The 54,980-nt window shown below is 64.4% G+C and carries 58 protein-coding genes and 2 tRNA genes (1 of these 60 running past the window's edge); 38 read left to right on the top strand and 22 right to left on the bottom strand.

Annotated elements, in window-relative coordinates; genetic code table 11:
- The 4 genes from galE to GR167_RS19100 form a co-directional block, all read right to left on the bottom strand.
- Window positions 1-27: the 5' end (the start) of a UDP-glucose 4-epimerase GalE gene (galE, locus tag GR167_RS19115; RefSeq protein ID WP_160975339.1), read on the bottom strand. The gene continues 990 nt to the left of window position 1, outside the view; 27 of the gene's 1,017 nt are visible here — the first part of the coding sequence; the start codon lies at window positions 25-27; its stop codon lies off the left edge, out of view.
- A gap of 215 nt (window positions 28-242) precedes the next feature.
- Entirely contained in the window at window positions 243-1,262 is a 1,020-nt protein-coding gene (locus GR167_RS19110) for a hypothetical protein (RefSeq protein WP_160975338.1), read from the bottom strand.
- Between the two features lie 101 nt (window positions 1,263-1,363).
- Window positions 1,364-1,555 (bottom strand): YgaP family membrane protein, encoded by a 192-nt coding sequence (locus GR167_RS19105; protein WP_160975337.1) that lies wholly within the window; start codon window positions 1,553-1,555, stop codon window positions 1,364-1,366.
- 215 nt (window positions 1,556-1,770) lie between these two features.
- Entirely contained in the window at window positions 1,771-3,396 is a 1,626-nt protein-coding gene (locus tag GR167_RS19100; RefSeq protein ID WP_160975336.1) for an AMP-binding protein, read from the bottom strand.
- A 129-nt stretch (window positions 3,397-3,525) separates the two neighbouring features.
- Here GR167_RS19100 and GR167_RS19095 point away from each other — a divergent pair, with 129 nt between their 5' ends.
- Window positions 3,526-4,197, top strand: coding sequence for a sulfotransferase family 2 domain-containing protein (locus GR167_RS19095; RefSeq protein ID WP_160975335.1), 672 nt, complete (start codon window positions 3,526-3,528; stop codon window positions 4,195-4,197).
- Window positions 4,198-4,468: 271 nt separating this feature from the next.
- Here the strand turns inward: GR167_RS19095 and GR167_RS19090 are convergent, their stop codons facing one another.
- The 7 genes from GR167_RS19090 to GR167_RS19060 all read right to left on the bottom strand — a co-directional run bounded on the left by GR167_RS19090 (window position 4,469) and on the right by GR167_RS19060 (window position 11,866).
- Window positions 4,469-6,676, bottom strand: coding sequence for a 3-hydroxyacyl-CoA dehydrogenase NAD-binding domain-containing protein (locus GR167_RS19090; RefSeq protein ID WP_160975334.1), 2,208 nt, complete (start codon window positions 6,674-6,676; stop codon window positions 4,469-4,471).
- An 18-nt stretch (window positions 6,677-6,694) separates the two neighbouring features.
- Window positions 6,695-7,906, bottom strand: coding sequence for an acetyl-CoA C-acetyltransferase (locus GR167_RS19085; protein WP_160975333.1), 1,212 nt, complete (start codon window positions 7,904-7,906; stop codon window positions 6,695-6,697).
- Window positions 7,907-7,926: 20 nt separating this feature from the next.
- Window positions 7,927-8,562, bottom strand: a complete 636-nt coding sequence (locus GR167_RS19080) for a glutathione S-transferase family protein (RefSeq protein WP_160975332.1) — start codon at window positions 8,560-8,562, stop codon at window positions 7,927-7,929.
- 157 nt (window positions 8,563-8,719) lie between these two features.
- Window positions 8,720-8,932, bottom strand: coding sequence for a hypothetical protein (locus tag GR167_RS19075; protein WP_160975331.1), 213 nt, complete (start codon window positions 8,930-8,932; stop codon window positions 8,720-8,722).
- Between the two features lie 106 nt (window positions 8,933-9,038).
- On the bottom strand, window positions 9,039-10,817 hold the full coding sequence (locus GR167_RS19070; protein WP_160975330.1) for an acyl-CoA dehydrogenase C-terminal domain-containing protein: 1,779 nt from the start codon (window positions 10,815-10,817) through the stop codon (window positions 9,039-9,041).
- A gap of 24 nt (window positions 10,818-10,841) precedes the next feature.
- Entirely contained in the window at window positions 10,842-11,243 is a 402-nt protein-coding gene (locus tag GR167_RS19065; RefSeq protein WP_160975329.1) for a MerR family transcriptional regulator, read from the bottom strand.
- Window positions 11,244-11,488: 245 nt separating this feature from the next.
- Window positions 11,489-11,866 (bottom strand): MerR family transcriptional regulator, encoded by a 378-nt coding sequence (locus tag GR167_RS19060; protein WP_160975328.1) that lies wholly within the window; start codon window positions 11,864-11,866, stop codon window positions 11,489-11,491.
- Window positions 11,867-11,982: 116 nt separating this feature from the next.
- Here GR167_RS19060 and GR167_RS19055 point away from each other — a divergent pair, with 116 nt between their 5' ends.
- From GR167_RS19055 to GR167_RS19045, 3 genes are read left to right on the top strand one after another with little or no spacing between them, the layout of a single operon-like run.
- Window positions 11,983-12,405, top strand: a complete 423-nt coding sequence (locus tag GR167_RS19055; RefSeq protein ID WP_160975327.1) for a PaaI family thioesterase — start codon at window positions 11,983-11,985, stop codon at window positions 12,403-12,405.
- Window positions 12,405-12,914, top strand: coding sequence for a PaaI family thioesterase (locus GR167_RS19050; RefSeq protein ID WP_160975326.1), 510 nt, complete (start codon window positions 12,405-12,407; stop codon window positions 12,912-12,914). The genes GR167_RS19055 and GR167_RS19050 overlap by 1 nt, the downstream gene beginning before the upstream one ends.
- Window positions 12,907-14,241, top strand: coding sequence for an MATE family efflux transporter (locus GR167_RS19045; RefSeq protein ID WP_160975325.1), 1,335 nt, complete (start codon window positions 12,907-12,909; stop codon window positions 14,239-14,241). Before GR167_RS19050 ends, GR167_RS19045 begins: the two co-directional genes overlap by 8 nt.
- A gap of 60 nt (window positions 14,242-14,301) precedes the next feature.
- Here the strand turns inward: GR167_RS19045 and arsC are convergent, their stop codons facing one another.
- Genes arsC through GR167_RS19030 form a run of 3 tightly spaced genes read right to left on the bottom strand, consistent with a single transcriptional unit; the run spans window position 14,302 to window position 16,027 of the window.
- The gene (gene arsC, locus GR167_RS19040; protein ID WP_160975324.1) at window positions 14,302-14,637 is read right to left on the bottom strand and encodes an arsenate reductase (glutaredoxin); all 336 of its coding nucleotides are present in this window, start codon (window positions 14,635-14,637) and stop codon (window positions 14,302-14,304) included.
- Complete coding sequence (locus GR167_RS19035; RefSeq protein ID WP_160975323.1) at window positions 14,634-15,692, bottom strand: quinone-dependent dihydroorotate dehydrogenase; 1,059 nt, start codon at window positions 15,690-15,692, stop codon at window positions 14,634-14,636. The genes arsC and GR167_RS19035 overlap by 4 nt, the downstream gene beginning before the upstream one ends.
- On the bottom strand, window positions 15,689-16,027 hold the full coding sequence (locus GR167_RS19030) for a DUF952 domain-containing protein (protein WP_160975322.1): 339 nt from the start codon (window positions 16,025-16,027) through the stop codon (window positions 15,689-15,691). The genes GR167_RS19035 and GR167_RS19030 overlap by 4 nt, the downstream gene beginning before the upstream one ends.
- A 119-nt stretch (window positions 16,028-16,146) precedes the next feature.
- On the opposite strand from GR167_RS19030, the gene GR167_RS19025 reads away from it, so the two are divergent.
- Entirely contained in the window at window positions 16,147-17,709 is a 1,563-nt protein-coding gene (locus GR167_RS19025) for a bifunctional metallophosphatase/5'-nucleotidase (RefSeq protein WP_160975321.1), read from the top strand.
- 74 nt (window positions 17,710-17,783) lie between these two features.
- Here the strand turns inward: GR167_RS19025 and GR167_RS19020 are convergent, their stop codons facing one another.
- Window positions 17,784-18,332 (bottom strand): cysteine hydrolase family protein, encoded by a 549-nt coding sequence (locus GR167_RS19020; RefSeq protein ID WP_160975320.1) that lies wholly within the window; start codon window positions 18,330-18,332, stop codon window positions 17,784-17,786.
- A 78-nt stretch (window positions 18,333-18,410) separates the two neighbouring features.
- Here GR167_RS19020 and GR167_RS19015 point away from each other — a divergent pair, with 78 nt between their 5' ends.
- Complete coding sequence (locus GR167_RS19015) at window positions 18,411-19,346, top strand: GlxA family transcriptional regulator (protein WP_235916058.1); 936 nt, start codon at window positions 18,411-18,413, stop codon at window positions 19,344-19,346.
- A gap of 34 nt (window positions 19,347-19,380) precedes the next feature.
- Here GR167_RS19015 and GR167_RS19010 read toward each other — a convergent pair whose 3' ends face one another.
- The gene (locus GR167_RS19010; RefSeq protein ID WP_235916056.1) at window positions 19,381-20,157 is read right to left on the bottom strand and encodes a hypothetical protein; all 777 of its coding nucleotides are present in this window, start codon (window positions 20,155-20,157) and stop codon (window positions 19,381-19,383) included.
- A 174-nt stretch (window positions 20,158-20,331) separates the two neighbouring features.
- Here GR167_RS19010 and GR167_RS19005 point away from each other — a divergent pair, with 174 nt between their 5' ends.
- The 6 genes from GR167_RS19005 (at window position 20,332) to GR167_RS18980 (ending at window position 23,470) form a co-directional block, all read left to right on the top strand.
- Window positions 20,332-20,637, top strand: a complete 306-nt coding sequence (locus GR167_RS19005) for a DnaJ family domain-containing protein (protein WP_160975318.1) — start codon at window positions 20,332-20,334, stop codon at window positions 20,635-20,637.
- Between the two features lie 302 nt (window positions 20,638-20,939).
- Window positions 20,940-21,638 carry an energy-coupling factor ABC transporter ATP-binding protein gene (locus GR167_RS19000; protein ID WP_160975317.1) on the top strand — a complete coding sequence of 233 codons (699 nt, stop codon included), beginning with the start codon at window positions 20,940-20,942 and terminating at the stop codon, window positions 21,636-21,638.
- Complete coding sequence (locus tag GR167_RS18995; protein WP_160975316.1) at window positions 21,619-22,218, top strand: CbiQ family ECF transporter T component; 600 nt, start codon at window positions 21,619-21,621, stop codon at window positions 22,216-22,218. Before GR167_RS19000 ends, GR167_RS18995 begins: the two co-directional genes overlap by 20 nt.
- A gap of 31 nt (window positions 22,219-22,249) precedes the next feature.
- Complete coding sequence (locus tag GR167_RS18990; protein ID WP_160975315.1) at window positions 22,250-22,789, top strand: biotin transporter BioY; 540 nt, start codon at window positions 22,250-22,252, stop codon at window positions 22,787-22,789.
- Between the two features lie 182 nt (window positions 22,790-22,971).
- Window positions 22,972-23,289, top strand: a complete 318-nt coding sequence (locus tag GR167_RS18985; protein WP_160975314.1) for a 2Fe-2S iron-sulfur cluster-binding protein — start codon at window positions 22,972-22,974, stop codon at window positions 23,287-23,289.
- 107 nt (window positions 23,290-23,396) lie between these two features.
- Window positions 23,397-23,470, top strand: a tRNA-Gly gene (locus GR167_RS18980).
- Between the two features lie 5 nt (window positions 23,471-23,475).
- Here GR167_RS18980 and GR167_RS18975 read toward each other — a convergent pair.
- Entirely contained in the window at window positions 23,476-24,099 is a 624-nt protein-coding gene (locus GR167_RS18975; RefSeq protein WP_160975313.1) for a LysE family translocator, read from the bottom strand.
- Window positions 24,092-24,556: an Lrp/AsnC family transcriptional regulator gene (locus tag GR167_RS18970; protein WP_160975312.1), complete on the bottom strand. Its 465-nt coding sequence runs from the start codon at window positions 24,554-24,556 to the stop codon at window positions 24,092-24,094. The genes GR167_RS18975 and GR167_RS18970 overlap by 8 nt, the downstream gene beginning before the upstream one ends.
- A 233-nt stretch (window positions 24,557-24,789) precedes the next feature.
- Between GR167_RS18970 and GR167_RS18965 the strand changes: the two genes are divergently transcribed.
- Window positions 24,790-26,586 carry an ABC transporter transmembrane domain-containing protein gene (locus GR167_RS18965; protein WP_160975311.1) on the top strand — a complete coding sequence of 599 codons (1,797 nt, stop codon included), beginning with the start codon at window positions 24,790-24,792 and terminating at the stop codon, window positions 26,584-26,586.
- A gap of 169 nt (window positions 26,587-26,755) precedes the next feature.
- Complete coding sequence (locus GR167_RS18960) at window positions 26,756-28,639, top strand: acyl-CoA synthetase (RefSeq protein ID WP_160975310.1); 1,884 nt, start codon at window positions 26,756-26,758, stop codon at window positions 28,637-28,639.
- 47 nt (window positions 28,640-28,686) lie between these two features.
- Here the strand turns inward: GR167_RS18960 and GR167_RS18955 are convergent, their stop codons facing one another.
- The gene (locus GR167_RS18955; RefSeq protein ID WP_160975309.1) at window positions 28,687-29,598 is read right to left on the bottom strand and encodes a LysR substrate-binding domain-containing protein; all 912 of its coding nucleotides are present in this window, start codon (window positions 29,596-29,598) and stop codon (window positions 28,687-28,689) included.
- A 161-nt stretch (window positions 29,599-29,759) separates the two neighbouring features.
- On the opposite strand from GR167_RS18955, the gene GR167_RS18950 reads away from it, so the two are divergent.
- From GR167_RS18950 to GR167_RS18940, 3 genes are read left to right on the top strand one after another with little or no spacing between them, the layout of a single operon-like run.
- Window positions 29,760-31,340 (top strand): trimethylamine methyltransferase family protein, encoded by a 1,581-nt coding sequence (locus GR167_RS18950; RefSeq protein WP_160975308.1) that lies wholly within the window; start codon window positions 29,760-29,762, stop codon window positions 31,338-31,340.
- Window positions 31,341-31,366: 26 nt separating this feature from the next.
- Window positions 31,367-33,412: an oxidoreductase gene (locus tag GR167_RS18945; RefSeq protein WP_160975307.1), complete on the top strand. Its 2,046-nt coding sequence runs from the start codon at window positions 31,367-31,369 to the stop codon at window positions 33,410-33,412.
- Between the two features lie 32 nt (window positions 33,413-33,444).
- Complete coding sequence (locus GR167_RS18940; RefSeq protein ID WP_160975306.1) at window positions 33,445-34,176, top strand: NAD(P)-binding domain-containing protein; 732 nt, start codon at window positions 33,445-33,447, stop codon at window positions 34,174-34,176.
- 44 nt (window positions 34,177-34,220) lie between these two features.
- Here the strand turns inward: GR167_RS18940 and GR167_RS18935 are convergent.
- A tRNA-Thr gene (locus tag GR167_RS18935) sits at window positions 34,221-34,295 on the bottom strand.
- A 103-nt stretch (window positions 34,296-34,398) separates the two neighbouring features.
- Between GR167_RS18935 and GR167_RS20200 the strand changes: the two genes are divergently transcribed.
- From GR167_RS20200 to GR167_RS18875, 13 genes are all read left to right on the top strand, one after another.
- A complete protein-coding gene (locus GR167_RS20200; protein ID WP_212770048.1) occupies window positions 34,399-34,572 on the top strand; it encodes a hypothetical protein in 174 nt (57 codons plus the stop codon).
- On the top strand, window positions 34,572-35,840 hold the full coding sequence (gene murA / locus GR167_RS18930; RefSeq protein ID WP_160975305.1) for a UDP-N-acetylglucosamine 1-carboxyvinyltransferase: 1,269 nt from the start codon (window positions 34,572-34,574) through the stop codon (window positions 35,838-35,840). The genes GR167_RS20200 and murA overlap by 1 nt, the downstream gene beginning before the upstream one ends.
- A complete protein-coding gene (locus GR167_RS18925; RefSeq protein WP_160975304.1) occupies window positions 35,837-36,313 on the top strand; it encodes a DUF2948 family protein in 477 nt (158 codons plus the stop codon). Before murA ends, GR167_RS18925 begins: the two co-directional genes overlap by 4 nt.
- A 256-nt stretch (window positions 36,314-36,569) precedes the next feature.
- The gene (gene hisD, locus GR167_RS18920; protein WP_160975303.1) at window positions 36,570-37,874 is read left to right on the top strand and encodes a histidinol dehydrogenase; all 1,305 of its coding nucleotides are present in this window, start codon (window positions 36,570-36,572) and stop codon (window positions 37,872-37,874) included.
- Window positions 37,875-38,008: 134 nt separating this feature from the next.
- Window positions 38,009-38,488, top strand: a complete 480-nt coding sequence (locus tag GR167_RS18915) for a UPF0262 family protein (RefSeq protein WP_160975302.1) — start codon at window positions 38,009-38,011, stop codon at window positions 38,486-38,488.
- A 68-nt stretch (window positions 38,489-38,556) separates the two neighbouring features.
- Window positions 38,557-38,955 (top strand): arsenate-mycothiol transferase ArsC, encoded by a 399-nt coding sequence (locus tag GR167_RS18910; protein ID WP_212770046.1) that lies wholly within the window; start codon window positions 38,557-38,559, stop codon window positions 38,953-38,955.
- Window positions 38,952-39,347: a ketosteroid isomerase-related protein gene (locus tag GR167_RS18905; RefSeq protein WP_160975300.1), complete on the top strand. Its 396-nt coding sequence runs from the start codon at window positions 38,952-38,954 to the stop codon at window positions 39,345-39,347. The genes GR167_RS18910 and GR167_RS18905 overlap by 4 nt, the downstream gene beginning before the upstream one ends.
- A complete protein-coding gene (locus tag GR167_RS18900) occupies window positions 39,347-39,928 on the top strand; it encodes a GNAT family N-acetyltransferase (RefSeq protein ID WP_160975406.1) in 582 nt (193 codons plus the stop codon). The genes GR167_RS18905 and GR167_RS18900 overlap by 1 nt, the downstream gene beginning before the upstream one ends.
- 43 nt (window positions 39,929-39,971) lie before the next feature.
- Window positions 39,972-40,850, top strand: a complete 879-nt coding sequence (locus GR167_RS18895; protein ID WP_160975299.1) for a carbon-nitrogen hydrolase family protein — start codon at window positions 39,972-39,974, stop codon at window positions 40,848-40,850.
- 85 nt (window positions 40,851-40,935) lie between these two features.
- Complete coding sequence (infA, locus tag GR167_RS18890) at window positions 40,936-41,154, top strand: translation initiation factor IF-1 (RefSeq protein ID WP_037209844.1); 219 nt, start codon at window positions 40,936-40,938, stop codon at window positions 41,152-41,154.
- Window positions 41,155-41,730 (top strand): Maf family protein, encoded by a 576-nt coding sequence (locus tag GR167_RS18885; protein WP_160975298.1) that lies wholly within the window; start codon window positions 41,155-41,157, stop codon window positions 41,728-41,730. It abuts the gene before it with no gap.
- Window positions 41,727-42,749 (top strand): ribonuclease E/G, encoded by a 1,023-nt coding sequence (locus GR167_RS18880; RefSeq protein WP_160975297.1) that lies wholly within the window; start codon window positions 41,727-41,729, stop codon window positions 42,747-42,749. The genes GR167_RS18885 and GR167_RS18880 overlap by 4 nt, the downstream gene beginning before the upstream one ends.
- Window positions 42,746-42,928, top strand: coding sequence for a DNA gyrase inhibitor YacG (locus GR167_RS18875; protein ID WP_160975296.1), 183 nt, complete (start codon window positions 42,746-42,748; stop codon window positions 42,926-42,928). The genes GR167_RS18880 and GR167_RS18875 overlap by 4 nt, the downstream gene beginning before the upstream one ends.
- A 179-nt stretch (window positions 42,929-43,107) precedes the next feature.
- Here the strand turns inward: GR167_RS18875 and GR167_RS18870 are convergent, their stop codons facing one another.
- The gene (locus GR167_RS18870; protein WP_160975295.1) at window positions 43,108-44,316 is read right to left on the bottom strand and encodes a LysR family transcriptional regulator; all 1,209 of its coding nucleotides are present in this window, start codon (window positions 44,314-44,316) and stop codon (window positions 43,108-43,110) included.
- 116 nt (window positions 44,317-44,432) lie between these two features.
- Here GR167_RS18870 and GR167_RS18865 point away from each other — a divergent pair, with 116 nt between their 5' ends.
- The 4 genes from GR167_RS18865 (at window position 44,433) to GR167_RS18850 (ending at window position 47,999) form a co-directional block, all read left to right on the top strand.
- Window positions 44,433-45,167: a PIG-L deacetylase family protein gene (locus GR167_RS18865; RefSeq protein WP_160975294.1), complete on the top strand. Its 735-nt coding sequence runs from the start codon at window positions 44,433-44,435 to the stop codon at window positions 45,165-45,167.
- A complete protein-coding gene (ligK, locus tag GR167_RS18860; protein ID WP_160975293.1) occupies window positions 45,164-45,859 on the top strand; it encodes a 4-carboxy-4-hydroxy-2-oxoadipate aldolase/oxaloacetate decarboxylase in 696 nt (231 codons plus the stop codon). The genes GR167_RS18865 and ligK overlap by 4 nt, the downstream gene beginning before the upstream one ends.
- Before the next feature lie 93 nt (window positions 45,860-45,952).
- Window positions 45,953-47,011, top strand: a complete 1,059-nt coding sequence (locus GR167_RS18855; RefSeq protein WP_160975292.1) for a 4-oxalomesaconate tautomerase — start codon at window positions 45,953-45,955, stop codon at window positions 47,009-47,011.
- 31 nt (window positions 47,012-47,042) lie between these two features.
- A complete protein-coding gene (locus tag GR167_RS18850; protein ID WP_160975291.1) occupies window positions 47,043-47,999 on the top strand; it encodes a VOC family protein in 957 nt (318 codons plus the stop codon).
- Window positions 48,000-48,097: 98 nt separating this feature from the next.
- On the opposite strand, the gene GR167_RS18845 is transcribed toward GR167_RS18850, so the two are convergent.
- Window positions 48,098-49,432, bottom strand: a complete 1,335-nt coding sequence (locus tag GR167_RS18845) for an aspartate aminotransferase family protein (RefSeq protein WP_160975290.1) — start codon at window positions 49,430-49,432, stop codon at window positions 48,098-48,100.
- A gap of 151 nt (window positions 49,433-49,583) precedes the next feature.
- Here GR167_RS18845 and GR167_RS18840 point away from each other — a divergent pair, with 151 nt between their 5' ends.
- From GR167_RS18840 to GR167_RS18825, 4 genes are all read left to right on the top strand, one after another.
- Window positions 49,584-50,450, top strand: a complete 867-nt coding sequence (locus GR167_RS18840; RefSeq protein WP_160975289.1) for a MurR/RpiR family transcriptional regulator — start codon at window positions 49,584-49,586, stop codon at window positions 50,448-50,450.
- A 33-nt stretch (window positions 50,451-50,483) separates the two neighbouring features.
- Complete coding sequence (locus GR167_RS18835) at window positions 50,484-51,452, top strand: TAXI family TRAP transporter solute-binding subunit (protein ID WP_160975288.1); 969 nt, start codon at window positions 50,484-50,486, stop codon at window positions 51,450-51,452.
- A 128-nt stretch (window positions 51,453-51,580) separates the two neighbouring features.
- Window positions 51,581-54,190, top strand: coding sequence for a TRAP transporter permease (locus tag GR167_RS18830; RefSeq protein WP_160975287.1), 2,610 nt, complete (start codon window positions 51,581-51,583; stop codon window positions 54,188-54,190).
- The gene (locus GR167_RS18825) at window positions 54,187-54,621 is read left to right on the top strand and encodes a universal stress protein (protein ID WP_160975286.1); all 435 of its coding nucleotides are present in this window, start codon (window positions 54,187-54,189) and stop codon (window positions 54,619-54,621) included. Before GR167_RS18830 ends, GR167_RS18825 begins: the two co-directional genes overlap by 4 nt.
- The last annotated feature ends 359 nt before the right edge of the window (window positions 54,622-54,980 follow it).

Genomic DNA, 54,980 nt, shown 5'->3' with positions numbered 1-54,980 from the left:
CGCCCCGCCGGTCACCAGAACCCGCATGTCAGCGCACCACCACGCCAGCGCCGTTCCCGGCCCGCGTTGCCCGCACGCTGACAGGGGATTTCGGGATGTGAAAAAGATCAACGGGCATCGGGTATCAGACTCTCCAACCCCGATCCGCAAGGGTGGCGGAAGGGGGCGCTGCGATGGCAATCGCCCCATGTTCGGCAGGGAGTCTTAAGATGCCATTACCGCCGGTTTTCGCGGCGCGGGCGTCAGCCTTCGCAGATCGCCTGCAGCCGGATCCAGTCGCCGTCGGACAGCACCGGGCTTGGGGCTTCGCCGGGGAAGGGATCGGCCTCGATCAGCGGCAGGGTGGTTTCGCCCGACACGTCCCGCGCATAGGCATAGGGGGTGGATTTCACCCCGGCCGCGCGGAACCCTTCCAGCAAGATATCGGCGGGCAGATCGGCCAGCGGGCGGGTCAGCAGGGTTTCGGCATAGGCCTTCAGCGCCTCGTCGGACAGGTTGCCGGTGGTCAGCAGCTTCAGGCTGCTGAACATGCCGCTGTCGCTCAGCACCCGGCCCAGCGGATCGGTATCGCGGGCGCGCAGCATTTCGGCGATGATATGGCCGGCGGCGACATCGGGGACCTCGTGATCCTCGAACAGGCTGCTGCTGAGCACCATCAGGTTGCCGGGCAGCATCGCGGCGTCGAACACCGAGGTCTGCACCACGCTCAGCCGCAGCCCGTCCTGGGTCAGCCGTTTCGCCAGCCGGTCCAGCGCCGGGCGCGCGCCGGGCGCGTTGCAGGCGGGGCCGGCGACCCGTTCGACATGGGCCAGAAGCTTGTTGCCGATATCCTTCCGGGTGACGGACGGCACCACCGACAGCGCGTGATCGATCATCGCGCCGGGCAGCCAGAACACTCCCACCGCCAGTACCGAGGTAATCGAGGCCGCCATCATCACCGCCCGGAGCCGCCCCGGTTTGGGCCGCCGCCGTTCGATCGCGTGCCGCAGCTTTTCGATCGCTGCGACCATTTCGCCTTCGTTTTCAGGAAGTTCCAGCGTTTCGCCGGGATCGCCGTCGGGGTGATAGATCGCCGGCCAGTCGCCGGGATTGACCCGCACCAGCGCGGGCAGCGACCAATGGGTCAGCGCCCGGTCGCGCAGGTCGGAAATCATCAGCGTCGCGTCGCCGATCGACACGATCACCTCGCGGCGCTGATCCTCGGGCGACGCGCGCCAGAGCCCGGATGCCTCGATCCGCTGGTATTTCGTCAGGGCTGTCATTCAGGGGCTGCTCTGCCTAGTGCTTTGGTCCCTGAATAACATGGCGTGGGGTGGGGCGTCCATCGGCTAGGGCAGGTGACGTGACACCTGCCCTGCGCGGATCAGGCGTTTTTCAGGCCGATCATGCGGAAGATGGACGCGGCCGGGCACATCCCGGTGAAGGCCGACTGGAACAGGTTGGCGCCGATGAAGGCGGTGAACCAGACGAAGCCCGGGTGAACGAAGTAGGTCAGCACCAGCGACAGCAGAACCATGAAGCCCGCAAAGGCGGTGACGGCTTGATTGACGGTCATTTCGATATCCTCTTGTGTGGGCGCATCGGGCGAAGAAACCGCAAAGCGGCGTTTTGCGCGGCCCCGGTGCGTGTATTGATATTCCATATATGGAATATTTTGCGCAATGCAAGAGGCGTGCTGCCGCAAACCGTGGAAGGACGCTCGCCGATCTCCACCAGCAGATTGCCTGCAGGCGATGCGAGACGGTCTGAAAAGACCGGCGAGCGCGCCGGTCAAAGCCCCTTGGCCAGCGTCCTCAGTTCGAATTTCTGGATCTTGCCGGTCGAGGTCTTGGGCAGTTCCTGGAATACCACCTTCTTCGGCGTCTTGAACCCGGCCAGCCTTTGGCGGGCAAAGGCGATCAGCTCGGCCTCCTCCGCCGAATGGCCGTCCTTCAGCTCGACGAAGGCGCAGGGCACCTCGCCCCATTTTTCGTCCGGCTTCGCCACCACCGCGCACAGCAACACGTCGGGGTGGCCCATCAGCACGCCCTCGACCTCGACCGAGGAAATGTTTTCGCCGCCCGAAATGATGATGTCCTTGGCCCGGTCGGCGATCTGCACGTAAGTGTCGGGATGCTGCACCGCGATGTCGCCGGTATGGAAATAGCCGCCGGCGAAGGCTTCGGCGGTGGCGTCGGGATTCTTCAGGTAACCCTTCATCACGCCGTTGCCGCGCATGACGATTTCGCCCTGCGTTGTCCCGTCCATCGGGATCTGCTGCATCTTTTCGTCGACCACGGTGATGTGTTCGTAGATCGGCATCGCCACGCCCTGGCGCGCCTTGATCGCGGCGCGGTCGTCGCCCTGCAGCGGGTCCCAGTCGGATTTCCAGGTGCATTCGGTGGCCGGGCCGTAGACCTCGGTCAGACCGTAGACCTGGGTGACGTTGAACCCCATCGGTTCGATCTTGGCCAGGGTCGCAGGCGCGGGCGGGGCGCCGGCGGTGAACACCTCGACCACGTGGTCGAAGGCGCGCCGGTCCGCTTCGGGCGAATTGACCAGCGTGTTCAGCACGATCGGCGCGCCGCCGAAATGGGTCACCTTTTCATCCGCGATGGCGTCGAAGATCGCCTTGGCGGTGATGTCGCGGCAGCACACCACGGTGCCGCCCAGAACCGGCATCATCCAGGTGTGGCACCAGCCGTTGCAGTGAAACAGCGGCACGATGGTCAGGTAGCGCGGGTGAAGCGTCATCCGCCAGCTGATCACCTGTCCCATCGCGTTCAGGTACGCCCCGCGATGATGGTAAACCACGCCTTTGGGCCGCCCGGTGGTGCCGGAGGTGTAGTTGAGCGCGATGGATTCCCATTCATCCTCGGGCATGATCCATTCGAACGCGGGATCGCCGGTTTGCAGCAGCGCCTCGTATTCCATGTGATCGCTCAGCGCGTGGACACCGGCCTGATCGTCGGCCACCTCGATCACGATCGGGGCGGCGCCGTCCATGATCTCGACCGCCTCGGCCAGCATGGGCAGGAATTGCGGGTCGCACAGCACCACCTTGGCCTGCCCGTGATCGAGGATATAGGCGACGGTGTCGGGTTCCAGCCGGGTGTTGATCGTGTTCAATACGCCACCGCATGCGGGCACGCCGAAATGCGCCTCGGCCTGGGCGGGGATGTTGGGCAGGATGGTGGCCACCACGTCGCCCGGTTCCACCCCCAGCTTGACCAGCGCCGATGCCAGCCGCGTCACCCGTTCGTGGTATTCCACGTAATTCTTGCGATGCGTCCCATAGGCCACCGCCAGGTGATCGGGGAACACCGCCGCCGCGCGGGTCAGCCAGGACAGCGGCGTCAGCGGTACATAATTCGCGTCCGTCTTGCCCAGACCGGTTTCGTCAGCCATCCAACCCATGAAATATCCTCCTTCGTTCGGGCGCATATTGCGCGGCTTGGGCGGCGATGAAAAGTCCGTATGATTACCAATCGGAATGCGGATCGCAGGGGACTTTTCCCGCGCCGCGCTTTGGGTTAGCGTCGCGCCATGTTCATTTCCCACGGGCGGCAATACATCTTCATCCACATCCCCAAGACCGGTGGCACCTCGATGGCGCTGGCGCTGGAGGAGCGCGCGAAGAAGGACGATATATTGATCGGCGATACGCCCAAGGCGGCGAAACGGCGGCGGAGGTTCCGGGAGGCGGATACGCGCGGGCGGTTGTGGAAACATTCCACCCTGGCCGATATCGAAGGGCTGGTCGGCGCCGACGAGGTCGAGCGCTATTTCACCTTCACCATGGTGCGCAATCCCTGGGACCGGGTAGTGAGCTATTATCACTGGCTGCGCGATCAGAGCTTCGATCACCCGGCGGTGACGCTGGCGCGGGGCGAGGATTTCAGCGGCTTCCTGAGCCACCCGCAAACCTGGCGGTCGCTGCAGGAAAGCCCGGCGCGGTCCTACATGACCGATGCGCGCGGCAACGAGGTGTGCGACCTTTATATCCGGCTGGAACGGGCCGAGGAGGACGCGGCGCCGCTGGTGGATCACCTGGGGTTCGAGCTGGATTTGCCGCGGGTGAATGCGTCGGCGCGGCAGGTGGATTATCGCCGCTATTACAGCGACACCGACGCGGCGTTTCTGGCCGATATCTGTGCCGAGGATATCGCGCGGTTCGGGTATTCGTTTGATCCGGTGGATATGCGCGCCGTGATTTGAACAGGGGGGCAAACCACCTCTTCTAATAATCGCACAAAACCCGGAACAGCGGCGCTCGCGCCGCCCGGGCAGCGCCCGACCGCCCCCCGGGCGGGCGCTTTTTCACTGTCTGCACAATCTAGGAACGTTGGAAGTGGCGGCCTGATAAACTGCCAGTCACTCCCGTTTGCGCGCCCACCCGCGGCCGGGCGCTGCCCTCCGTTCCTCTGTACCCCCAAAAGAAAAGCGCGCCCCCGAAGGGACGCGCTGAACTTTTCCGCTGGGCGCTGGCTTACGCCGCCGCCTTTTCCTGCTTGCCGAAGCGGCCATAGAAGGTCTGACCCTTCTCGCCCATTTCGCGCAGCAGCGCCGGGCAGGCGAACCGCTCGCCATAGGCCTCGGTCAGCTGATCGCAGCGTTCGGCGGCGTAGGGCGTGCCGAGGATGTCGAGCCAGCTGAACGGGCCGCCCGACCACGGCGCGAAGCCCCAGCCCAGGATCGCGCCGACATCGCCTTCGCGGATGTCTTCCAGCACGCCTTCTTCCAGCGCGCGCACCGCTTCGAGCACCTGCGAGAACATCAGGCGGTGCTGCACCTCGATCAGGTCGGGCTGTTCCTCGGCGACCGGGCATTTTTCGGCCAGGCCTTCCCAGAAGCCCTGACGCTTGCCCTTTTCGTCGTAGTTATAGAAACCCGCCTGCGACTTGCGGCCCAAGCGGCCTTCGTCGACCATCGAGAACATCAGGTCGTCCACCGGCTTCATGTCGGCCGGATAGGCATCGCCCATCGCCGCCTTGGTCGCCTTGGCGATCTTCACGCCGAGATCGAGCGAGGTTTCATCGACCAGCTGCAGCGGACCCAGCGGCATGCCGAGCTGTTTCGCCGCGTTTTCGATCAGCGCCGGTGCGACGCCTTCGGCCACCATCCGCGCGCCTTCGTTCAGGTAGGGGATGATGCAACGGTTGGCGTAGAAGAACCGCGCGTCGTTGACCACGATCGGGGTCTTGCGGATCTGGCGCACGTAATCGAGCGCCTTGGCCACGGCCCGGTCGCCGGTTTCCTTGCCCTTAATGATTTCCACCAGCAGCATCTTCTCGACCGGCGAGAAGAAGTGGATGCCGATGAACTGCTCGGGACGGGACGATGCCTTGGCCAGGCCGGTGATCGGCAGGGTCGAGGTATTGGAGGCGAAGATGCAGTCCTCGGGGATCACCGCTTCGACATTCTTGGTCACCTCGGCCTTGATGCCCGGGTCTTCGAACACCGCCTCGATGATCAGGTCGGCGTCTTTCAGCGCGTCGTAATCGGTGGTGGCGGTGATCAGGGACAGGATCTGTTCCTTCTTCTCCGCCGTCGCCTTGCCGCGCTTGATACCCTTGTCCATGTAGGTCTCGGTATAGGCCTTGCCCTTGTCGGCGGCTTCCTGTTTCTGGTCGATCAGCACCACCTCGATCCCGGCCATGGCGGAAACAAGCGCGATGCCCGCGCCCATCATGCCCGCGCCCAGAACGCCGACTTTCTTGACCGACTGGTCCGCAATGCCCTGCGGGCGCACCGCGCCTTTTTCCAGCGCTTCCTTGTTGAGGAACAGCGACCGGATCATCGCCGAGGACGACGGGTTCATCAGGATATGGGTGAACCAGCGCGCTTCGACCTTCAGCGCGGTGTCGAACGGCACCATCGCGCCTTCATAGACCGCCGAAAGCAGGGCCTTGGCCGCCGGGAAGGCGCCGTTGGTGTTGGCGTTGACCATGGCCGAGGCGCCGACGAAGGTCTGGAAACCGGCCGGGTGATAGGGCGCGCCGCCGGGCATCTTGTAGCCCTTGGCATCCCACGGCTTCACCAGATCGGCATCCTTGGCGTTCAGCACCCATTCCTTGGCCGCGGCGACCGGATCGTCGGCCACTTCGTCGATGATGCCCGCGCCCTTGGCTTTCTTCGGATCGACCAGCTTGCCCTGCAACAGGAAGGGCGACGCCGCCATCGCGCCCAGCTTGCGCACCAGGCGGGTGGTGCCGCCCGCGCCGGGGAAGATGCCGACCATGATTTCCGGCAGGCCGATCTTGGCCTTGGGATTGTCGGCGGCAAAGATGCGGTGGGTCGACAGCGGCAGTTCCAGACCGATGCCGACGGCGGTGCCGGGCAGGGCGGCCGCGATCGGCTTGCCGCCTTTCTTGGTCTTGAAATCCATCCCCGCCAGTTCGATTTTCCGCAGCAGCGCGTGCATCTGCATGATGCCGTCGAACAGGCCCTGCGCCGGGTTGTCACCGGCCGCGGATTTCATGTCGGCCAGCACGTTCAGGTCCATGCCGCCGGCGAAGTCCTTCTTGCCCGACGTGATCACGATGCCCTTGACGGTCTCGTCCGCCAGCGCCGCGTCGATCAGATCGCTCAGTTCGATCAGAGCTTCGCCGCTCATCACGTTCATCGATTTGCCGGGGCAGTCCCAGGTGACGACGGCGACGCCGTCGGCGTCTTTTTCCATGGTGAAATCAGTCATGTCTCTCACTCCCCCGGGTTACACACGTTCGATGATGGTTGCGGCGCCCATGCCGGACGCGATGCACAGCGTGGCCAGACCCAGTTCCTTGTCGGTCCGCTCCAGCTCGTCCAAGAGCGTGCCGATGATGATCGCGCCGGTGGCCCCCAGCGGGTGGCCCATGGCGATCGAGCCGCCGTTGACGTTGACCCGCGCGGGATCGACGTCGAAGGCCTGCTGGAAGCGCAGGACGACGGCGGCGAAGGCTTCGTTCACCTCGAACAGGTCGATATCGCCGACGGTCAGGCCGCTTTCGGCCAGGATCTTCTGCGTTGCCGGAACCGGGCCGGTCAGCATGATGGTCGGATCGGTGCCGATCTTGGCGGTGGCGCGGATGCGGGCGCGCGGTTTCAGGCCGTATTTCTTGCCGAATTCCGCGTTGCCGACCAGAACACCGGCCGATCCGTCGACGATGCCCGAGGAGTTCCCGGCATGGTGGACGTGGTTGATCTTGTCCAGATGCGGGTATTTCAGCATCGCCACCTTGTCGAAGCCCGGCATCACTTCGCCCATGTCCTTGAACGACGCCTTCAGCGCGCCAAGCGTCTGCATGTCGGTGCCGGGGCGGAGGAATTCGTCGTGATCCAGGATGGTCAGCCCGTTCACGTCGGTCACCGGGATGATCGACTTTTCGAACCGGTTGGCATCCCAGGCGGCCTTGGCGCGTTTCTGGCTTTCCACCGCCAGCGCGTCGACCTGATCACGGCTGAAGCCGTATTCGGTGGCGATGATGTCGGCGGAAATGCCCTGCGGCACGAAATACTGATCCAGTGCGACGGTGGGATCGACGGCCATGGCGGCGCCGTCGCTGCCCATCGGCACGCGGCTCATCATTTCCACGCCGCCGGCGATATAGGCCTCACCGGCCCCGCCCTTGACCTGGTTGGCGGCCAGGTTCACCGCTTCCATGCCCGAGGCGCAGAACCGGTTGATCGCCAGGCCCGGGATCGATTCATCGAGGTCCGAGGCCAGAACGGCGGTGCGCGCCAGGCAGGCGCCCTGTTCCATCACCTGGGTGACGTTGCCCCAGATCACGTCCTCGACCGCGTGGCCGTCCAGGCCGTTGCGGTCCTTCAGCGCGTTCAGCACGGTTGCGGACATCCGCACCGAGGTCACTTCGTGCAGGCTGCCGTCGGGGCGGCCCTTGCCACGCGGGGTGCGCACGGCGTCATAAATATAGGCGTCGGTCATCTCATGCCTTCCTTTTCGTTTCAGGCCCGGTCGGCTGGCGAGCCGGGCATCAGGTCATAGGGGTGTTTCCAACCGGGCTGGTCGCTGATGTTGCTCAGCCAGCGGTCGATATTGGGCCATTGGGCGCGGTCGAACCCGAAGGGTTCGGGGTAATAGAGGTAGCCACAGCAGGAAATGTCGGCATTGGTGATGCCGTCGCCCACGATCCAGTCGCGGCCCTCAAGGTGCTTTTCCAGCGTCTTGTAGGCGGCTTTCAGGCGGCCCTGCATGAAGGGGATCACTTCGGCCGGGCGCTTGTCCTCGGGCAGGAAGTTCATGAGGAAACGGGTCATGCCTGCTTGCGAGCTGAGCTTGTGATTGTCCCACAGCACCCACCGCAGGACTTCGTATTTTTCGTCCTGGCTGGTGCCGCCGAACTTGCCGGACTTGTCGGTGACATATTGCTGGATCACGCCCGACTGGCTGAGTTTCACATCGCCGTCCACCATCACCGGCGCTTCGCCCATTTCGTTGATTGCCAGGTATTCGGGGCTGCGCGCCGCGCCGCCGAAGAAATCTACGAACACCGGTTCCCAGTCCAGCCCGGAAAGCTGCAGCGCCAGCGCTGCCTTGTAGGAATTGCCGCTTTCGCCGAAGCAGTAGAGTTTGATCGTCATGTCGGGGTCCTCCTCAGTTTGTCCGTCCCGGGGCCAATCCCGGCGCGGTCTTCCCCCAAAAGATGTGCGCATCGTCTGGGTGCGTCCACAGTTCCGCTACGACCCTTTCGGTGCAAATTCCGGTGATCGTTGCGTCAACTCCGGCCCTCCGTTCCGGTCAGCGCTTGCGCGCGTCCAGCGTCGAATTGAACAGCCGCAGCTTGTGGCCGAAATTCTCGTGATCGATGATCCCGTCGAAATTCTCGAAGATGAAGGAAATCGCCTCGCCCTCGTCCAGACCGGCCTCCGCCGCGAATTTCTTCAGCCGCCGATAGGCGTCTTCGGTCATCGCGATCGGCATGCGCCGGGTCAGTCGGAAACGTTTGGGCATGTTGTCCTCCTTGCCGGGGTCAACCGGCGCGCATCCCCTGCGCGCCGGCGCCGCGAGTGGGGCATAACCCCCTGTCGGCTGGTAAGGCGCGGGTTGTCCCCCGCGCTCAGAACTGGTCGGCGTCCAGCGCCATTACCGGATCGGCGCCGCTGTTGATGCGGGCCAGGTGCATCCCGGTCGCGGGCAGGCGGCGCGCCATGTAATAGCGCCCGGTTGCCAGCTTGGTTTCATAGAACGCCTTGTCCGACGCGCCCGCATCCAGCGCTTCCTGCGCCGCCTTGGCCATCTGCGCCCACATCAGGCCGAGGCAGACATGACCGAACAGGTGCATGAAGTCATAGGACCCCGACAGCGCCGCGTTGGGGTTCTTCATGCCATTCTGCATGAAGAACATGCCGGCGGCCTGCAGATCCTTGGACGCCTGTTTCAGCGGCTCGAGGAAATCGGCTTTCAGCGCTTCGTTCTCGGAATTGTCCTTGATGAAGTTTTTCACCAGGTCGAAGAAGGCCATCACGTGCTTGCCGCCGTCCTGGGCCAGTTTCCGGCCCACCAGGTCGAGCGCCTGAACGCCGTTGGCGCCCTCGTAGATCATCGCGATACGGGCGTCGCGGGTGAACTGCGACATGCCCCATTCCTCGATGTAGCCGTGACCGCCATAGACCTGCTGCGCCTGCACCGTGGCCTGGTAGCCTTCGTCGGTGAGGAAGCCCTTGACCACCGGGGTCAGCAGGCTGATCAGCCCGTCGGCATCCTTGTCGCCCAGACGGTGCGACCGGTCGATCATCATCGCGCCCCACAGCATGAAGGCGCGGGCGCCCTCGATGAAGCTTTTCTGATCCATCAGGTTGCGGCGGATGTCGGGGTGCACGATCAGCGGATCGGCCGGCCCGTCGGGGTTCTTGACGCCGGTCACGTCGCGGCCCTGCAGCCGGTCCTTGGCATAGATCAGCGCGTTCTGATAGGCGGCTTCGGCCTGGGCCAGGCCCTGCATGCCGACGCCGATACGCGCTTCGTTCATCATGGTGAACATGGCGCGCATGCCCTTGTGTTCCTCGCCCAGCAGGAAACCGGTCGCCTCGTCATAGTTCATGACGCAGGTGGAATTGCCGTGGATGCCCATCTTTTCTTCGATCTTGCCGCAGCTCACGCCGTTGCGCGCGCCGGGGGTGCCGTCTTCGTTCACCATGAACTTGGGCACGATGAACAGCGACACACCCTTGATGCCGTCGGGGCCGCCGGGGATCTTGGCCAGCACCAGGTGGATGATGTTGGACGACATTTCGTGTTCGCCCGCCGAGATGAAGATCTTCTGGCCGGAAATTTTGTAGCTGCCGTCACCCTGCGGGACCGCCTTGGTGCGCATCAGGCCCAGGTCGGTGCCGCAATGCGGTTCGGTCAGGTTCATGGTGCCGGTCCATTCGCAGCTGACCATGTTGGGCAGGTAGGTGTTCTTCTGCTCGTCGCTGCCATGCGCCAGGATGGCCGAGGCCGCGCCGTGGGTCAGGCCCTGATACATGGTGAAAGCCTGGTTGGCCGCGCTGAACATTTCGCCGGTCGCGGTGGCCACCACGTAAGGAAGGCCCTGACCGCCGAAATCTTCCGGCATGTCGAGCCCGGTCCAGCCGCCTTCGCGGACCTGGTCGAAGGCTTCCTTGAACCCGGTCGGCGTGCGCACCACGCCGTTTTCCAGCACGCAGCCCTCGGTGTCGCCGACCACGTTCAGCGGCGCCAGCACTTCAGACGTGATCTTGCCCGCTTCCTCCAGAACCGCCGAGGTGAAATCGGCCTCAAGATCGGAATAGCCGGGAATATCCGACTCGCTGATCTTCAGAAGATCGTGCAGCACGAACTGCATGTCCTTGGTGGGGGCGGTATAGCTGGGCATGTCTTTCTTCCTCTCAGGCCACCGTCATTCGGCGGCTTTTTTCTGCAGGCGGAGCGAATCGATCATCTTTTCGCCCCATTTCATCTGTTCCTTGAGATCCTCGATGGCTTTGTTCAGCTCATCGCGCTGTTCCTCCATGTCGCGCAGGCGGTCCTGGGCGACGTCAAAGGTGCGGCTCAGCTGGGTCAGCTGCGCGTCACCCATGTTGTAGAGGTCCAGCAACTGGCGGATCTCTTCGAGGCTGAAGCCGAACCGCTTGCCCCGCAAAATCAGTTTCAGCCGCGCCCGGTCGCTGCGGGTGAACAGGCGTTTCTGACCCTCGCGGATCGGAAACAGCAATTCCTTGGCCTCGTAGAAGCGCAAGGTGCGCGGGGTTACCTGAAATGCATCGCACATTTCACGGATCGTCATGGTTTCTTCGGTCATATTATCGCTCGCGGATTGCATCACCGATCAAAGTTTCGACCTCTGGCCGGTGGTTACTACAGTGGTTTACGTTTACGTAAGTGGTACGTCACGTCACTTCTATGCTTGACGTAAGATCAACTTAGGTCACCTTAGCAAAGCGAAAATTCTTTTCGAGCGAAAATTTCGATTATTTGGTCAAAAAAACGAAAGGCCGGGAAAACCCGGCCTTTTCATGCTGATTTTTCGGCAAAATCACATGATTGTCATGCCATGGACTTCAGCGCGGCGAGGGTTTCGTCGCGCGACTGGGTCAGTTCTGCGATCGACTCGTCCAGCTGGCGGCGCTGTTCGGTCAGTTCCGCCAGTTGCCGTGTCGAGCTTTCGACCCAGGCTTCCATCTGCGCTTTCGATCCTTCCTGATCATAGATCAGCAGCCACTGGCGCATCCCTTCCAGCGAATAGCCCCATTTGCGGCCGCGCAGGATCAGCGTCATCCGGGCAACTTCGCGCGGGCCGTAAAACCGTGCCCTGCCTTCGCGGTCGGGCTGCAGCAGTTCAATATATTCGTAATATCTCAGGGTGCGCGGGGTCACATCGAACTTGGCGCACATTTCCTTGAATGACAGTCGTGTATCAGGCATTAGCTCGCTCCCTTGGCGCCTAGGGTAGGATCAAGATTTGACGAGGGCAACCGGGGCTCTTGCGGTTTCGACCCAATGGAGCCCATAAACGTTACGTGAAAAATCAGGAGCGGTTGATGTCGGTCGATCAGACGAAAATGGCGCAGCAATTCATTGCCGCCATTCCCCATTCCAAGGAACTGGGGATGCAATATACCGAGGTGGGCGAAGGCTTTGCCGCGATGCAGATGCCATATGACACCCGCTTCATCGGCGACCCGCAGACCGGGGTGATTCACGGCGGCGCTGTCTTTGCCCTGCTCGATACCACTTGCGGTGCGGCGGTGATGAGCCACCCCAAGATGAAGGGCCATACCGCCACGATCGACCTGCGCATCGATTACATGCGCCCCGCCACCCCCGGCCAGACCATCCGCACCCGCGCCACCTGTTATCGGATGACCCGTTCGGTCGCCTTCGTGCGGGCCGAGGCGCTGGACGACAACGACGAAAATCCGGTCGCCAGCGCCACCGGGACCTTTACCGTGGGGGGCAACTGATGGGCCGCAAACCGATGGAACCCGTGCAGGTGGTCAAGCAGCGCCGCGATGCCGCGCTTAACGCGCTGGTCAATGGCGTGCCTTATATCCAGTTCCTCGGCATCCAATTCGACCGCCGCGGTGACGAGCTGACCGCGGTGATGCCATTCAAGGAAATGCTGATCGGCAACCCGATGCTGCCGGCGATCCACGGCGGCGCGACGGCGGCGTTCCTGGAAATGACCTCGATCATCGGGCTGAGCTGGTCGATCCTGTGGGAAAAGATCGAAAGCGGCGAAATCGATGCCGATACCCTGGTTGCGGGCAACATGCCCAGCTTGCCGAAGACCATCGATTTCACCGTCGATTACCTGCGCTCGGGCTTGCCGCGCGACGCCTATGCGCGGGCGCGGGTGAACCGGTCGGGGCGGCGCTACGCAAGCGTTCACGTCGAGGCCTGGCAGGACAATCGCGGCCGCCCCTTCGCCCAGGCGACCGGGCATTTCCTGATGCCGCAAAGCGATGGCTGAGGCCGCCGCGCCGCGCCAGGTCACGCATAAAAGGGTGCTGAAGATCGCCCTGCCCATCGTGTTGTCGAACGCCACCGTGCCCTTGCTGGGCGCGGTCGATACCGGCGTGGTGGGGCAGATGGGGCAAGCCGCGCCGATCGGCGCGGTGGGGGTGGGCGCCATCATGCTGACCGCGATCTACTGGATGTTCGGGTTCCTGCGCATGGGCACGACCGGGTTGGTCAGCCAGGCCCATGGCGCCGGGCAGACCGGCGAGGTCGCGGCGCTGCTGACCCGGGCCCTGCTGATCGCCTGGACGGCGGGTTTGGCCATCATCGCGCTGCAGCTGCCGATCTTCGGCTTTGCCTTCTGGGTGTCGCCCGCCACGGCGGAGGTCGAGGCGATGGCGCGCGATTACATGCAGATCCGCGTGTTCAGCGCTCCGGCGGCGATTTCGATCTACGGGATCACCGGCTGGCTGATCGCGCAGGAACGGGCGCGTTCGATGTTCGCGATCCAGCTCTGGATGAACGGCATGAACATCGTTCTGGACCTGGTTTTCGTGCTGGGGTTCGATTGGGGCGTGCAGGGGGTGGCCTGGGCCACCTTCCTGTCGGAATGGAGCGCCTTCGGCCTCGGCCTGTGGCTGTGCCGCGGCGCCTTCAACGTGCCGGCCTGGCGCGACTGGCCACGGGTGTTCGACGGCGAACGGCTGCGCCACATGATGGCTCTGAACGGCAATATCCTGATCCGCTCGGCGCTGTTGCAGGTGATGTTCCTGTCCTTCGTGATGCTGGGGTCCGATTTCGGCGATGTGACGCTGGCGGCGAACCAGGTTCTGCTGCAGTTCCTCTATATCACCGCCTACGGGATGGACGGGTTCGCCTTCGCGGTCGAGGCTCTGGTCGGCCAATACATGGGCGCGCGCGATCCCGCGCGGATGCGTCGCGCCGCGCTGCTGTGCAGTTTCTGGGGGCTGATGGTGGGGCTGCTGATGATGGCGGTGTTCGCTGTCGCGGGCGGTACGATAATCGACATCATGACCACCGCCGAACCGGTCCGGGCCGAAGCGCGGGTGTTCCTGGTCTACATGGTGCTGGCGCCGCTCACCGGTGTTGCCGCCTGGATGTTGGACGGGATCTTCATCGGCGCCACCGGCGGGCGCGACATGCGCAACATGATGGTGGTCAGCTTCGTCGTCTATCTGATTGCGCTGGCTGTGCTTTTGCCGATCTTCGGAAATCATGGCCTGTGGATATCCCTGTTGATATCCTTCGTCGCACGGGGCGTGACGCTGGGCCTGCGCTACCCTTCGCTGGAACGCCGGGCGATGGCTGTGGGGGGCTGATTTCCACAGGTTTCGGCCTGTGGATAAGTTGTGGAAAACGGCGTCTGGACGCCGTTTCTGTCAGAGAATCTCCAGCACCGCCTCGGGCGGGCGGCCGATGGCGGCCTTGCCATCCGAAAAAACGATGGGACGTTCGATCAGGACAGGATTTTCCGCCATCGCGGCGATCAAAGCCTCGTCATCATCGCTTTTGGACAAGCCGAGTTCCTTGAAATGCGCCTCTTTCACCCGCATCATGTCGATGGCTTTCACCCCCAGCATGTCGCGGGCGGCGCGGATTTCATCCGCGCTCGGCGCGTCTTCGAGGTATTTGCGGATGGTGACGCCGCGATCCTCGATCAGCGCCAGGGTCTGACGCGATTTCGAACAGCGCGGATTGTGCCAGATGGTGATCACAGCCAGTCCTCCCGTTTGGTGCCCACGGCTTCGGCCACGGTGCTGAAACCGTCGCGGTCCAGCAGCCGGTCCAGCCCGCGGGCGATCTCCGCCCCCAGACTCAGCCCGTGATAGATCAGCGCGGTGTAAAGCTGCACCGCCGAGGCGCCTGCGCGGATCTTGGCATAGGCGTCCTCGGCGCTGGAAATGCCGCCGACGCCGATCAGCGGCAGCCGCCCGTCGAGCCGCTGCGACAGCTGCGCCAGAACCCGGGTGGATTTTTCGAACAGCGGCGCGCCGGACAACCCGCCGGCCTCATTCGCGTGCGGCCCGTGCAGCCCAATCCGGTCCAGCGTGGTGTTGGTGGCGATGACGGCATCGATGCCGGTGGACAGCGCCACCTCGGCGATGTCGCCGATTTCCGCCTCAGACAGATCGGGGGCGATTTTCAGGAACACGGGGATCGGTCGTTCCAGCGCGTTGCGCGCCTCGATCACACCCGACAACAGCCCGGTCAGCGCCGCCGCGCCCTGCAGGTCGCGCAGTTTTTCGGTATTGGGCGAGGACACGTTGACGGTGGCGAAGTCCAGATGCGCGCCGCAATGGGCGAGGACGCGGGCGAAATCTCCGGCGCGGTCGTCGCTGTCCTTGTTGGCGCCGAGGTTCAGCCCCAGCACCATGTCGCGCGGGCGCTTGGCCAGCCGCGCGCCGATCGCCTCCATGCCGTCATTGTTGAAGCCGAACCGGTTGATCGCGGCGCGGTCTTCGGACAGGCGGAACAGGCGGGGTTTCGGGTTGCCCGGCTGCGGCCGGGGGGTGGCGGCGCCGACCTCGACGAAACCGAAACCGGCCCGCGACAGCGGCAGCAGCGCGCTGGCATTCTTGTCGAACCCGGCGGCCAGCCCGACCGGGTTGGCCATGTTCAGCCCCGCGACCCTGGTGCGCAGCCGGGGCGAGGTGACCAGGCCGGGCAGCGGCGCGGCCCCCAGTTGCAGCGCCTTGATCGCCAATCCATGCCCGGTTTCCGGGTCGATCCGGTGCAGCGCGGCCAGCCCGATCTTTTCGATCAGCTTCATAGCACCCCCTCGGGAAACTGGTGTTCGCCCTCGAACAGCGGCAGCGGTTTCGACCACAGCACATCCTCGAAGCGCAGCTTGCGGTAAAGATGCGGGAACGGCGCGCCGCCGCGCGACACTTCCCATTTCAGCGCCGCGCCCAGGGCCTCGCTTTCCAGCGCCAGCAGCACCAGATCGTCCTCGCCCTCGAAATGCTTCGCCGCCGTTTCGGCCACCTGTTCGCCGGTGGAAAAATGCACGAATCCATCGGCGACATCGACGGGGGCGCCGTCGGTTTCGCCATGGTCGACCAGGTCCTGCCATTCATCGGCGCGGAATATCTTGAAAATCAGCATATGCGCTCTGTGCCCTCAACCTGACCTCTGGTCAAGCGCCAGAACCTTCACGCGAAGTTTGACAAAGCCATGCCATTGCAATCAGCATCGTCATATTTCGATCATTAGGAGGGTTTCCCATGTTTGTTCGAATTCTGACCGGGGCCGCCGCATTGGCGCTGACCTCGGGGATGGCGATGGCGGATTACACGCTGCACGTGATCCACATCAACGATATGCACAGCCGGATCGAACCGATCAGCAAATACGATTCGACCTGCAGCACCGAGGACAATGCCGAGGGCAAATGTTTCGGCGGCGTGGCGCGTCTGGCCACCATGATCGGTCAGCTGCGCAAGGACCTGGCGGGCGAAAACGTCATCGTTCTGGATGCCGGCGACCAGTATCAGGGGTCGCTGATGTACACGACCTACAAGGGCGACGTGGAAGCCGAATTCATGAACAAGATCGGGTTCGACGTCATGGCAGTGGGCAACCACGAATTCGACGATGGCGATGCCGGTCTGCTGAAGCTGATCGAAAACGTGTCCTTCCCGGTGATTTCCGGCAATATCGACGTCAGCAGCACCAAGCTGCTGGTGGGCAAGGTCGCCAATCACACCGTTCTTGAGGTGGGCGGCGAAAAGATCGGCATCATCTCGGCGCTGGCCACCGATACCGCCGAAACCGCCAGCCCCTCGGACGCGGTCATTTTCACCGACGAGGTCGAAAGCCTGCAGCACGATGTCGCCACGCTGACCGACCAGGGCGTGAACAAGATCATCGCGCTGACCCATGTCGGCGTGACCAAGGATTTGTCCATCGCTGAAAAGGTCGACGGTCTGGACGCCATCGTCGGCGGCCATTCGCATACGCTGTTTTCCAATACCGAAGAGGGCGCGATGGCCTACCCGACCATGGTCGGCGACGTGCCGGTGGTGCAGGCCTATGCCTATTCGAAATATGTCGGCCACCTGGTGCTGACCTTCGATGACGCGGGCACGTTGAAATCGGCCAGCGGCGACACGATCGTGCTGGACGGGTCGGTCGCCGAAGACCCGGCCATCGTGGCGCGGGTGGCCGAACTGGCCGGCCCGATCGAGGAAATGAAGACCCGCGTGGTGGCGGAATCCTCGGCAGAAATCGTCGGCAGCCGCGACGTTTGCCGCGCGATGGAATGCCCGATGGGCAACCTGGTGGCCGATGCGATGCTGGACCGGGTGAAGGATCAGGGCATCCAGATCGCGATCCAGAACGGCGGTGGTCTGCGCGCGTCGATCGACGCCGGCCCGGTCACCATGGGCGAGGTTCTGACCGTGCTGCCGTTCCAGAACACGCTGTCCACCTTCGAGGTCACCGGCGCGACGATCAAGGAGGCGCTTGAAAACGGCGTCAGCCAGATCGAAGAGGGCGCAGGCCGCTTCCCGCAGGTGGCGGGCATGACCTTCACCTTCGACGCATCGCAGCCCGCGGGCAGCCGGATTTCCGACGTGATGGTCGGTGGCGAGCCGCTGGTCATGGACAAGGTCTATGGCGCGGTGTCGAACAACTACGTGCGCAACGGCGGCGACGGCTACAAGATGTTCCGCGACGCGTCGAACGCCTATGACTACGGCCCCGACCTGGCCGATGTCACCGCCGAGTTCCTAGCCAAGAACGGCGCCTATGCGCCCTATACGGACGGTCGCATCAAGGCGAAATAAGAGCGGGATCATCCCGAAAACAGAACGCGCGCGGGGTTCCGCGCGCGTTTTTCATTGCCGGTAGGGGGCGGGCGTCAGACCAGCGCCAGCACATCCTGCGTCGTCATCACCTTGGCATAGGACGCCGCCAGCGGCGCCATGAAGGCGGCCTGCACCATTTCGGGCGGCACGGTGACGCCGCCGAAAGCGGCCTCTTTCGCGCCGCAGGCGTCATGCGGCAGGATCACCTTGAAGCCGTGATCCACCGCCGCCCGGGTGGTGGCGTCGATGCACATCTGACTTTGCGCGCCGCAGATGATCAGCGTGTCGATCCCGGCCTCGCGCAGCAGGTCCAGCAGCCCGGTTTCGAAGAAACTGTTGGGCCGGTGCTTGGTCAGCACGGGTTCGTTGCCGATCGGGGCGACGCGGGGATGAATTTCGGCGCCTTCGGTTCCGGGCTGGAAAAACGGCGCACCGAGCGGGGTTTCGTGGCGGATATGAACGACGCCCAGGCCCGAGGCGCGGGCGTGGGCCAGCAGCAGCGCGGCGTTTTCGGCGACCTCGTTCATCAGCGCCACGGGCCATGCCCCGGCGGCGAAGTAATCGTTCTGGATATCCACGAGGATCAGGGCGGTTTTGCTCATTGTCGGCTCCTTACCAAATTCTGCAGGTTTTATGCCCCCGCTTGACCTGCGGGCCGATTGGCGAATATGACCAATGCTATGCAGAATCCGCCAAATTCCGATCACAGTATCGCGCTGGTGAATTATCCCGGCGCGCAGGCCGCTGCGCTTTATGGGCTGGGCGACCTGTTCGCCGTCGCCAACCGCTATGCCGAGGGGCAGGGCCGGATCGCGGTGACGACACTCGCCGACCCGGTCGAACAACGCTTCGACGCGATTGTGTTCCCGCCTAGCCTGGAAGGCGCGCGCGGCGCCGCCGATCACCCGCTGGCGCTGTGGGCGGCGGATCAGCACCGGCGCGGCGCGCGGGCCTGTTCGGTCTGCGCCGGGGCGTTCTGGCTGGGCCATGCCGGATTGCTGGAAGGCCGCCCCGCCACGACGCATTGGGCGCTGGAAGAAGAATTCCGCGCCGCCTTTCCCGGTGTCCGGCTGATCCCCGAATCGATCCTGGTCGACGACCACGACATCGTGACGGCGGGTGGGTTGATGGCCTGGCTCGACCTGGGGCTGTTCCTGGTCGGGCTGTGGGGCGGGCCGCATATGGTGTCGCGGGTGGCGCGGCATCTGCTGGTCGATCCGTCGGGCCGCGAGCAGCGCAATTACCGCAGCTTCCGGCCCCGGCGGCAGCATGGCGACGCCGCGGTGCTGCAGGTCCAGACCTGGCTGGAAACGCAGGCCGGCGAGGCGGTGACGGTCGACGACATGGCCCGGCGGGCGGGGCTGAGCACGCGCACCTTCCTGCGCCGGTTCCAGTCGGCGACCGGGCTGGCGCCCTCGGCCTATCTGCAGCAGCTGCGGGTGGAAAAGGCGCGCGGGTTGCTGGAACGCAGCCGCCTGCCGGTGTCGCAGATCGCCTGGGACGTCGGCTATGCAGATCCGTCGGCCTTTGCCCGCGTGTTCAAAGCGGTGACGGGCCTGCCAGCAGGCGATTACCGGCGCCGTTTCGGGTTGTCGAACATGGTGGAGGAAGGCTAACGGGCAGCCCCCGCCGCGGCGGGGGCTTTCCGGGTCAGGGCAGGGAGATTTCGCGGATGTAGACCGGGACGGTCATCACCGCCATGACCTTTTCGGACCCATCGAATATGGCCGAGAAACGCTCGGACGAAGACGAAAAACTCACGTCACCGTTCAACGGTTTGCCAAGCCCCTCGCTCAAGGCAAGATCGACCAGTTGCTGGTAGCGGTAGATACGCGAAAAATCCGGTTTGGCGGCGGAATAGGGGTTGAGTTCCCCCGGGGCCCAGTTCGGCGTACCGGTGGTATAATTCAGCGAAAAAGCGATTTCACCGCCGCCTTCGGGACGTATGACCCAGTTTTCGGAATGCTTGCGTCCCGGTGCGCCGGTGCCCTCCAGAACGCGCGTGCGCGATATATCGGCCGCGACGGCATTGCTGTAGGGGTCGGACGCGGGATTTGTCGTCACGAGGCTGAGAACATACATGCGCACGTTGTTGCCTTCGGTTTCCTTGCCAAGGCCGACGACAGCAGCAGCCAGGCGGGTGGCAGGATCGGTTGGTTTGCCGTCGGGATCGCGGGCGAGGTGTTGATCGATCAACCCGACCATCAGGTTGGCGCCTTTCATCGGCCCGTTGGGGAAGGGGATCGACGTCCAACCTTCCGGCATCAGGGCGTTTATCCCGTCGCTATTGGCCGACAGCCCGATCAGAACCCGGCTGTCTATATTCGATCCGACAGGTGTTTCCGCTGCCGCCGATAAGGCGCTGAGGGTCAGGAGCGCGACAAGAAAAGCGCCCATTCGAGTTTTGAGTGAAGGAAGAAAAGTCATTTTGGAACACCTCTCGCTGAGGAAAAAATGGTGCGCCAAGCTAGCAACGGGAAAAGGGGCCGTATTTGATCTGGGGCATTGACTTCGGGCGCGTTGGGGGATTCCCGCCCCAGGGGGCGACGTATGGGGTCCGATCCTCTTTGCCACTGCGAAAAGGCAGGTTACACTGAATCCATGGACCACCCGCTGATCGACCTGATAAATGCCAAGATCGCCAAGGCCGAGGCCGAGGGCGCCTTCGACAATCTCGAAGGGGCAGGAAAACCCTTGCCCGAATGCGACGACCCGGAAAACGCGCTGTTGAACCGGCTGGTGAAGGAAGCGGGCGGGGTGCCGGAATTCGTCAGCCTGTCGCGCGAATTGCAAAAGCTGCGCGAGGAATTGCGCGAAACCGGCGATCGCAGCCGCCGTCACGACATCCTGAAGGAAATGTCGATGATGGAAGCGAAGATCGACATCGCGCGCAAAGCCTACCGCTGACCACAGCCCCCGGCCGGATCAAAAAAAGACCGCGCGATGAAACGCGCGGCCAGTCTACGGGGAGATACCGATCCCGCCGCGGCCAGGGAGGAGGATAAACCACCGCGGCAAGCTTGTGCTTGAGGGATCAATCATCTGTATTTTAATCATACGGACAAAATGCGCTTTTGTTTAGGCGCCGCGGTGCGGGTCCTATCGCATCGCTTGTTTGCCGGGGGTTTTGGCTGTATGCCCCTCGGCCAATGAAACGGACGGGGCGCGCCGCCATGCAGCAGCCAGCATCGGAAAAATGCAGCGTATGTATGCGCGACCTGTCCTATGCCCGGGACGGGCATCAGGTGTTTTCCGGGCTGAACCTGGACCTGGCGGATCACCGCGTCGGCATCATCGGGCGCAACGGGTCGGGCAAGACGCAGATGGCGCGGCTGATCGCGGGGCTTGCCGCACCGGATGCGGGCGCGGTTACGGTGGGCGGGGTCGAGGTCGCCAAGGACCGCAAGGCGGCGCTGTCGACCGTGGGCATCCTGTTCCAGAACCCCGACCATCAGATCATTTTCCCCACCGTGGGCGAGGAACTTGGCTTCGGCCTGACCTCGCAGGGATTGGACAAGGCGGCGGCGCGGGACAAGGCGCAGGACATCCTGGCGCGGTTCAACCGCCCCGGCTGGTATGACCGGCCTGTCTATGCGCTGAGCCAGGGCCAGCGGCACCTGGTCTGCCTGATGGCGGTGCTGGTGATGGCGCCGAAGCTCATCGTGCTGGACGAACCCTATTCCGGGCTCGACCTGGCGACGACGGTGCGGCTGGGCCGTTACCTCGATGCGCTCGACCCGGGGCTGATCCATATCACCCACGATCTGCACAGTATCGGCGGATACGACCGGGTGATCTGGCTCGATCAGGGCGAGGTCCGCATGGATGGTGTGCCGGGCGATGTGCTGCCGGCTTACGAGGCCGAGATGCGCGACAGGGGAGGCCGCGATGATTTCGCTGACCTCTGAATACCGCACGCCCTATCACGCGCTTCCCGCCGCGGCGAAGCTGCTGGCTTTGTGCCTGTTCACCTTCGCGGTCTTCTACCTCGACAGCGTCGGCGTGGCGCTGGCGGTGACCGGGGCGGTGGCGCTGGCCTATGGCATCGGCGGCGGGCGCTTCGCGCGGCAGGGGCTGCGGATGATGCGGCCGGTATTCTGGATGGCGCTGATCATCCTTGCCTACCACCTGGCGATCGGCGAATGGGCCGGGGGGCTGGTGATCGTGCTGCGGCTGATCGCGGCTGTGGGGCTGGCCAACCTGGTGACGATGACGACGCGGCTTGACGATATGCTGGCGGTGGTCGAACGCGGGCTGGCGCGGATCGGCGTGTCAGAAAGGGCGCGGCGGCGGCTGGCGCTGTCGGTGGCCTTGGTGATCCGCTTCACCCCGGTGCTGGCGCAGAAGGGCGCGCGGCTGATCGAAGCCTGGCGCGCGCGCAGCGTGAAACGGCCCGGATGGCGGTTGCTGCTGCCGCTGGCCCTGCTGGCGGTGGACGATGCCGACCGGGTGGCCGAGGCGCTGAAGGCGCGCAGCGGCGGATTGTGATAGACTGACGGAATACCGAGGAGGACCATAGATGGAACGCAACCTGACCCAGATCGCCCTGTTCGCCGCGCTGATCGCGGCGCTTGGGCTGATCCCGAAATTCAGCCTGGCGAGCGGCGTGCCGATTTCGGCGCAATCGCTGGGCATCATGCTGTGCGGCACGGTGCTGGGCGCCAAGCGCGGCACGCTGGCTGTTCTGCTGTTCCTGGGCCTGGTGGCGCTTGGCCTGCCGCTGCTGGCGGGCGGGCGCGGGGGCCTGGGCGTGTTCAGCGGCGTGACCGTGGGATACCTGGCCGGCTTCGTCGCCGGGGCCTTCGTCACCGGGCTTCTGGCGCAGATGTGGCGCGGCCGGGGCGGTTGGATCCTGCCGTCGGTGGCGGCGCTGGTCGGCGGCGTGGTGGTGATGAATATCCTCGGCATTATCGGCATGGCGTGGAAGCTGGACAAGACGCTGGCCGAGGCGACGGTGCTGGCGCTGCCCTTCGTGCCGGGCGATTTGTTGAAATGCGTTCTGGCCGGGCTGATCACCCAGGCGCTGCAAAAGGCGCGTCCGGGGCTGCTGCAGGCCTGAACGGCACCTGAGCGAGACATGGAACGGGGCCCGGCGGGCCCCGTTTTCGTTTGGGTTGAAGGGGTTGTGAGGTAACATCGAATTTCTCGATCCAGATTATGCAATCCATCGCATTGTTGAATGCCCTTGTTTGCCTATGTTCCGACGCGATCCCCAAAGGGGGCGGCATGAACGGAGGACACATGACCAAGATCACCTTTATTCAACCCGATGGCAGCGAAAAGCAGGTCGAGGCCACGGACGGGCTGAGCCTGATGGAAACGGCGGTGAACAACGGCGTCGAGGGCGTCACCGCCGAATGCAACGGGTCGCTGGCCTGCGCCACCTGCCACGTGGTCCTGCCGCCGGAACTGTTCGCCAAGCTGGGCCTGCCCGAGGATCACGAGGACGACATGCTGGATTTCGCCGAATCCGGGCGGGAGAGCTGCAGCCGCTTGTCCTGCCAGGTGACGGTGTCGGCAGAACTCGACGGGGCGGTGATCCGGGTGCCGGGCGCCTGATCGCCACCGGGGCAGGGCGGCGCAAAGCCGGGGGCGCAATCGGCAGAATTGGCCCCCGAGCGGCCTTGACCTCAAAATTCCGATGGCATAGGAAGAGGCCCTGTTGAGCGGGCGTTGTGTAGTGGTAAGACCTTAGCCTTCCAAGCTAATGACGCGGGTTCGATTCCCGCCGCCCGCTCCAGTTTCTTACCCCCCGAAAATCGCACCGATGGCCAAGCCGAGCCCCCAGACGATCAGGATCGTGCCCGCGATCAGGTCGAGCCATCGCAGCGTGTCCGCCGCGATCTTGGCCCGCGCCCAAAGCGCGGCATGGACCAGGATCAGCCACCACAGCGCCGATCCCAGAAACACCCCGATCACCAGCCAATAGGCCGCATGCGGCGCGTTTCCGGCCGCCGCGCCAAGCGCCGCGATCATGCCGGTGAAGGCGAGGATCGTGGCCGGGTTGGACAGGGTCAGCAGATAGGTCGACCCGAAGGCGCCGAGCACCGATTTGGCGGGCGGGGCGGCGGCCTCCTCGGGCCGGTCGGCGAAGAAGCCGCGCAGCGTCATCAGCCCCAGCCAGGCGATCAGCAGCCCGCCGAACAGCTGCATCGGCGTGGCGTAGCGGGTCAGCAGACCGGTCGCCGACACCCCGGCCGCCACCAGCAAACCATAGGTGCCGTCCGCCGCCGCCGCGCCGAAGCCGGTGGCCAGCCCCGCCGCGCGGCCCTGGGCGACGCTGCGCCGGATGCACAGCAATCCGATGGGACCGACCGGTGCAGCGATGGCCAGGCCGATGCCCAGACCTTTCAGAAATACCTCAAGCATCGGGGATCTCCTTCAACGCGATGGCGGGGGTTTCCTTGGCGGTGTCCAGCGTGATGATGCTTTCGGTGCGCGACACGGCGGGCAGCGGTTTCACCACATCCGACAGGAAGCTCTGCAGGGCGCGGGTATCGGCCAGCCGCAGTTTCATCAGATAGGAATGCGGGCCACTGATATGGTGCAGTTCCTGCACCTCGTCGCGCGCGGTGAGCGCCGCCACCGCGTCGGATTCGCCCTCGAAATCCATGTCGATCAGCACGAAGGCACACAGATCGGCGCCGAACAATTCGGGCGACAGCGCCGCGTGCCAGCCCCGGATCGCGCCGTTCGTCGACAGCCGCCGGATACGTTCATTCGCCGCCGAAACCGACAGCGACACGGCCTGCGCGACCTCGGTACTGGAGGCGCGGGCGTTTTCCTGCAGCAGGGCGCAGATTTTGCGGTCGATGGCATCAAACATGGGATCAATTCCGGTGAAACGTGATTTGTGCGATACTATTTGCTGATTCTCTGTGATTAATCAAGCCCAATTCCCGCGTGGCCCGTCCGCTGCCGCAAGGCTTGCGGCGATCCCCCCGTCGTGCCGCAAATCGGCCGGGGCGTCCGGTGCCGCAGGGCCGCGACAGTCGCGCTGCTTGCCCCGGGGGCGCGTGTCGCATAAACCCGGTCGCGCAGGACAGGAAAGGAACGCCGATGGCCCGGAGCCCGATCACGGTCAATGAAGAGCGCGAGAAATCCAAGAAAGTCGGGGCGCTTCGCGAGCTCTGGCCGTTTCTGAACCCCTATAAATGGATGGTCTTCGGCGCCGGTCTAGCGCTGGTGCTGACCGCCAGCGTGTCGCTGACCCTGCCCTTGGCGGTGCGCCGGGTGGTGGACAATTTCAGCGGCGCGGATGGCGTTCTGCTGGATCAGTATTTCGGGGCGGCGATGGCGCTGGCGGCGCTGCTGGCGGTGGGGACCGGGCTGCGCTACGCGCTGGTCACCCGGCTGGGCGAACGGGTGGTCGCCGATATCCGCAAGGCGGTGTTTGACCGCATCATCGGCATGAGCCCAGCCTTCTTCGAAAACATCATGACGGGCGAGGTGCTGAGCCGGATCACCACCGACACGACACTGATCCTGTCGGTGATCGGGTCGTCGATTTCGGTGGCCCTGCGCAACATGCTGATCGGGATTGGCGGGCTGGGGTTGATGCTGTTCACCTCGGCCAAGCTGACCGGGCTGGTGCTGCTGATCGTGCCGCTGGTGATCGTGCCGATCCTGACGCTGGGCCGCAAGCTGCGGACGCTGAGCCGGGAAAACCAGGACTGGATCGCGGCGAGTTCCGGCAACGCCTCCGAGGCGCTGCTGAGCGTGCAGACGGTGCAGGCCTTCACCAACGAATCCAGCGCGCGGGGCGATTTTGCCCAGGTGACCGAAGCCAGCTTTGGATCGGCCAAGCGGCGGATCACCACCCGCGCGATCATGACCGTGATCGTGATCTTCCTGGTCTTCGCGGGCGTTGTCGGCGTGCTGTGGATCGGGGCCAACGACGTGCGCGCGGGCAACATGAGCGCAGGCGCGCTGGTGCAGTTCGTGATCTATTCGGTGATGGTCGCCGGGTCGGTCGCCGCGCTGTCGGAAATCTGGGGCGAATTGCAGCGCGCGGCGGGGGCGACCGAACGGTTGGTCGAATTGCTGCGGGCCGAGGACAGCGTCGCCGACCCCGCCGATCCCGCGCAGGTGCCGACGCCGGTCAGCGGCCATATCCGCTTCGAAAACGTGGGCTTCCGCTATCCGACGCGGCCCGATGTGTCGGCGCTCGACGGGGTCGATCTGGATATCCGTCCGGGCGAAACCGTGGCGCTGGTCGGTCCGTCGGGGGCGGGCAAGACCACGATCATTCAGACCATCCTGCGGTTCTACGATCCGCAATCAGGGCGCATCCTGCTGGACGGGACCGACCTGAAGGACATGGCGCGGGCCGAGTTCCGCAAGCACCTGGCCTTGGTGCCGCAGGACCCGGTGATCTTCGCCACCAGCGCGCGCGAAAACATCCGCTTCGGCCGCCCCGGCGCCAGTGATGCCGAGGTCGAGGCCGCCGCCAAGGCCGCCGCCGCGCACGAGTTCATCATGAAGCTGCCCGAAGGCTATGAAGCCCAGGTTGGCGAACGCGGCGTGATGCTGTCGGGTGGCCAGAAACAGCGCATCGCCATCGCCCGCGCGATCCTGCGCGACGCGCCGGTGCTGCTGCTGGACGAAGCGACCAGCGCGCTGGACGCCGAAAGCGAACGTGCGGTGCAGGCGGCGGTGGACGAGCTGGCGAAAACCCGCACCACGATCATCGTGGCGCACCGGCTGGCGACGGTGAAGAAGGCCGACCGCATCGTGGTGATGGAAGACGGCCGGATCGTGGCGCAGGGCACCCATGACGAACTGGTGGCCGAGGGCGGGCTTTACGCCCGGCTGGCGCGGCTGCAGTTCACCGACGGGGCCGCCGACGCCGCCTGAGCTGACGCGAGGTCAGGCAGAATTATACCGGAAAAGGGCGCTGTTTGCGCCCTTTTTTCGATTTGACGTTGCGCAAGCATTCGGTCGCGCATCTTGTCTCTCCCTGAAAACCCTTACAAATTGACGGCCGAGGGATAACGGCCCACCGGGCCGACGGAGGGAGAACGCCATGACATTCGCGTCGATCGATGACACCATTGCCATTGAACAGGAAATGGCCTGGGAAGACCGCGATACGCCCAAGACGCTGTATCAGATGCTGACGCGGACCAAGGACATGCATGGCGACCGCAACGCGGTGACCTTCCAATTGCTGAGCGGCCCCAAGGACAAGGCCGAAACCCTGAGCTGGAACGAATTGCACGCCCGCACCTGCCAGGCCGCCAACATGTTCCGCGATCTCGGCATCGGCGAACAGGACGTGATCGCCTGCATCCTGCCCAACTGCAACGAAACCGTCCTGACCATCCTGGGCGGCGCCATCGCCGGGATCATCAACCCGATCAACCCGCTGCTGGAACCCGAACAGATCGGCGCGATCCTGCGCGAAACCAACGCCAAGGTGGTGGTGACGCTGAAAACCTTCCCGAAAACCGACGTGTCGCAGAAGACCGCCGAGGCGGTGCGTCACGCGCCGCATGTGCACACGGTTCTGGAAATCGACCTGAACCGCTACCTGACCCCGCCGAAAAGCTGGATCGTGCCGCTGGTGCGCCCCAAGGGCGAGGGCGGCAAACACCATGCCGACGTTCTGGATTTCAACAAGACGCTGGCGAAATACCCCCGCGCGCTGTCCTTCGCCGACGCGACAGGCGACCGGGTGGCGGCCTATTTCCACACCGGCGGCACCACCGGCATGCCGAAAGTGGCGCAGCACCGCTATTCCGGCATCGTCTTTAACGGCTGGCTGGGCGGCAGCCTGCTGTTCAGCCCCGAAGACAACGTGATCTGCCCGCTGCCGCTGTTCCACGTTTTCGCCTGCCACGTGATCCTGATGGCGGGGGTCTTCTCGGGCGCGCATATCGTATTCCCGACCCCGGCCGGCTATCGCGGCGACGGCGTGTTCGACAATTTCTGGAAACTGGTCGAACGCTGGAAGATCAGCTTCATCATCACCGTGCCCACCGCCATTTCGGCGCTGATGCAGCGCCCGGTGGATGCCGATGTCAGCTCGGTGAAGACCTCGTTCTCGGGCTCGGCGCCGCTGCCGCAGGAACTGTTCAACCGGTTCGAGAAAGCCACCGGCGTCACCATCGTCGAAGGCTACGGCCTGACCGAGGCGACCTGCCTGGTGTCCTGCAACCCGGTCGACGGGCAGAAGAAGGTCGGATCGGTCGGCATCCGCTTCCCGCATTCGGATGTGCGTATTTTCAAGGTCGTGGACGGCGAACCGGTCGAATGCGGTACCGACGAGGTGGGCGAGATCTGCGTGTCCAACCCCGGCGTCTGGGCCGGCAACACCTATACCGAGGAAGCGAAGAACAGGGACCTCTACCACCACGGCAAATACCTGCGCACCGGCGACCTGGGCCGGATCGACGGCGACAATTACATCTGGATCACCGGGCGCGCGAAGGATCTGATCATCCGCGGCGGTCACAATATCGACCCGGCCGAGATCGAAGAGGCGCTGCTGGCGCATCACGACGTCGCCTTCGCCGGCGCTATCGGGCAGCCCGACGCCCATGCCGGTGAAATCCCCTGCGCCTATGTCGAACTGGTCGAAGGGGCCAGCGTGACCGGGGCCGAGCTGATGGAGCATTGCAAGGTCCACGTGCACGAACGCGCCGCCCAGCCCAAACACGTCGAGGTGCTGGACGAGCTGCCGAAAACCGCCGTCGGCAAGGTGTTCAAGCCCGACCTGCGCAAGCGCGCGATCACCCGCGTCTACAACGCCGCGCTGGACGAGGCGAAGCTGAACGTGAAGGTGGTCGAGGTGATCGACGACAAGAAACGCGGCCTTGTCGCCCGGGTCGAACGCACCGGCGTGGTGCATGACGACGAGGTGGGTCATGTACTGGGCGCCTTCACCCGGCCCTGGGAATGGGTCTGATCCTGACCTGATCGAGCGATGACAGCGCGGCCCTTCGGGGCCGCGTTTCAGTTCGGGGCGGTTTGCGCGGCGTCCCGGTCGGCAAAGCCCAGCAGCCAGTCGCGCACCATCGCCGCCTTGGGCGACGCGCCGGGATGCAGCTTGATGTAGAAATCGCGCGGCGAGGCCAGTTCCTCGGGCCAGAGCTTCACCAAAGCCCCCGACGCCACAAGCGGCCCGGTCAGCCCGCCCCAGCCCAGCACCGCGCCCACCGCATCCTGCGCCGCCTGCAGCGCGATGACGTAATTGTTCACACGGTATCCGCCGCCCAGCGGCCCGTCATAGCCCAGGTCGCGGCACCAGTCGGCCCAATGGGTCCATTCGATCCCCGGCATGTCCATGTGGATAAGCGGCGTGCGGGCGAAATCCCCGATGGTTTCGATCCGGTGCTTGGCGGCGAAATGCGGGCTGCCAAGCGCCGCGATCCGGTCGCGGAACAGCAGCCGCACATCGCCGCTGTCCTGCTCGATCCGCCCGTAATTGATGCTGAGATCGCAGGCGGGCGCGTGATCGGGGAAATCGGTGACGTTCTGCGACACCGGGATGTGCGGGTGGGTTTGCCAGAATTCCGCCAGTTTCGGCGCCAGCCAGAGCGAGCTGACAGCGGTCGAGGCGCGGATGGTGACCGTGGCGCTGGCCGCGTCCGAGCGCAGCTGCGCCACGGCGTCGGAAATCCCTTCGAACCCCCGTTGCAGTGCGACCAGCAGGTAGGCCCCGGTTTCGGTCAGCTCCACCCCGCGATGATTGCGGCGGAACAGCTGCTGGCGCAGCTCGGTTTCCAGCGCCTTGACCTGGTGGCTGACCGCCGCCGGGGTGACGTTCAATTCCTGCGCGGCGGCCTTGAAGCTGACATTGCGCGCGGCGGCCTCGAAACTGACAAGGGCGCTCATCGGGGGCAGGTTGTAGGGGCGCTGTGCCATAGGCGGATTGTCCCGTGCCGGGTGAAAGGGGCTGTCAGGCCTGCCGGAATCGGCGTTCTGGCTTAGTTCAGCTAATCCTTGGTTAGTCTAATTGCCGTTGTCAACGCGTCCCGCCCTTCGCAGGATTTGCCATCCGAGGCGAGACAGGGAAGGCGAAGGCGATGCTGGCAGAGGAACGCAAACCGGCCCGGGCCGGACGGCGGACGGGGCGCAGATCGGGGCGCGGGACGGACCGGGCGAATGGGCCGGGGCAGAACCCGCATCTTCGGGTGCCCTATATCACCCGGGGCATCCCCACCTATGACTTGCTGTCCGAGGACGCGCTGGACCGGATCGAAGCGGCGATGGATCGCATCCTGTCCGAAATCGGCATCGAGTTCCGCGACGACCCGGCCACGGTCGAATTGTTCCGCGCGGCGGGCGGCACGGTGCGCGAGGTCAGCCGCGATGTCTGGAACATCCGTTTCGCGCCGGGAATGATCCGCGAGTTGGTGAAAACCGCCCCCGAACGGTTCACCCAGCACGCCCGCAACCCGGCCAATTCGGTGGAAATCGGCGGCGACGCGATGGTGTTTGCGCCCTCCTACGGGTCGCCCTTCGTGATGGATCTGGATAACGGGCGGCGCTACGGCACGATCGAGGATTTCAAAAACCTGGTGAAGCTGAGCCAGTCTTCGCCCTGGCTGCACCATTCCGGCGGCACCATCTGCGAACCGACCGACGTGGCGGTGAACAAGCGGCACCTGGATATGGTTTACGCCCATATGTGCTATTCCGACCGGGCCTTCCTGGGGTCGATCACTGCACCGGAACGGGCCGAGGATTCGATCGAAATGTGCCGCATCCTGTTCGGGACGGATTTCGTCGACGACCATTGCGTGATCATGGGCAATTTTAACACCACCTCGCCCTTGGTGCTGGATGGGGTGACGACGCAAGGGATCACCGCCTATGCGCGCGCCGGGCAGGGATCGGTCCACGTGCCCTTCCTGCTGGGCGGGGCTGTGGCGCCGCTGACCATGGCCGGGGCCGTCGCGCAATGCCTGGCCGAATCGATGACCGCCTGCGCGCTGACCCAGCTGGTGCGCCCCGGCGCGCCGGTGGTGCTGGGCGGGTTCCTCAGCTCGATGGCGTTGCGTAGCGGATCGCCCACCTTCGGCACGCCGGAACCGGCGCTGGCCTCGCTGGTGATGGGGCAGATGGCGCGGCGGTTCAGGTTGCCACTGCGCTGCGCGGGGAATTTCGCCACCTCCAAGCTGCCCGACGGGCAGGCGATGCAGCAGGCGATGATGTCGATGATGTCGGCGGTGCAGGGCGGGGCCAATTTCATCCTGCATTCGGCCGGGTTCCTCGATGGGCTTTTGTCGATGTCTTACGAGAAATTCGTGATGGATTGCGACATGTGCGGGGCGCTGCACGCCTATCTGAACGGGATGGCGGTGGATGACGACACGCTGGGCATCGAGGCGCTGGCGGAACAGGGGCCGGGCGAACACCTGTTCGGCACCGCCCACACGCTGCGCCATTACAAGACCGCCTATTGGGACAGCGCGCTGAACGACGACCAGCCGTTCGAAACCTGGTTGGACCAGGGCGGGGCCGATTACGCCAGCCGCGCCAACCGGCGCTGGAAGCAGCATCTCGCCGATTATCAGCCGCCCGCGATGGATGCGGGCACCGATGAGGCGCTGAAAGACTTCATCGCGCGCAAAAAAGCATCCATGCTGGATGCGTGGTACTGAAACTCACGACACAGGAAAGACCGCGAATGTCCAAGGACCCGCTGCTGCAGCCCTATCGGCTGAAACACCTGACCCTGCGCAACCGGATCATGACCACCAGCCACGAACCCGCCTATGCCGAGGACGGGATGCCGAAGGAACGCTACCGCGCCTATCACGCGGAACGGGCGCGGGCCGGGGTGGCGCTGACGATGACGGCCGGATCGGCCTCGGTCTCGCGCGACAGCCCGCCGTCCTTCGGCAATATCCTGGCCTACAAGGACGAGGTGGTGCCGTGGATTCGCGAGCTGACCGATGCCTGTCTCGAACACGGCGCGGCGGTGATGATCCAGCTGACCCATCTGGGCCGCCGCACCGGGTGGGACAAGGGTGATTGGCTGCCCACGCTGTCGCCGGGCCCGCACCGCGAACCGGCGCATAGGGCGTTTCCCAAGCTGATGGAGGATTGGGATATCGAGCGCGTCATTGCCGATTTCGCCGATGCCGCCGAGCGGATGAAGGCGGGCGGCATGGACGGGATCGAGCTGGAAGCCTACGGCCACCTGATCGACCAGTTCTGGTCGCCCTTGACCAACACGCTCTCCGGTCCTTACGGCGCCGGGTCGCTGGACGACCGGATGCGTTTCGGGCTCGACGTGATCAAGGCGATCCGCGAACGGGTGGGCGAGGATTTCATCCTCGGCGTCCGTTTCACCGCCGATGAGGCGGCGGCGGGCGGCATCGACCCTGAAATGGGATTGCAGATCGCCGAGCGGCTGAAAGCGACCGGGCAGGTGGATTTCCTCAACGTGATCCGCGGCCGTATCCATACCGACCCGGCGCTCACGGGCGTGATTCCCTTGCAGGGGATGAAAAGCGCGCCGCATCTGGATTTTGCCGGATCGGTGCGGGCGGCCACCGGCATGCCCACCTTCCACGCCGCGCGCATCCCCGACGTGGCGACGGCGCGCCATGCGGTGTCCGAGGGATTGCTCGACATGGTGGGGATGACCCGGGCGCATATGGCCGATCCGCATATCGTGCAGAAGATCAAAGAGGGGCGAGAGGACGATATCCGCCCCTGCGTCGGCGCCACCTATTGCCTCGACCGGATCTACCAGGGCGGCGCGGCCTTGTGCATCCACAACGCCTCCACGGGGCGCGAACTGACCCAGCCGCATGCGATCGCGCCTGCACCCGAGCGCAAACGGGTGGTGGTGGTCGGCGCCGGTCCCGGCGGGCTGGAAGCCGCGCGGGTAGCGGCGGAGCGGGGGCATCAGGTGACCGTGTTCGAGGCGCAGCCCGATCCGGGCGGGCAGGTGCGGCTGACCGCGCTGAACCCGCGCCGGCGCGAAATGATCGGCATCATCGACTGGCGCATGTCCCAATGCGCCGCGCGCGACGTGGAGTTCCGCTTCAACACATGGGCCGAGGCCGAGGACGTCACCGCGCTGACCCCCGACGTGGTGATCGTCGCCACCGGCGGTTTGCCCAATGCGGAACTGTTCGAAACCGACGGCGATCAGGACCTGGCGGTTTCCGCCTGGGACCTGATTTCGGGCGACGCGAAGCCCGGGCGCAACGTGCTGATCTATGACGAAAGCGGCGATCACCCGGCGCTGATGGCGGCGGAGGTCGCGGCGGAGGCCGGGGCAAGGGTTGAGGTGATGACCCCCGACCGGACCTTCGCCCCTGATATCATGGGGATGAACCTGACCCCCTACATGGCGGCGCTGCAGGGCAGGGATGTCACTTTCACCGTCGCCCGTCGCCTGTTGGGCGTGGCCCGCGAGGGCAACCAGTTGCAGGCGCGGATCGGCACCGATTACAGCGATCATGTGAGCGAGGCGCTGTATGATCAGGTGGTGGTGAATTACGGCACCCGGCCCTTGGACGATCTCTATTTCGATCTGAAACCGCTCAGCACCAACCTGGGCGCGGTCGATTACGATGCGCTGATCGACGGTCGCCCGCAGCAGGTCAACCGCAACCTGGAGGGGCGGTTCCGTCTCTACCGCATCGGCGACGCGGTCAGCCCGCGCAACACCCATGCGGCGATCCATGACGCGCTGCGACTGGTGCGGGAAATCTGAGGCAGATGGGGGAACGGGGAAAGGCGGATGGCATGAGAATCGGCGTGTTGGGACTGGGCACCATCGCCTCGGCGGTGGTCGAGGGAATCGCGGGCGACGGGCATGACATCACCGTGTCGCGGCGCGGCGAATCCCATGCGGCGCGGCTGTCGGGCATGTTCGGCAATGTCTCCGTGGCGGATAACCGGCAGGTGGTCGAGGCAAGCGAGGTAGTGATTCTCGGCCTGATGGCCGAGGTCGCAGCCGATCTCCTGCCCGGTCTGTCCTTCCGCGCCGACCAGCAGGTGATCACCCTGATGGCGGGCGCGACGTTGGAACAGGTCGCGGATTGGGTCGCCCCGGCCCGCGCCAGCGCGATCGTGATGCCGTTCCCGGGCATCGCCCGGGGCGGATCACCGATCATGGCGCAGGGCGATATGGGCTTGCTGAACGCGCTCTTTGGCGCGCGCAATACGGTTTATGAGCTGCAGGATGCCGGGGAAATGGCCGCCTATCTGGCCGCGCAGGCGGTGCTGTCGCCTGCGGTGAAGCTGGTCGCCGATGCAGCAGGGTGGCTGGGCGAACATGTGGCCGATCCCGATCAGGGCGAATCCTTCCTGCGCCATCTGGTGGGCTCCAGCCTGGAAGGCTCCGACTGCGCCACGCTGCTCAGGGCGCTGGATACGCCGGGCGGTTACAATCAGCGCCTGCGCGAGCACATGGTGCAAAGCGGCATGAGCGATGCGCTGATCGAAGGCTTGGAAAAGCTCGGCGGCAAGGGGTGAGGTCCGCTTTTGCGGCTGTCCGATCGCTAAGACTATGGGGAAGATGGTGCTGCTGGACAGGATTGAACTGTCGACCTCTCCCTTACCAAGGGAGTGCTCTACCACTGAGCTACAGCAGCGCCGTTTTCCGGTCGTCGGATCATGTCCTGTCCGACCGTGGGGGGCTGATTAACGGGATTTGATTCCGGGTGCAAGCGTTATCTGGACGGTTTTTTCACCCTCATGTATGACAGTGCCATGGAGCAGAAGCATAACGGCAAAAAACAACCGAAAAAGACCGATACGCGCGAGGACCGATTGAAGGCCGCGCTGAAGGCCAATATGGCCAAACGCAAGGCCCAGGCGCGCGCCCGGGCGGCGGACGGGTCTGATAATAACGGCAAGGGGCAGGACTGATGGATTCGATTATCGTGACGGGCAACGGCCCGCTGAGCGGGCAGATCCCGATCGCCGGGGCCAAGAACGCCTGCCTGACCCTGATGCCGGCGACTTTGCTGTCCGAGGAACCGCTGACCCTGACCAATGCGCCCAGGCTGAGCGACATCAAGACGATGACCCAGCTGCTGCAATCGCTGGGGGCCGAGGTGACCTCGATGCAGGACGGCCAGGTGCAGGCGATGTCGAGCCACAACCTGACCACCACCCGGGCCGATTACGATATCGTGCGCAAGATGCGCGCCTCGAACCTGGTGCTGGGGCCGCTGCTGGCGCGCGAACATCATGCCGAAGTATCGCTGCCCGGCGGTTGCGCCATCGGCGCGCGGCCGATGGATCTGCATATCTCCGCGCTGGAAGCGATGGGGGCCGAGATCGAGCTGAAGGACGGCTACCTGCACGCCAAGGCGCCGGGCGGTCTGAAGGGCGCGGTGCACGAGCTGCGCTTCGCGTCCGTGGGGGCGACCGAAAACGTGGTGATGGCGGCGACGCTGGCCAAGGGCACCACGGTGCTGAAAAACGCCGCCCGCGAACCCGAAATCGTCGACCTGGTGGAATGCCTGCGCAAGATGGGCGCCCAGATCGAAGGCGAGGGCACATCGACCATCACCATCCAGGGCGTCGATCGCCTGAATGGCGCCACCCACCCGGTGGTGACCGACCGGATCGAGCTGGGCACCTATATGCTGGCCCCGGCGATCTGCGGCGGCGAGGTGGAATTGCTGGGCGGCCGGATCGACCTGGTCGGCGCCTTCTGCGAAAAGCTCGACGCCGCCGGGATTTCGGTGGAGCAAACCGACAAGGGTCTGAAAGTGGCGCGCAAGAACGGCCGGGTCCGCGCGGTCGACGTTGTCACCGAGCCTTTCCCGGGCTTCCCCACCGACCTGCAGGCGCAGATGATGGCGCTGATGTGCACCGCCGAGGGCAAATCGGTGCTGGAAGAACGCATCTTCGAGAATCGCTTCATGCATGCGCCCGAACTGACGCGCATGGGCGCCGAGATCGAGGTGCATGGCGGCACCGCGACGGTGACCGGGGTGGAAAAACTCAAGGGCGCGCCGGTGATGGCGACCGACCTGCGCGCGTCTGTTTCGCTGATCCTCGCCGGGCTGGCGGCGGAAGGCGAAACCATCGTGAACCGGGTCTATCACCTGGATCGCGGCTATGAACGGGTCGAGGAAAAGCTGCGCAATGTCGGCGCACGGATAGAACGGGTGAACGCGGAATGAGCGAAGACGCACGGTTCGAAGACGGGCGCGAGGCGCCGCTGAATCTCGGGGCGCTGGAAGAAGGCGACCTCGAGGTGATCTCGGCGCTGGTGCAAGATGCGGTGTTTCCGGCGGCCGAAATGACCTGGCGCCCGCGCGAACGCCGCTTTGCGCTGCTGTTGAACCGGTTCCGCTGGGAAGACCGCGGCCGCGACCGCCACGGCGCCGAGCGGGTGCAATCGCTGCTGGCGTTCGACAACGTGCTGAAGGTCGCCTCGCAGGGCGTGGAAAAGGGCGACAAGGACATGGTGCTGTCGCTGCTGTCGATCGACTGGCAGCCGGGCGAAGCGCCGGGCGGCACGGTGGAACTGACCCTTGCCGGCGACGGCGCGATCCGGCTGCAGGTCGAAGCGCTGGAAGCGGTGCTGAAGGACGTGACCCGCCCCTATCGGGCACCGTCGGGCAAGGCGCCGGGACACCCGGACGAGGCGTGACCAGATTGTGCGCGCTTGCAGCGCGCGCTTGATATCTCACGAATTTGTCTGCGCCAAATTCGCTCGGGCTTTGCCTCCGGCGGGAATATTTGGAAACAGGAGAAGGGCTGTTGCGCCCTTGCTTCTTCTGTTCAGAAATATCCCGGGGTGAATTGGCCGCAGGCCAAGAGGGGCAGGGCCCCTCATTTCCCTTCACAGGAATGCTTGAGACCCGCGCACGGGGCTTGTATGTCAGGGCGCATCACCCGGAGGGACCATGCCTGTATTCCTGAACGCAACCGATGCCGATTTCGAAACCGCCTTCACCGCTTTGCTGGGCGCCAAGCGTGAGGACAGTCCCGATGTGGACGATGTCGTGGCCGGCATCATTGCCGATGTGCGTACCCGCGGCGATGCGGCGCTGATCGAGCTGACGGCGAAGTTCGACCGGCTGGAGCTTACCCCTCAGACTTTGCGCTTCTCGCCGGACGAGATCGCGGAACTGGTGGCGCAGGTCCCCGCAGAGGAACGCGAGGCGCTGGAACTGGCCGCCGCGCGCATCCGTGCCTATCACGAAAAGCAGCTGCCCGAGGATGCCTATTGGACCGACGAGGCCGGCGCCGGGCTGGGCTGGCGCTGGACGCCGGTGTCGGCGGCGGGGCTTTACGTGCCGGGCGGGCTGGCCTCTTACCCGTCCTCGGTTCTGATGAACGCGATTCCCGCCAAGGTGGCCGGGGTGGAACGCTTGGCCATCGTGGTGCCGACCCCGGACGGGGCGGCCAATCCGCTGGTGCTGCTGGCGGCGCAGATCGCCGGGGTGGACGAGATTTACCGCATCGGCGGGGCGCAGGCGGTGGCGGCGCTGGCCTATGGCACCGAAACCGTGCAGCCGGTGGACAAGATCACCGGGCCGGGCAACGCCTTCGTCGCCGCGGCCAAGCGGCGGGTGTTCGGCAAGGTGGGCATCGACATGATCGCGGGGCCGTCGGAAATCCTGGTCATCGCCGATGGCGATGCGAACCCTGACTGGGTCGCGCTGGACCTGTTGAGCCAGGCCGAGCATGACGAAAGCGCGCAGTCGATCCTGATCACCGACAGCGCCGATTTCGCCAAGGCCGTCACGGCGGCGGTGGAACGCAACCTTGAAACCCTGGAACGGCGCGCCATCGCCGGGGCGAGCTGGCGCGATTTCGGCGCGGTGATCGTGGTCGACGACCTCGACCGGGCCGCCGAATTGTCGAACCGGGTGGCGCCGGAACACCTGGAGCTTTGCGTCGCCGATCCCGACGCGCTGGCCGAAAAGATCACCCATGCGGGCGCGATTTTCCTTGGAGGCTGGACGCCCGAGGCGATAGGCGATTACGTCGGCGGGCCCAATCACGTGCTGCCCACCGCGCGATCCGCGCGGTTCTCCTCGGGTCTGTCGGTGATGGATTTCGTCAAGCGCACCACGCTGGCCAAGATGACGCCCGCGGCGCTGCGCGCCATCGGCCCGGCGGCCGAGACGCTGGCGAATTCGGAAAGCCTGCAGGCGCATGGGTTGTCGGTGCGCGCGCGGCTGGATCAGCTGAACGAAGACTGAGGCTTTGCGCGGGGCGCTGTCCCCGCGCGGACGCGATTGCGGGTCCCGTGCCGCGACGTCCTTTGCGCGCGTATTGCGCCGGAAGGGGACGCAGGCTAACAGGGTTATGTCCAAAGCATAGCGAGATCGAAGCCATGTCCCGTATCAGTCACATCGAACTGGATGACCGCAACCTGCCGCCGCCGACGCCCGAGATCGAGCAGGAACGCAAGGTGGCGATGTTCGATCTGCTGGAAGACAACAGCTTCGACCTGCCCAAGCGCGATGACCGGGTGGTGCCCGACGGACCCTACCGGGTCGGGCTGTCGATCAAGGAAAAGCGTCTGGTCTTCGATATCGCCACCGAGGACGCGCAGAAGGCCGCCGAATTCCACCTGTCGCTGTCGCCGTTCCGCCAGGTGGTCAAGGATTACTGGGCGATCTGCGAAAGCTATTACGACGCGGTCAAGAACATGCCGCCGAGCCAGATCGAAACCATCGACATGGCCCGGCGCGGCATCCACAACGAAGGCGCCCGCATCCTGCAGGAACGGCTGGAAGGCAAGGCCGTGGTCGACAGCGACACCGCGCGGCGGCTGTTCACGCTGATCTGCGTGCTGCATTTCGGAGGCTGAGGCGCGTGCCCGACACCCTGCCACAATCGGTCCTGTTCTGCTGCGACCACAACTCCGTCCGCTCGCCCATGGCCGAGGGGATCATGAAGAAATTCTACGGGGCCGGCACCTATGTGCAGTCGGTGGGGGTCAAGGGCGACGCGGAAATCGACGGTTTCGCCATCGCTGTGTGCCAGGAAATCGGGGTGGAACTGTCGCGCCACAAGGTGCGCGGGTTCGACGATCTGAACGAATATGGCGAGGATCTGTCCTCCTTCGACCTGATCGTGGCGCTGACCCCGGCCAGCAAGCACCAGGCCGAGGAACTGACCCGGATCTATCACCTCGACGTGGAATACTGGCCGATCTCCGACCCCAGCGGCCAGGGCGAAACCCGCGAGGCCAAGCTCGACGCCTATCGCAAGAGCCGCGACCAGATCGTCGAGCGGTTGATCGACCGCTGGGGCGCCCCGAGGGAAAACGCATGAACGATACGATCAAGACCTATTTCGACGCCTTCAATGCCGGCGACGTGGACACCATGCTGTCCTGCCTGGCCGAGGACGTGGCGCATCACGTGAACGAAGGCCAGGTGCGCACCGGCAAACCGGCCTTTGCCGAGTTCTGCGCCCATATGAACCGCTGCTACCGCGAAAACCTGACCGACATGGTCATTTTCGAGGCCGAAAACGGCAACCGGGCGGCGGCGGAATATATCGTCAACGGCACCTATCTGGAAACCGACGAGGGCCTGCCGGAGGCGAAGGGGCAGACCTACCGCCTGCCTGCCGGGTCGTTCTTTTCGCTGCGCGACGGCAAGATCACCCGGGTGGTGACCTATTACAACCTGGCCGACTGGATCGCACAGGTTTCCAAGTGATCCGGGTCGAGGTCCTGACCGGCGCGGCGCTGGAAGCGGCGCTTGAAGATGTCGCGCGGCTGCGCATCGCGGTGTTCCGCGACTGGCCCTATCTCTATGACGGCGATCTGGAATACGAAAAGCGCTACCTGCAAAGCTACCGCGACAGCGCGGGCGCGGTGGTGGTGGGCGCCTTCGACGGCGACCGTTTGGTCGGGGCGGCGACCGGCACCCCGATGGAGGATCACGCCGACGATTTCGCAGCCGCCTTCGAGGGCACGGGCGAACGGCTGGAAGACATCTTCTACTGCGCCGAATCGGTGCTGCTGCCGGACTATCGCGGCCGCGGCATAGGGCACCGGTTTTTCGACCTGCGCGAAGACCACGCGCGCAGGCTGGGGCGGGCGAAATGCGCCTTCTGCGCGGTGATGCGGCCCGAGGATCATCCGATGCGCCCCGCCGGGTACCGGCCGCTGGACGACTTCTGGAAAAAGCGGGGCTATGCCAAGCTTCCCGGTGTGATCGCGTGCTTCCGCTGGAAGGATGTGGGCGAGACCGAGTCGAGCGAAAAGCCGTTGCAATTCTGGATGCGCTCTCTGTAAAGCTGCAACAGCGATATATTTTTGTGCAGAATGGGGGCCGGTCATGAAAGTGGCGACAGCAGCCTACCCGCTGGACTGGTTTCACGACTGGTCGGGCTATGAGGACAAGATGCGGGCCTGGGTGTCCGAGGCCGCCGGGCAGGGGGCCGATCTGCTGGTCTTCCCGGAATACGCGGGGATGGAACTGGCTTCCTTGGCGGGCAAGGAAATCGCCGCAGACCTGGCCGGATCGATCCGGGCGGTGTCGAACCGGGTGGCGCGGTCTAACGCTGTCATGTCCGCACTGGCGCAGGAATTCGGCGTTTACATCCTTGGCGGATCGGCCCCGGTGCAGGATGTCGACAAGGTGGTGAACCGGGCGCCGTTCTTTGCCCCGTCGGGCGCGATGGATCACCAGGACAAGCAGATCATGACCCGGTTCGAGCGCGAAGACTGGGGCGTCGCGGGCGGCGGGCCGCTGAAGATTTTCGAAACCGCCTTGGGCCGGATCGGCGTGCTGATCTGCTATGACAGCGAATTCCCGTTGCTGGCCCGTGCGCTGGCCGAGGCGGGGTCGGAGTTGATCCTGGTGCCGTCGTGCACCGAGGCGACGGAAGGCTACTGGCGGGTGCGGATCGGTGCGATGGCGCGCGCGCTGGAAGGCCAATGCGTGACGGTGATGGCATCGCTGGTGGGCGACCGGCCCGACATCTACGCGGTCGAGGAAAACACCGGCATGGGCGGCGTTTTCGGCCCGCCCGACGAGGGGTTCCCGCCCTCCGGCGTGATCGCCGAAGGCACCCTGGGCGCGCCCGGCTGGACCTATGCCGATATCGACCTGGCCCGCATCCACGCGGTGCGCGCGGACGGTCACGTGCTGAACAAAACCCACTGGGATGACCAGCAGGGCCGCATCGGAAAACCGCTGGACACCCTGCTATAGCGCGATTGGGGCTTGAAAATCGCGCAAAATAGGCTCATTTAACGCGCGTCCCGCACTGGGCGGGGCGAAAAAGCAAGGAGATAACATGGCCAAGGAAGAAATGCTCGAATTTCCCGGTGTCGTGAAGGAACTCCTGCCCAATGCGACGTTTCGGGTCGAGCTTGAGAATGGCCATGAGATCATCGCACATACGGCAGGTAAGATGCGCAAGAACCGCATCCGCGTTCTGGCTGGCGACCGGGTTCAGGTCGAAATGACCCCCTACGATCTGACCAAGGGTCGGATCAACTACCGCTTCAAGTAAGTGCGTCTGATCCTCGGATCGGGCAGCCCGCGGCGCAAGGAGCTGCTGGCGCAAATCGGGGTTGTGGCGGATGACATCCGCCCGCCCGATATCGACGAGACCCCCCTGAAAAACGAACTGCCGCGGCCCTATTGCGCCCGCATGGCGATCGAAAAGGTGCGCGCGGTGCAGGCCGATGACAACGATATCGTGCTGTGTGCCGATACCACCGTCGCGCTTGGCCGCCGTATCCTGGGCAAGCCGGAAAATGCGGGCGAGGCGGCACAATTCCTGCTGGCCATGTCGGGGCGGCGTCACCGGGTGATCACTGCCGTCGCGGTGCGCCGGGGTGACAAGGTCTGGGAAAAGGACGTGGTCACCAACGTGCGGATGAAGAACCTGTCGGATGAGGAACTGAACGCCTACCTGGCCACCAACGATTGGCAGGGCAAGGCGGGCGGTTACGGTATCCAGGGCCCCGCCGGGGCGCTGATCCCGTGGATTTCGGGATCGTTCACCGCCGTCGTCGGATTGCCGCTGACCGAAACCGCCGGGCTTTTGCAGGCCGCGGGCTACCCGCTATGGAGGCAGGCATGAAAGGCCGTCAGATCATCCTCGACCATCTCGACGGGCGCGAAGCCGCCGCCTTGATCGTCGATGGCAAGCTGCACGACATCCTGATCGATTCCGATCTGCCGCGCGTCGGCACGATCTACCGCGCCGTCGCCGAACGGCCGATGAAGGGGCAGGGCGGATTGTTCCTGAAAACCCCCGACGGCAGCGCGTTTCTGCGCCAGGTCAAGGGTATCGCTCCGGGTGAGAGGATGCTGGTGCAGGTCACCGGCTATGCCGAGGACGGCAAGGCGCTTCCCGTCAGCCAGAAAGTCCTGTTCAAAAGCCGCTACGCCATCGTGACGCCCGATGCGCCGGGGATCAACATCAGCCGCCGGATCCGCGACGACGACACCCGCGACGTGCTGCTGGGCATCGCCCGCGAGGTGATGGAAGACAACGATATGGGGCTGATCCTGCGCTCGTCCTGCGCCGATGGCGAGGCGGGCGAGATCGCCGAGGATATCGCCGAAATGGTCGATATGGCCGCCCGCGTCACCGCCGACCGCGACGGCGATGCGGAGGTTCTGACCGAAGGCGACGGGCCGCATGCGATGGCCTGGCGCGAATGGACCGACCCGGCCGATATCGTGACCGAAGCGGGCGGGTTCGAACGCCACGGCGTGCTGGACCTGATCGACGAGGCGCGCCAGCCGCTGGTCCGTCTGTCGGGCGGCGCCTTCATGTATGTCGAACCCACCCGCGCGCTGGTGGCGGTGGACGTGAACACCGGCAACGATACCTCGCCCGCGGCGGGGCTGAAGGCCAATATCGCCGCCGTGAAGGACTTGCCGCGCCAGTTGCGGCTGCGCGGCTTGGGCGGGCAGATCACCATCGACCTGGCGCCGATGCCCAAGAAGGATCGCAAGACCTTCGAGCTGTCGCTGCGCGCCGCCTTCAAGGCCGACCTGATCGAAACCATGCTGGCTGGGTGGACGCCGCTGGGCCATTTCGAACTGCAACGCAAACGCGACCGCCTGCCGCTGTCGGAGCTCCTGCCATGAGCTGCCCGATCTGTGGCGAAAAGAGCGATCCGAAATTCCGCCCCTTCTGTTCCAAGCGCTGCGCCGATATCGATCTGGGCCGCTGGATGAGCGGCAAATACGCGATCCCCTCGGACGATCCCGAGGATATCGAGGAGGCGGTCGAGGAAATCGAACGCCAGATGTCCAAGCCGCATTGAGGGGCGATGAGCCGAGCCAGCGTCAGTTGCGGGGTGGCGCTGAAACCTTTGAACATGGCAGTTTATGCCAGCCTCGTCCGCGCTCGTTGTCAATGACAGGACAAGCCTCTCCAAAGCGCCAGCCCGTCGGGGCGGGCTGACGCTGGCCCGGCGGCCTTCGGCCTTGTTCCGGGCCGGGTTTAGTCCAGCGTTTCAGACACTTCCCGCAGCAGCTTCAGGAAATGTTCCTGCATCTGGGTCGGGTGCCAGTCGGCCCGCTGGGTGACGCCGATTGTGCGCGGCGTATCGTCGATCTCCACCGGCAGCTGCACCATCACCCCCAGTTTGATTTCGTCGCTGACCTGGGTCTGCGAAATCATCGTCAGCCGGCCGGCGCTTTCCAGCAGGCTGCGGACCAGGATGATGGCGCTGGTTTCGATCACCCGGGTCGGTTCCGGCAATCCGTGGGTGCGGAAAAACGCCGCCGCCTGATCGCGGGTGGGCGTGCCCTTGCGCGGCAGGATCCAGGGATATTCGGTCAGCTCCTCCAGCGGGATGTCGCTGCGTTTCGCCAAGGGGTGGGCCGGGTGGCAGAAAATGCCAAGCCGGTCGTCGAACAGTGGGGCCTGTTCCACGTCCTCGGCCGGGGGCGGGTCGCGCAGGGCGCCCAGCATCAGGTCAATCTCGCCGTAGCGCAGCCCGTTCAGCAGGTCGTCATAGGGCCCGTCGATCACGTGCAGGTCGATATCGGGATAGGCCTGCGTCATCATGTTGATCGCCCGCGGCAGCAGCACGCTGCGCGACAGCGGTAGCGCGCCGATGACGATCCGGCCGCCATGCATCCCGCCCCAGGAGGACAGTTCGTCCAGCGCCTGGTCGAGTTCGTAAAACGCCAGCTTGGCGGAGCGGATCAGGATGCGGGCGGCGGCGGTCGGGTCATAGCCGCTTTCCGATTTGCGGTAGAGCACCAGCCCCGACACCTTTTCCAGATCGCGCGCGGTGCGGTAGAGCGAGGGCTGCGAGATTCCGATGGCGCGGGCGGCGACGGAAAAATTGCCATAGGCGGCCACCGCGATCAGCGCCCGCAGCTGGGTCGAGGATATCTTGGTGTCAAACCGCGACGGGGCGGTGCCTTTCTGCCGCGCAGCGGCCTCGATGCAGCCCTGTTTCAGGATGTTGAGCGCCCGTTTGCTGCGGCGCATGAATATCTCGCCCGCGGCGGTCGGGTACATGCCGCGGCTGCTGCGCACCAGCAGCTTTTCGTCCAGCGACGCTTCGAGCTTGGCAATGGCTTGGGTGATTGCCGGTTGTGACATGTGCACCGCTTCCGCCGCCGCCGTGATACCGCCGAGCCGGCAGACCAGGACGAAGGCCCGCAGGTGCCGCAGATTGAAATCCTGCCCGTTCATTCCCCATCGCCCATGATAGCTATAGCTAAAACAAATAGTGGCTGCGGCGAAACGAAATGGCAAGTTGTGAAGCGAAGCGCCATAGTGCCGCGGAACTGAAATTTACGGGGTTTGACATGTCTGATCAGAAAACCGCTCTTGTCATCAGCGCCCATGCTGCTGATTTCGTCTGGCGCTGTGGTGGCGCCATCGCCAAGCATCAGAAACTGGGCTACGACGTGACCGTCGTCTGCCTGTCCTACGGCGAACGCGGCGAAAGCGCCCGCCTGTGGAAAGAAGGCAAGACGCTGGACGAGGTCAAATCGATCCGCAAGAAGGAAGCCGAAGACGCCGCCAAGGCGCTGGACGTGCATGACATCGAGTTCCTCGACATGGGCGATTACCCGCTGCGCTTCGGCCAGGAAGCCGAGGAAAAGGTGGTCGACATCATCCGCAAGGTACAGCCGAACTTCATGTTCTCGCACTCCAAGTGGGACCCCTATAACACCGACCACATGAAAACGACCGATTTCGCCCTGACCTGCCGCATGATCGCGCAGGCCTGGGGCCACAACCCGGGCGAAAAGGTTCTGGGCGCGCCGCAGTTGTACCTGTTTGAGCCGCACCAGACCGAACAGATGGGGTGGAAACCGAACGTCTTCCTCGACATCACCGATGTCTGGGACAAGAAGCGTGCCGCGATGGAATGCATGAACGGCCAGGTCCATCTGTGGGATTTCTATACCCGCGTGGCGCAGCAGCGCGCCAATCACTTCAAGCGCAATTCCGGCGGTATGGCCGGTGGGCGCGATTGCCAATATGCCGAAGGTTTCGAATCGATCTTCCCGACCTGCGTGGATGAACTGTCATGAGCGGCTATCCTGTCGGAACCCAGGGCGTCGTCGTCCAGAATATCGAACGCGCCGATCAATCGGTGATCGACGGCCTGGCCCAGTGCGGCGTCGCCACGGTGCACGAAGCGCAGGGCCGCAAGGGGCTGCTGGCCGATTACATGCGGCCGATCTATGCAGGCGCCCGCATCGCCGGGTCGGCGGTGACGATTTCCGCCCCGCCCTGCGACAACTGGATGGTCCATGTCGCCATCGAACAGCTGAAAGAGGGCGATATCATCGTCCTCGCGCCGACCTCGCCGTCGAATGCCGGTTACTTCGGTGACCTGCTGGCGACCTCGGCGCAGGTGCGCGGTTGCCGCGGGCTGATCATCGACGCGGGCGTGCGCGACGTGCGCGACCTGACCGAGATGAATTTCCCGGTCTGGTCCAAGGCGGTCTTCGCCCAGGGCACGGTCAAGGAAGTGCTGGGATCGGTCAACGTGCCGGTGGTCTGCGCCGACGAGCTGATCAATCCCGGCGACATCATCGTCGCCGACGATGACGGCGTCTGCGTGGTGCGCCGCGAAGAGGCCGTAGAGGTGCTGGAAAAATCCCGCGCCCGCGAAGCCAACGAAGAGACCAAGCGCGCCCGGCTGAAGGCCGGCGAGCTGGGGCTGGACATCTACGACATGCGTGGGCGCCTGGCCGAAAAGGGTCTGAAATACGTCTGACCCGTTTCGGGTCGGACCAAGAACAGCAGCGCCCGCCCGGGCAACGGGACGGGCGCTGCCCGGCGCAAGGCCGGGCAACAGCGGGGGAAAATCATGAGCAACGGAATCCCGGTGATGTGGATGCGCGGGGGCACCTCTAAGGGGGGCTATTTCCTGGCATCCGACCTGCCCACCGATACCGGTGAGCGCGACGCGGCGCTGCTGCGGATCATGGGGTCGCCCGATCCGCGCCAGATCGACGGCATGGGCGGGGCCGATCCGCTGACCTCAAAGGTCGCGGTGGTGCGCAAGTCGGATCGTGACGGCGTCGATGTCGATTACCTGTTCCTGCAGGTCTTCGTCGATCAGCCCATCGTCACCGACGCGCAGAATTGCGGCAATATCCTTGCCGGTGTCGGGCCCTTCGCCATCGAGCGTGGGCTGGTCGCGGCGAAGGACGGCGTGACCCCGGTCACCATCTATATGGAAAACACCGGCCAGGTCGCCGTGGCGCAGGTGCAGACCCCGGGCGGGCAGGTGAGCTATCAGGGCGAGGCGCGCATCGATGGCGTGCCCGGCACATCGGCCCCGGTGCCGATCGAATTCAAGGACACCGCCGGGTCGAGCTGCGGCGCTTTGCTGCCCACCGGCAATGTCTGCGACGTGGTCGAAGGGATCGAACTGACCATGATCGACAACGGCATGCCCTGCGTGGTGATGCGTGCCGCCGACATGGGGATCGCAGGCACCGAGACGCCCGAGGAACTGGAAGCCAACGCGGAACTGCGCGCCAAGCTGGAAAAGATCCGGCTGGCCTGCGGGCCGATGATGAACCTGGGCGACGTCACGGAAAAATCGGTGCCCAAGATGACCATGGTCAGCGCGCCGCGTCAGGGCGGCGCCATCGGCACCCGCACCTTCATCCCGCATCGCTGCCACAAGACGATCGGAGTTCTGGGCGCGGTCAGCGTCGCAACCGCCTGCCTGCTGGACGGCGCGCCCGCCCATGCGCTGGCGCAGACGGGGACCGGCGCGACCCGGGATCTGTCGGTGGAACATCCCACCGGCGAAATGACGGTGGTCGCCAATCTGGGGGCGGACGGCACGGTGGACAGCGCCGCGATCCTGCGCACCGCGCGCAAGCTGATGGACGGCGTGGCCTTTACGGAATGAGCCGGAAAACCGGCGATAAGGGAGAGCAGAAATGACCGAACCTTGCTTCGATGTGGCGCATCTGGGCCATGTCGAGATGTACACCGACAAGTTCGAGGAAAGCCTGGATTTCTTCACCCGCATTTTCGGCCTGACCGTTTCCGGGCAGGACGAAAACAGCGCCTATCTGCGGGCCTGGGATGATTACGAATTCCACAGCCTGAAACTGACCCGGAGCGATACCACGGGGGTGGGGCATATCGGTTACCGCGTGTCCTCGCCCGAGGCGTTGGAACGCCGGGTGGCGGCGATCGAGGCGTCGAAATTCAAGAGCCTCGGCTGGGTCGAGGGCGATCTGGGGCATGGCCGCGCCTACCGGTTCGAAGACCCGTTCGGCCATGTGTTCGAGCTTTACTGGGACACCAACAAGTACCAGCACGGCGAGGCCGACAAGCCGGCGCTGAAGAACAACGCCAGCAGGTTCCACGCCACCGGCGCCTGCCCGCGCCGGCTGGATCACCTGAACCTGCTGTCCGAGGACGTGACCCTGTTCAAGGAATTCATGCAGACCTGCCTGGGCAGCCGCGTCACCGAATATATCGAACTGGATAACGGCCGCCTGGGCGGTTGCTGGTTCACGGTGAACAACAAGACCTACGACCTGGCCTGCACCGAGGAACATGGCGGCGGCAATGCGCGGCTGCATCATGTCACCTATGCCAGCGATCAGCGCGAGGACATCCTGCGCGCCGCCGATATCTTCCTGGAAAACGGGGTGCATATCGAAACCGGGCCGCACAAGCACGCGATCCAGAACACCTTCTTCCTGTATGTCTGGGAACCTGCGGGCAACCGGGTGGAACTGGCCAATGCCGGGGCGCGGCTGATCCTCGATCCCGACTGGCAGCCGGTGAAATGGACCGAGGCCGACCGCAAGAAGGGTCAGGCCTGGGGGTTGAAGACCATCGAGAGCTTCCACACCCACGGCACGCCGCCGGTGAAAGGCTGAAAAGCAGCAAGCCCGTTCGAACGGGCTTGCACGCGATTTGAACAATCGCGTGGAAAGCGCCTTCGAAGGCGCTTTCCAAGGCGTTTCGAAACGCCTTGTTACGCCGGAACGCCTGCCAGCACCGTGTCGATGGCGCCGGACAGTTTATCCACCACTTCGCCGATCTGGTTGTCGCTCAGGATGAAGGGCGGGGCCAGCAGCACGTGATCGCCCTGGATGCCGTCGACGGTGCCGCCCATCGGGTAACAGATCAGCCCGGCCTGGAACGCCGCCGCCTTGACATTGGCGTGCAGCTTCAGTTCGGGCGCGAACGGCGCCTTGGTTTCGCGGTTCTGCACCAGTTCCAGCCCGCGGAACAACCCGCGGCCGCGGATGTCGCCGATATGGGGGTGCTGGCCGAACCGGTCCTCCAGCGCCGCTTGCAGCCGGCCGCCCATGTCCATCGCCCGCGCGGCCATCCCGCCGCCCGTCAGCTTGGTCACCACCGCATGGGCGGCGGCGGCGGCCACCGGGTGGCCGATATAGGTGTGACCGTGCTGGAAGAAGCCCGATCCGTTTTCGATCGCGCTATAGATCTTGTCGGTGCACAGCATCGCGCCGATCGGTTGGTATCCCGCGCCCAGACCCTTGGCGATGGCGGTGATGTCGGGGGCGATCCCGTCCTGTTCGCAGGCGAACAGGGTGCCGGTCCGACCCATGCCGCACATCACCTCATCAAGGATCAGCAGCACGCCGTATTGATCGCAAATCTCGCGGACGCGTTTGAAATAGCCCTCGACCGGCGGCACGGCACCGGCGGTGGCGCCGACGACCGGTTCGGCGACGAAGGCCATCACGCTGTCCGGCCCCAGCCGCAGGATTTCCGCCTCCAGCTCATTCGCCACCCGCTGGCCGTAATCGAAGGCGCTCTCGCCCTCGGCCCGGCCGCGATATTCGTAGCAGGGGGAAATGTGGCTGACATCCATCAGCAGCGGCGAAAACGGTTCGCGCCGCCACATGTTGCCGCCCACCGCCAGCACGCCCAGCGTGTTGCCGTGATAGCTTTGCCGCCGCGCGATCACGTGGCGGCGCTGCGGTTCGCCGATTTCCAGGTAATACTGCCGCGCCAGTTTCAGAGCCGATTCCATCGCCTCGGACCCGCCGGAGACGAAATAGACCCGGTCCAGCGCGCCGGGCGCGTGTTCGATCAGAAGATCGGCCAGATCCTCGGCCGGTTCGGAGGTGAAGAAGCCGGTATGGGCGAAGGCCAGCTTGCCCGCCTGGTCCTGCAGCGCGGCGATCACGTCGGGGTCGGAATGACCGAGGCAGGATACTGCCGCGCCCCCCGATCCGTCGAAATATCGTTTTCCGGTCTCGTCGATCAGATAACAGCCGTCGCCACGGGTGGCGCGGGGGGGAATGGATTTGGTGTGGCGGGGAAAGACATGGGACATCGGTGTCGTCCTTAAACCTGTGCCTGCAGCAGCCTGCATCGCGATTCGACCCCATCCGCGGGCGCCGAAACGCTATTCATGAAACATATGTTTCAATCATTGACAAGAAAAAATACAAATGAAAGATGACTCCTGTAACAGGGAGGGATTCGTGACGGAGCTTTCGTCGATCGAGGACAGGATCGCGGCGCGTTACAGCGACTTGAGCGGGCAGCTGCAGAAGGCTGCCGATTACGTGGCGGCCAATCCGATGGATGTGGCGTCGCGTTCTTTGCGTGCGGTATCGTCGGGCAGCGGGCTGTCGCCGGCGACCTATTCGCGGCTGGCCCGGGCGCTTGGGTTCGACACTTACGAGGAGATGCGCGAGCTGTGCCGCGAAGCGGTCGGCCAGCACGTGCCGAGCTTTTCGGAAAAGGCCGAACGGCTGGGCGATGACGGCGGCACCGGCAAATCGGTGTTCCAGCGCCAGACCGAGGCCTGCATCGCCAATATCGCCACCCTGCAGGCGCAGGTGACCGAGGACAAGTTGACCCGCGCGGTCGAGGCGCTGGCCCGGGCGCGCAACGTGGTGCTTTTCGGCGCCTTCGGGTCGACCGGCATCGTCGAATACCTGGCCTATCTGGCCAATTACTGCACCTCGAACTGGACATTGGCCGGGCGCATGGGGGCATCATTGGGGTCGGCGCTGTCGGTGATGAACGACAAGGACGTGCTGTTCATCGTGACCAAGTCGCCCTATGCCCGCCGCGCAATCATCGCCGCGCAGATGGCGCAGGACTTGGGCGCGACCACGATCATCATCACCGACAGCCATTCCTGCCCGGCGCTGAAATATGCCGACGTGCCCTTCATCGTGCCGTCGGAAAGCCCGCAATTCTTTTCATCCTATACCGCCACCCTGGCTTTGCTCGAAAGCCTGATGGCGATGCTGGTGGCCTGCGACCCGAAGGGCACCAGCCTGCGGATTCGCGACGTCGAAACCCGCAACAGCGGACTGGGGGAATTCTGGTCCGAGTGAGTTAACCCGTAACATCAATCAGGGAGATTAATGATGTTCAACAAATTGAAACTGGGCGGCGCGGTTCTGGCCGCCTCCGTCATGGCCGCACCGCTGGCCAGCGCCGAGGAATTCATCACCATCGGCACCGGCGGCGTGACCGGAGTTTATTACCCGACCGGCGGCGCGATCTGCCGTCTGGTCAACAAGGGGCGCAAGGAACACGGCATCCGCTGTTCGGTCGAATCGACCGGCGGTTCGGTCTACAACATCAACACCATCCGCGAAGGCGAGCTGGAATTCGGCGTGGCGCAGTCGGACTGGCAGTACCATGCCTATAACGGCACCTCGAAATTCGCAGACCAGGGCCCGTTCACCGAGCTGCGCGCGGTGTTCTCGGTCCATCCCGAACCCTTCACCGTCGTGGCCCGCGCCGATGCCGGCGTCACCACTTTCGACGACCTGAAGGGCAAGCGCGTCAATATCGGCAACCCGGGATCGGGCCAGCGCGGCACCATGGAAGTGCTGCTGGAAGCCAAGGGCTGGACCACCGACGATTTCGCCCTGGCGACCGAGCTGAAGGCAGCCGAACAGTCGGCGGCGCTGTGCGACAACCAGATCGACGCGATGGTCTACACCGTCGGCCACCCGTCCGGGTCCATCCAGGAAGCCACCACCGCCTGCGATTCCGTGCTGGTGTCGGTCAACGGCCCGGCGGTGGACAAGCTGGTTGAGGAAAATTCGTTCTACCGTACCGCAGTCATCCCCGGCGGCATGTATCGCGGCAACCCCGATGATGTGAAAACCTTCGGCGTCGGCGCGACCTTCGTGACCTCGACCGCGGTGTCGGAAGAAGCGGTCTATACCGTGGTGAAGTCGGTGTTCGAAAACTTCGACGACTTCAAGAAGCTGCACCCGGCCTTCGCCAACCTTGATCCCAAGGAAATGGCAACCGCTGGCTTGTCGGCGCCGCTGCATGCCGGTGCCGCCAAGTACTACAAGGAACAGGGCTGGATCGAATAAGCGATCCGCTCACGCCCTTGACCGGCGGCCAGAACGATCTGGCCGCCGGTGTTGTTTTAAAAACCATTCAGTACGATCATGCCAGAAGCGGCAGCCATACATAGCCGCGGGTGACAGGGGGACATGTCATGGCCAAATCCGAAAGCGCGGGCCGTCAGCTCAGCGAAGCGGAACTTCAAGAACTCGTCGCGGCCTCGGATGCCGGCGGGCGTTCGCCCACGGGGGCGGTTGCCACGTTCCTAGCTGCGGTGGCGCTGCTTTGGTCGCTGTTCCAGGTGGTGCTTGCCTCGCCGCTGGCGAATGTGATCCTGCCCGGCGACATCATCAACAATTCGCGCCAGATCCACCTGGCCTTCGCGGTCTTCCTGGCCTTCCTCGCCTATCCGGCGCTGTCGACCAGTCCGCGCCGTTACATCCCGGTGCAGGATTGGGTGATGGCCGCTGTCGCGGCCTTCATCGCGCTTTACGGTTATGTGTTTTACCAGAAGATCGTCGACTCGGGCGGCTTGGCCGATGACGTGGACAAATGGTTCGCGTTGCTGGGGCTGATCCTGCTGTTCGAAGCGGCGCGCCGGGCGCTTGGCCCGGCGATGGCGATCATCGCCACGATTTTCCTGGCTTACGTGTTCTTCGGGTCGTCCGAATGGATCCCCGAAGTGATCCGCTGGAAGGGCGCCAGCCTGAAAAAGGCGATGAGCCACATGTGGATCACCTCCGAAGGGGTGTTCGGCATCGCTTTGGGCGTATCGACCAAGTTCGTCTTCCTCTTCGTGCTGTTCGGCGCGCTGTTGGAAAAGGCGGGCGCGGGGAATTACTTCATCAAGATGGCTTTCGGCGCGCTTGGCCACCTGCGCGGCGGCCCGGCCAAGGCCGCCGTCGTCGGATCAGCCGCGACCGGGCTGATTTCGGGCTCGTCCATCGCCAACGTGGTCACCACCGGTACCTTCACCATCCCGCTGATGAAGCGGGTGGGATTCAGCAGCGAAAAGGCCGGTGCGGTCGAAGTCGCCTCATCGGTGAACGGGCAGATCATGCCACCGGTGATGGGTGCCGCCGCCTTCCTGATGGTGGAATATGTCGGCATTTCCTATGTCGAGGTGATCACCCACGCCTTCCTGCCCGCCGTCATTTCCTACATGGCGCTGGTCTACATCGTGCATCTCGAAGCGGTGAAGCGGAACCTGCCGACGCTCGGCAACAAGGTGACCTCGCTTGCCCGCACGATCTTCGGCATGTTCCTGTTCTTCGCCGGCTTCGCCGCCCTGTGTTACGGCGTGCAATTCCCGGTCAAGGCGATCGTGGCGCTGGTGCCCGAAGGGGCAGGGTGGATCCTGTCGGCACTGGTGGTGCTGGCCTATGTCGCGCTGCTGTGGCTGGCGGCGCAGGTCGATGACCTGGAACCGGACGATCCCAACGCCGAACAGGTCGAACTGCCCGAGGTGTCCGAGATCTACAAATCCGGGCTTTATTACCTGCTGCCGATCATCGTCCTGGTCTATTTCCTGATGATCGAGCAGAAATCGCCGGGCCTGTCGGCCTTCTGGGCGACCGCGCTTCTGTTCGTGATCCTGCTGACCCAAAGACCGCTCAAGGCGATGATGCGCAGCCATGGCGACATGGCCGGGGCCTTCCGCTTCGGCGTGATCGATCTGGGCCAGGGGCTGATCGACGGGGCGCGCAACATGATCGGGATCGGCCTGGCTACCGCCACGGCGGGCGTCATCGTCGGCACCGTGACCCTGACCGGGGTCGGGCAGGTGATGGCCGATCTGGTCGAATTCCTGTCGGGCGGCAACCTGATCATGATGCTGATCATGGTGGGGCTGCTGAGCCTGGTTCTGGGCATGGGCCTGCCGACCACGGCGAACTACATCGTGGTGTCGTCGCTGATGGCGGGGGTCGTGGTGGAACTCGGCGCCAATTCCGGGCTGATCGTGCCGCTGATCGCGGTGCACCTCTTCGTGTTCTACTTCGGCATCATGGCCGATGTGACCCCGCCGGTCGGATTGGCCAGTTTCGCCGCCGCGGCCGTGTCGGGGGGCGATGCGATCCGCACCGGCTTCACCGCCTTCTTCTACAGCCTGCGCACCGTGGTGCTGCCCTTCTTCTTCATCTTCAACACCGATCTGCTGCTGATCGACGTGACGCTGATCGAAGGGATCGTCGTCTTCGTCGTCGCCTCGATCGCGATATTGATCTTCACCGCAGGCACGATGGGATGGTTCATCACCCGCAACACCATCGTTGAAAGCGTGGCATTGGTGGCGATCGCCGTGGTGCTGTTCCGTCCCGGCCTGGTGATGGATCAGATCCAGCCGCCCTTCCATGTCTCGCAGCCGTCGCAGCTGACCGAGGTTCTGGGTGCTGCGTCCGAGGGGGACGAGGTCAGGCTGATCCTGAATGGCCCCGATTTCGACACCGGCGATCTGAAGGAGACCACCATCGTTCTGACCGTCACCGGCGCGCCCGATGGCGATGCGCGTCTGGCGGCGGCGGGATTGGCCGCCTTCGACGAAGGCGGAGTGATGAAGCTCGACGAACCCTTCCCGGGCACGCCCTTCTTCGACACGCTGTCGAGCTTCGATTTCTACGGCGACGAACCGGTGCAGGTAACCAGCGTCAAGGCGCCGGCCGACCAGATGCCGAAAGAACTGATCTTCATCCCGGCGCTGTTGCTGCTGGGGCTGATCGCCTTCCTTCAACGCGCCCGCGCCAACCGTCAGGAGATCCCGGCATGAGCACCTGTATTCTTTGCGCCGTCGACATGAGCCAGCACGAACCCGATGCAGAGGTCCTGAAAGTGGCGGCCAAGCTGGCCGCGCTGGATGGCGCCCAGCTCGACGTGATCACCGTGGTGCCCAGTTTCGGGGCGGGCGAGGTGCCGGACTTCTTCCCGAAGGATTATCACAAGCATGCCCTGGCCGAGACGTCGGAGCGGCTGAAGGCCTTCGTGAAGAAGGTGCTGGGCGATGAGGCCGATGCGAAGGTCCGTCACGAGGTGGCGACCGGCAAGGTCTATCAGGAAGTGCTGCACGCGGCGGAGGTGGCGGGCAGCGACCTGATCGTGATCGGATCGCACCGGCCTTCTGCGCGCGACTACCTGCTGGGCACCAACGCCGCCAAGGTGGTGCGCCACGCGCCGGTTTCGGTCTACGTGGTGCGCGGCTGATCACCTTCGCCTGCGGCCCTGTCTTTAAGGACGGGGCCGCGGGCACCATGGCCTTTGCCGGGGAGGGCAGGGCGATTCACCCCGCTGAACCCCGGATTCTCCCCCTCCCACCCCCGATTCCAAGCCCTGACTCGCCGTTTCACCTAGAAGACGCGTGTTCAGGGCTTTTTTCGTTGAGATGTTAAGGGGTTTGTGGCTGATTAAGTTATTGAAAAGGTTTGGTTTTAAATAGTGTTGCCCAAAAATTCGTTTTTTTAGAAAAAACCGCTTGCGGAGGTGTGCGGATAACCTTAGAACCCCCTTCACCGGCGGCGCTGAGGCGCTGGACGGGACGCCAAGCGGAACGACGGAGCGATGCT

Origin of the sequence: Thalassovita mangrovi (assembly GCF_009857745.1) — a bacterium.
GTDB classification, from domain to species: domain Bacteria; phylum Pseudomonadota; class Alphaproteobacteria; order Rhodobacterales; family Rhodobacteraceae; genus Thalassobius; species Thalassobius mangrovi.
The sequence above is the reverse complement of the archived record's forward strand: the minus strand, read 5'-3'. Positions and strand labels throughout refer to the sequence as shown.

Excerpts from the sequence above, each read along its gene's own strand:
- GR167_RS19110 (WP_160975338.1), bottom strand. The coding sequence starts at position 1,262 with ATGACAGCCCTGACGAAATACCAGCGGATCGAGGCATCCGGGCTCTGG.
- GR167_RS19105 (WP_160975337.1), bottom strand. The coding sequence starts at position 1,555 with ATGACCGTCAATCAAGCCGTCACCGCCTTTGCGGGCTTCATGGTTCTG.
- GR167_RS19100 (WP_160975336.1), bottom strand. The coding sequence starts at position 3,396 with ATGGGTTGGATGGCTGACGAAACCGGTCTGGGCAAGACGGACGCGAAT.
- GR167_RS19095 (WP_160975335.1), top strand. The coding sequence starts at position 3,526 with ATGTTCATTTCCCACGGGCGGCAATACATCTTCATCCACATCCCCAAG.
- GR167_RS19090 (WP_160975334.1), bottom strand. The coding sequence starts at position 6,676 with ATGACTGATTTCACCATGGAAAAAGACGCCGACGGCGTCGCCGTCGTC.
- GR167_RS19085 (WP_160975333.1), bottom strand. The coding sequence starts at position 7,906 with ATGACCGACGCCTATATTTATGACGCCGTGCGCACCCCGCGTGGCAAG.
- GR167_RS19080 (WP_160975332.1), bottom strand. The coding sequence starts at position 8,562 with ATGACGATCAAACTCTACTGCTTCGGCGAAAGCGGCAATTCCTACAAG.
- GR167_RS19075 (WP_160975331.1), bottom strand. The coding sequence starts at position 8,932 with ATGCCCAAACGTTTCCGACTGACCCGGCGCATGCCGATCGCGATGACC.
- GR167_RS19070 (WP_160975330.1), bottom strand. The coding sequence starts at position 10,817 with ATGCCCAGCTATACCGCCCCCACCAAGGACATGCAGTTCGTGCTGCAC.
- GR167_RS19065 (WP_160975329.1), bottom strand. The coding sequence starts at position 11,243 with ATGACCGAAGAAACCATGACGATCCGTGAAATGTGCGATGCATTTCAG.
- GR167_RS19060 (WP_160975328.1), bottom strand. The coding sequence starts at position 11,866 with ATGCCTGATACACGACTGTCATTCAAGGAAATGTGCGCCAAGTTCGAT.
- GR167_RS19055 (WP_160975327.1), top strand. The coding sequence starts at position 11,983 with ATGTCGGTCGATCAGACGAAAATGGCGCAGCAATTCATTGCCGCCATT.
- GR167_RS19050 (WP_160975326.1), top strand. The coding sequence starts at position 12,405 with ATGGGCCGCAAACCGATGGAACCCGTGCAGGTGGTCAAGCAGCGCCGC.
- GR167_RS19045 (WP_160975325.1), top strand. The coding sequence starts at position 12,907 with ATGGCTGAGGCCGCCGCGCCGCGCCAGGTCACGCATAAAAGGGTGCTG.
- GR167_RS19035 (WP_160975323.1), bottom strand. The coding sequence starts at position 15,692 with ATGAAGCTGATCGAAAAGATCGGGCTGGCCGCGCTGCACCGGATCGAC.
- GR167_RS19030 (WP_160975322.1), bottom strand. The coding sequence starts at position 16,027 with ATGCTGATTTTCAAGATATTCCGCGCCGATGAATGGCAGGACCTGGTC.
- GR167_RS19025 (WP_160975321.1), top strand. The coding sequence starts at position 16,147 with ATGTTTGTTCGAATTCTGACCGGGGCCGCCGCATTGGCGCTGACCTCG.
- GR167_RS19020 (WP_160975320.1), bottom strand. The coding sequence starts at position 18,332 with ATGAGCAAAACCGCCCTGATCCTCGTGGATATCCAGAACGATTACTTC.
- GR167_RS19015 (WP_235916058.1), top strand. The coding sequence starts at position 18,411 with ATGCAGAATCCGCCAAATTCCGATCACAGTATCGCGCTGGTGAATTAT.
- GR167_RS19010 (WP_235916056.1), bottom strand. The coding sequence starts at position 20,157 with ATGACTTTTCTTCCTTCACTCAAAACTCGAATGGGCGCTTTTCTTGTC.
- GR167_RS19005 (WP_160975318.1), top strand. The coding sequence starts at position 20,332 with ATGGACCACCCGCTGATCGACCTGATAAATGCCAAGATCGCCAAGGCC.
- GR167_RS19000 (WP_160975317.1), top strand. The coding sequence starts at position 20,940 with ATGCGCGACCTGTCCTATGCCCGGGACGGGCATCAGGTGTTTTCCGGG.
- GR167_RS18995 (WP_160975316.1), top strand. The coding sequence starts at position 21,619 with ATGATTTCGCTGACCTCTGAATACCGCACGCCCTATCACGCGCTTCCC.
- GR167_RS18990 (WP_160975315.1), top strand. The coding sequence starts at position 22,250 with ATGGAACGCAACCTGACCCAGATCGCCCTGTTCGCCGCGCTGATCGCG.
- GR167_RS18985 (WP_160975314.1), top strand. The coding sequence starts at position 22,972 with ATGACCAAGATCACCTTTATTCAACCCGATGGCAGCGAAAAGCAGGTC.
- GR167_RS18975 (WP_160975313.1), bottom strand. The coding sequence starts at position 24,099 with ATGCTTGAGGTATTTCTGAAAGGTCTGGGCATCGGCCTGGCCATCGCT.
- GR167_RS18970 (WP_160975312.1), bottom strand. The coding sequence starts at position 24,556 with ATGTTTGATGCCATCGACCGCAAAATCTGCGCCCTGCTGCAGGAAAAC.
- GR167_RS18965 (WP_160975311.1), top strand. The coding sequence starts at position 24,790 with ATGGCCCGGAGCCCGATCACGGTCAATGAAGAGCGCGAGAAATCCAAG.
- GR167_RS18960 (WP_160975310.1), top strand. The coding sequence starts at position 26,756 with ATGACATTCGCGTCGATCGATGACACCATTGCCATTGAACAGGAAATG.
- GR167_RS18955 (WP_160975309.1), bottom strand. The coding sequence starts at position 29,598 with ATGGCACAGCGCCCCTACAACCTGCCCCCGATGAGCGCCCTTGTCAGT.
- GR167_RS18950 (WP_160975308.1), top strand. The coding sequence starts at position 29,760 with ATGCTGGCAGAGGAACGCAAACCGGCCCGGGCCGGACGGCGGACGGGG.
- GR167_RS18945 (WP_160975307.1), top strand. The coding sequence starts at position 31,367 with ATGTCCAAGGACCCGCTGCTGCAGCCCTATCGGCTGAAACACCTGACC.
- GR167_RS18940 (WP_160975306.1), top strand. The coding sequence starts at position 33,445 with ATGAGAATCGGCGTGTTGGGACTGGGCACCATCGCCTCGGCGGTGGTC.
- GR167_RS20200 (WP_212770048.1), top strand. The coding sequence starts at position 34,399 with ATGTATGACAGTGCCATGGAGCAGAAGCATAACGGCAAAAAACAACCG.
- murA (WP_160975305.1), top strand. The coding sequence starts at position 34,572 with ATGGATTCGATTATCGTGACGGGCAACGGCCCGCTGAGCGGGCAGATC.
- GR167_RS18925 (WP_160975304.1), top strand. The coding sequence starts at position 35,837 with ATGAGCGAAGACGCACGGTTCGAAGACGGGCGCGAGGCGCCGCTGAAT.
- hisD (WP_160975303.1), top strand. The coding sequence starts at position 36,570 with ATGCCTGTATTCCTGAACGCAACCGATGCCGATTTCGAAACCGCCTTC.
- GR167_RS18915 (WP_160975302.1), top strand. The coding sequence starts at position 38,009 with ATGTCCCGTATCAGTCACATCGAACTGGATGACCGCAACCTGCCGCCG.
- GR167_RS18910 (WP_212770046.1), top strand. The coding sequence starts at position 38,557 with ATGGCCGAGGGGATCATGAAGAAATTCTACGGGGCCGGCACCTATGTG.
- GR167_RS18905 (WP_160975300.1), top strand. The coding sequence starts at position 38,952 with ATGAACGATACGATCAAGACCTATTTCGACGCCTTCAATGCCGGCGAC.
- GR167_RS18895 (WP_160975299.1), top strand. The coding sequence starts at position 39,972 with ATGAAAGTGGCGACAGCAGCCTACCCGCTGGACTGGTTTCACGACTGG.
- infA (WP_037209844.1), top strand. The coding sequence starts at position 40,936 with ATGGCCAAGGAAGAAATGCTCGAATTTCCCGGTGTCGTGAAGGAACTC.
- GR167_RS18880 (WP_160975297.1), top strand. The coding sequence starts at position 41,727 with ATGAAAGGCCGTCAGATCATCCTCGACCATCTCGACGGGCGCGAAGCC.
- GR167_RS18875 (WP_160975296.1), top strand. The coding sequence starts at position 42,746 with ATGAGCTGCCCGATCTGTGGCGAAAAGAGCGATCCGAAATTCCGCCCC.
- GR167_RS18870 (WP_160975295.1), bottom strand. The coding sequence starts at position 44,316 with ATGAACGGGCAGGATTTCAATCTGCGGCACCTGCGGGCCTTCGTCCTG.
- GR167_RS18865 (WP_160975294.1), top strand. The coding sequence starts at position 44,433 with ATGTCTGATCAGAAAACCGCTCTTGTCATCAGCGCCCATGCTGCTGAT.
- ligK (WP_160975293.1), top strand. The coding sequence starts at position 45,164 with ATGAGCGGCTATCCTGTCGGAACCCAGGGCGTCGTCGTCCAGAATATC.
- GR167_RS18855 (WP_160975292.1), top strand. The coding sequence starts at position 45,953 with ATGAGCAACGGAATCCCGGTGATGTGGATGCGCGGGGGCACCTCTAAG.
- GR167_RS18850 (WP_160975291.1), top strand. The coding sequence starts at position 47,043 with ATGACCGAACCTTGCTTCGATGTGGCGCATCTGGGCCATGTCGAGATG.
- GR167_RS18845 (WP_160975290.1), bottom strand. The coding sequence starts at position 49,432 with ATGTCCCATGTCTTTCCCCGCCACACCAAATCCATTCCCCCCCGCGCC.
- GR167_RS18835 (WP_160975288.1), top strand. The coding sequence starts at position 50,484 with ATGTTCAACAAATTGAAACTGGGCGGCGCGGTTCTGGCCGCCTCCGTC.
- GR167_RS18830 (WP_160975287.1), top strand. The coding sequence starts at position 51,581 with ATGGCCAAATCCGAAAGCGCGGGCCGTCAGCTCAGCGAAGCGGAACTT.
- GR167_RS18825 (WP_160975286.1), top strand. The coding sequence starts at position 54,187 with ATGAGCACCTGTATTCTTTGCGCCGTCGACATGAGCCAGCACGAACCC.